45 protein-coding genes (2 of these 45 running past the window's edge) are annotated in these 57,231 nt (G+C 70.3%); 21 read left to right on the forward strand and 24 right to left on the reverse strand.

Annotated elements, in window-relative coordinates; translation table 11 throughout:
• Positions 1–583, forward strand: the 3' portion of a protein-coding gene (locus JYJ93_RS09995; protein ID WP_269012809.1) for an AraC family transcriptional regulator. Its footprint begins 359 nt before the window's first position; only the last 583 of its 942 coding nucleotides appear in the window; its start codon lies off the left edge, out of view; its stop codon occupies positions 581–583.
• Positions 584–639: 56 nt separating this feature from the next.
• Entirely contained in the window at positions 640–2,007 is a 1,368-nt protein-coding gene (locus tag JYJ93_RS10000; RefSeq protein ID WP_206788624.1) for a glycosyl hydrolase, read from the forward strand.
• A gap of 55 nt (positions 2,008–2,062) precedes the next feature.
• Here the strand turns inward: JYJ93_RS10000 and JYJ93_RS10005 are convergent, their stop codons facing one another.
• Positions 2,063–2,530: a hypothetical protein gene (locus JYJ93_RS10005; RefSeq protein ID WP_206788626.1), complete on the reverse strand. Its 468-nt coding sequence runs from the start codon at positions 2,528–2,530 to the stop codon at positions 2,063–2,065.
• Positions 2,531–2,555: 25 nt separating this feature from the next.
• Positions 2,556–3,143, reverse strand: a complete 588-nt coding sequence (locus tag JYJ93_RS10010; RefSeq protein WP_206788628.1) for a TetR family transcriptional regulator — start codon at positions 3,141–3,143, stop codon at positions 2,556–2,558.
• Positions 3,144–3,240: 97 nt separating this feature from the next.
• Here JYJ93_RS10010 and JYJ93_RS10015 point away from each other — a divergent pair, with 97 nt between their 5' ends.
• Positions 3,241–4,113, forward strand: a complete 873-nt coding sequence (locus JYJ93_RS10015) for an oxidoreductase (protein ID WP_206788637.1) — start codon at positions 3,241–3,243, stop codon at positions 4,111–4,113.
• A gap of 3 nt (positions 4,114–4,116) precedes the next feature.
• Here JYJ93_RS10015 and JYJ93_RS10020 read toward each other — a convergent pair whose 3' ends face one another.
• A complete protein-coding gene (locus JYJ93_RS10020; RefSeq protein ID WP_206788646.1) occupies positions 4,117–4,491 on the reverse strand; it encodes a GFA family protein in 375 nt (124 codons plus the stop codon).
• A 182-nt stretch (positions 4,492–4,673) separates the two neighbouring features.
• Between JYJ93_RS10020 and JYJ93_RS10025 the strand changes: the two genes are divergently transcribed.
• The 3 genes from JYJ93_RS10025 to JYJ93_RS10035 all read left to right on the forward strand — a co-directional run bounded on the left by JYJ93_RS10025 (position 4,674) and on the right by JYJ93_RS10035 (position 6,875).
• Positions 4,674–4,961 (forward strand): hypothetical protein, encoded by a 288-nt coding sequence (locus JYJ93_RS10025; protein ID WP_206800217.1) that lies wholly within the window; start codon positions 4,674–4,676, stop codon positions 4,959–4,961.
• Between the two features lie 73 nt (positions 4,962–5,034).
• Positions 5,035–5,322 (forward strand): hypothetical protein, encoded by a 288-nt coding sequence (locus tag JYJ93_RS10030; RefSeq protein WP_206788648.1) that lies wholly within the window; start codon positions 5,035–5,037, stop codon positions 5,320–5,322.
• Positions 5,319–6,875 (forward strand): PepSY-associated TM helix domain-containing protein, encoded by a 1,557-nt coding sequence (locus JYJ93_RS10035; RefSeq protein ID WP_206788650.1) that lies wholly within the window; start codon positions 5,319–5,321, stop codon positions 6,873–6,875. Before JYJ93_RS10030 ends, JYJ93_RS10035 begins: the two co-directional genes overlap by 4 nt.
• Positions 6,876–7,576: 701 nt before the next feature.
• Here the strand turns inward: JYJ93_RS10035 and JYJ93_RS10040 are convergent.
• Both JYJ93_RS10040 and ileS read right to left on the reverse strand, forming a co-directional pair.
• Positions 7,577–9,766 carry a TonB-dependent siderophore receptor gene (locus tag JYJ93_RS10040; RefSeq protein ID WP_242543748.1) on the reverse strand — a complete coding sequence of 730 codons (2,190 nt, stop codon included), beginning with the start codon at positions 9,764–9,766 and terminating at the stop codon, positions 7,577–7,579.
• 182 nt (positions 9,767–9,948) lie between these two features.
• On the reverse strand, positions 9,949–13,692 hold the full coding sequence (gene ileS / locus JYJ93_RS10045; RefSeq protein ID WP_206788661.1) for an isoleucine--tRNA ligase: 3,744 nt from the start codon (positions 13,690–13,692) through the stop codon (positions 9,949–9,951).
• 169 nt (positions 13,693–13,861) lie between these two features.
• On the opposite strand from ileS, the gene JYJ93_RS10050 reads away from it, so the two are divergent.
• Positions 13,862–15,031, forward strand: coding sequence for a glycosyl hydrolase (locus JYJ93_RS10050; RefSeq protein WP_242544296.1), 1,170 nt, complete (start codon positions 13,862–13,864; stop codon positions 15,029–15,031).
• 13 nt (positions 15,032–15,044) lie between these two features.
• On the opposite strand, the gene JYJ93_RS10055 is transcribed toward JYJ93_RS10050, so the two are convergent.
• The 5 genes from JYJ93_RS10055 to JYJ93_RS10075 all read right to left on the reverse strand — a co-directional run bounded on the left by JYJ93_RS10055 (position 15,045) and on the right by JYJ93_RS10075 (position 19,850).
• Positions 15,045–16,622 carry an SDR family oxidoreductase gene (locus tag JYJ93_RS10055; RefSeq protein WP_206788666.1) on the reverse strand — a complete coding sequence of 526 codons (1,578 nt, stop codon included), beginning with the start codon at positions 16,620–16,622 and terminating at the stop codon, positions 15,045–15,047.
• Positions 16,623–16,699: 77 nt separating this feature from the next.
• Complete coding sequence (locus tag JYJ93_RS10060) at positions 16,700–17,866, reverse strand: hypothetical protein (RefSeq protein ID WP_206788668.1); 1,167 nt, start codon at positions 17,864–17,866, stop codon at positions 16,700–16,702.
• Positions 17,867–17,948: 82 nt separating this feature from the next.
• Positions 17,949–18,554 carry a hypothetical protein gene (locus tag JYJ93_RS10065; protein WP_206788670.1) on the reverse strand — a complete coding sequence of 202 codons (606 nt, stop codon included), beginning with the start codon at positions 18,552–18,554 and terminating at the stop codon, positions 17,949–17,951.
• A gap of 24 nt (positions 18,555–18,578) precedes the next feature.
• Entirely contained in the window at positions 18,579–19,004 is a 426-nt protein-coding gene (locus JYJ93_RS10070; RefSeq protein ID WP_206788673.1) for a YciI family protein, read from the reverse strand.
• 84 nt (positions 19,005–19,088) lie between these two features.
• Complete coding sequence (locus JYJ93_RS10075) at positions 19,089–19,850, reverse strand: SDR family oxidoreductase (RefSeq protein ID WP_206788675.1); 762 nt, start codon at positions 19,848–19,850, stop codon at positions 19,089–19,091.
• 98 nt (positions 19,851–19,948) lie between these two features.
• On the opposite strand from JYJ93_RS10075, the gene JYJ93_RS10080 reads away from it, so the two are divergent.
• Both JYJ93_RS10080 and JYJ93_RS10085 read left to right on the forward strand, forming a co-directional pair.
• Positions 19,949–20,854 carry an AraC family transcriptional regulator gene (locus JYJ93_RS10080; RefSeq protein WP_206788677.1) on the forward strand — a complete coding sequence of 302 codons (906 nt, stop codon included), beginning with the start codon at positions 19,949–19,951 and terminating at the stop codon, positions 20,852–20,854.
• Positions 20,855–20,961: 107 nt separating this feature from the next.
• Positions 20,962–21,549: a regulatory protein RecX gene (locus JYJ93_RS10085; protein ID WP_206788678.1), complete on the forward strand. Its 588-nt coding sequence runs from the start codon at positions 20,962–20,964 to the stop codon at positions 21,547–21,549.
• 12 nt (positions 21,550–21,561) lie between these two features.
• Here JYJ93_RS10085 and JYJ93_RS10090 read toward each other — a convergent pair whose 3' ends face one another.
• On the reverse strand, positions 21,562–22,311 hold the full coding sequence (locus JYJ93_RS10090) for a hypothetical protein (protein WP_206788680.1): 750 nt from the start codon (positions 22,309–22,311) through the stop codon (positions 21,562–21,564).
• A gap of 284 nt (positions 22,312–22,595) precedes the next feature.
• Between JYJ93_RS10090 and JYJ93_RS10095 the strand changes: the two genes are divergently transcribed.
• Positions 22,596–23,132 carry a YceI family protein gene (locus tag JYJ93_RS10095; protein ID WP_206788682.1) on the forward strand — a complete coding sequence of 179 codons (537 nt, stop codon included), beginning with the start codon at positions 22,596–22,598 and terminating at the stop codon, positions 23,130–23,132.
• Between the two features lie 80 nt (positions 23,133–23,212).
• Here the strand turns inward: JYJ93_RS10095 and JYJ93_RS10100 are convergent, their stop codons facing one another.
• On the reverse strand, positions 23,213–25,666 hold the full coding sequence (locus JYJ93_RS10100) for an acylase (RefSeq protein ID WP_206788683.1): 2,454 nt from the start codon (positions 25,664–25,666) through the stop codon (positions 23,213–23,215).
• A 147-nt stretch (positions 25,667–25,813) separates the two neighbouring features.
• Here JYJ93_RS10100 and JYJ93_RS10105 point away from each other — a divergent pair, with 147 nt between their 5' ends.
• Entirely contained in the window at positions 25,814–26,779 is a 966-nt protein-coding gene (locus JYJ93_RS10105; RefSeq protein ID WP_206788687.1) for a DUF4440 domain-containing protein, read from the forward strand.
• A gap of 9 nt (positions 26,780–26,788) precedes the next feature.
• Here the strand turns inward: JYJ93_RS10105 and JYJ93_RS10110 are convergent, their stop codons facing one another.
• Positions 26,789–27,676, reverse strand: coding sequence for an HNH endonuclease (locus JYJ93_RS10110; RefSeq protein WP_206788689.1), 888 nt, complete (start codon positions 27,674–27,676; stop codon positions 26,789–26,791).
• 199 nt (positions 27,677–27,875) lie between these two features.
• Here JYJ93_RS10110 and JYJ93_RS10115 point away from each other — a divergent pair, with 199 nt between their 5' ends.
• A complete protein-coding gene (locus JYJ93_RS10115; protein WP_206788691.1) occupies positions 27,876–29,336 on the forward strand; it encodes a glycoside hydrolase family 6 protein in 1,461 nt (486 codons plus the stop codon).
• Positions 29,337–29,370: 34 nt separating this feature from the next.
• On the forward strand, positions 29,371–30,726 hold the full coding sequence (locus tag JYJ93_RS10120) for an alginate lyase family protein (RefSeq protein ID WP_206788701.1): 1,356 nt from the start codon (positions 29,371–29,373) through the stop codon (positions 30,724–30,726).
• A gap of 678 nt (positions 30,727–31,404) precedes the next feature.
• Here JYJ93_RS10120 and JYJ93_RS10125 read toward each other — a convergent pair.
• A complete protein-coding gene (locus tag JYJ93_RS10125; protein WP_206788704.1) occupies positions 31,405–32,388 on the reverse strand; it encodes a hypothetical protein in 984 nt (327 codons plus the stop codon).
• 307 nt (positions 32,389–32,695) lie between these two features.
• Here JYJ93_RS10125 and JYJ93_RS10130 point away from each other — a divergent pair, with 307 nt between their 5' ends.
• Positions 32,696–35,380, forward strand: coding sequence for a serine/threonine-protein kinase (locus tag JYJ93_RS10130; protein WP_269012808.1), 2,685 nt, complete (start codon positions 32,696–32,698; stop codon positions 35,378–35,380).
• A gap of 269 nt (positions 35,381–35,649) precedes the next feature.
• On the opposite strand, the gene JYJ93_RS10135 is transcribed toward JYJ93_RS10130, so the two are convergent.
• The 6 genes from JYJ93_RS10135 to JYJ93_RS10160 form a co-directional block, all read right to left on the reverse strand.
• Positions 35,650–37,062 (reverse strand): L-serine ammonia-lyase, encoded by a 1,413-nt coding sequence (locus JYJ93_RS10135; RefSeq protein ID WP_206788709.1) that lies wholly within the window; start codon positions 37,060–37,062, stop codon positions 35,650–35,652.
• Positions 37,063–37,230: 168 nt separating this feature from the next.
• Positions 37,231–39,933 (reverse strand): heavy metal translocating P-type ATPase, encoded by a 2,703-nt coding sequence (locus JYJ93_RS10140; RefSeq protein WP_206788711.1) that lies wholly within the window; start codon positions 39,931–39,933, stop codon positions 37,231–37,233.
• 21 nt (positions 39,934–39,954) lie between these two features.
• Positions 39,955–40,935, reverse strand: coding sequence for a VWA domain-containing protein (locus JYJ93_RS10145; protein WP_206788713.1), 981 nt, complete (start codon positions 40,933–40,935; stop codon positions 39,955–39,957).
• A complete protein-coding gene (locus JYJ93_RS10150) occupies positions 40,935–41,876 on the reverse strand; it encodes a vWA domain-containing protein (RefSeq protein ID WP_206788715.1) in 942 nt (313 codons plus the stop codon). Before JYJ93_RS10150 ends, JYJ93_RS10145 begins: the two co-directional genes overlap by 1 nt.
• Before the next feature lie 63 nt (positions 41,877–41,939).
• On the reverse strand, positions 41,940–43,283 hold the full coding sequence (locus JYJ93_RS10155) for a hypothetical protein (RefSeq protein WP_242543749.1): 1,344 nt from the start codon (positions 43,281–43,283) through the stop codon (positions 41,940–41,942).
• A gap of 109 nt (positions 43,284–43,392) precedes the next feature.
• The gene (locus JYJ93_RS10160) at positions 43,393–43,746 is read right to left on the reverse strand and encodes a VOC family protein (RefSeq protein WP_242543750.1); all 354 of its coding nucleotides are present in this window, start codon (positions 43,744–43,746) and stop codon (positions 43,393–43,395) included.
• A 153-nt stretch (positions 43,747–43,899) separates the two neighbouring features.
• On the opposite strand from JYJ93_RS10160, the gene JYJ93_RS10165 reads away from it, so the two are divergent.
• The 4 genes from JYJ93_RS10165 to rpiA all read left to right on the forward strand — a co-directional run bounded on the left by JYJ93_RS10165 (position 43,900) and on the right by rpiA (position 47,695).
• The gene (locus JYJ93_RS10165) at positions 43,900–44,526 is read left to right on the forward strand and encodes a hypothetical protein (RefSeq protein WP_206788721.1); all 627 of its coding nucleotides are present in this window, start codon (positions 43,900–43,902) and stop codon (positions 44,524–44,526) included.
• Complete coding sequence (locus tag JYJ93_RS10170; protein ID WP_206788724.1) at positions 44,520–45,662, forward strand: TPM domain-containing protein; 1,143 nt, start codon at positions 44,520–44,522, stop codon at positions 45,660–45,662. Before JYJ93_RS10165 ends, JYJ93_RS10170 begins: the two co-directional genes overlap by 7 nt.
• A 112-nt stretch (positions 45,663–45,774) precedes the next feature.
• Positions 45,775–46,962, forward strand: coding sequence for an AI-2E family transporter (locus JYJ93_RS10175; RefSeq protein WP_206788737.1), 1,188 nt, complete (start codon positions 45,775–45,777; stop codon positions 46,960–46,962).
• 25 nt (positions 46,963–46,987) lie between these two features.
• Entirely contained in the window at positions 46,988–47,695 is a 708-nt protein-coding gene (gene rpiA / locus JYJ93_RS10180) for a ribose-5-phosphate isomerase RpiA (RefSeq protein WP_206788739.1), read from the forward strand.
• On the opposite strand, the gene JYJ93_RS10185 is transcribed toward rpiA, so the two are convergent.
• Together JYJ93_RS10185 and JYJ93_RS10190 are read right to left on the reverse strand one after the other, a co-directional pair.
• Positions 47,670–48,257: a nucleotidyltransferase family protein gene (locus JYJ93_RS10185; protein WP_206788741.1), complete on the reverse strand. Its 588-nt coding sequence runs from the start codon at positions 48,255–48,257 to the stop codon at positions 47,670–47,672. The genes rpiA and JYJ93_RS10185 overlap by 26 nt on opposite strands.
• Before the next feature lie 82 nt (positions 48,258–48,339).
• Positions 48,340–49,452: an XdhC/CoxI family protein gene (locus tag JYJ93_RS10190; RefSeq protein WP_206788743.1), complete on the reverse strand. Its 1,113-nt coding sequence runs from the start codon at positions 49,450–49,452 to the stop codon at positions 48,340–48,342.
• A gap of 289 nt (positions 49,453–49,741) precedes the next feature.
• Here JYJ93_RS10190 and JYJ93_RS10195 point away from each other — a divergent pair, with 289 nt between their 5' ends.
• Positions 49,742–51,013, forward strand: coding sequence for an endonuclease/exonuclease/phosphatase family protein (locus JYJ93_RS10195; RefSeq protein ID WP_206788758.1), 1,272 nt, complete (start codon positions 49,742–49,744; stop codon positions 51,011–51,013).
• Between the two features lie 15 nt (positions 51,014–51,028).
• Here JYJ93_RS10195 and JYJ93_RS10200 read toward each other — a convergent pair whose 3' ends face one another.
• Positions 51,029–54,046 carry an amino acid adenylation domain-containing protein gene (locus JYJ93_RS10200; RefSeq protein WP_206788760.1) on the reverse strand — a complete coding sequence of 1,006 codons (3,018 nt, stop codon included), beginning with the start codon at positions 54,044–54,046 and terminating at the stop codon, positions 51,029–51,031.
• A 389-nt stretch (positions 54,047–54,435) separates the two neighbouring features.
• Between JYJ93_RS10200 and JYJ93_RS10205 the strand changes: the two genes are divergently transcribed.
• Positions 54,436–54,852, forward strand: coding sequence for a hypothetical protein (locus tag JYJ93_RS10205; RefSeq protein WP_206788762.1), 417 nt, complete (start codon positions 54,436–54,438; stop codon positions 54,850–54,852).
• A gap of 2 nt (positions 54,853–54,854) precedes the next feature.
• Here the strand turns inward: JYJ93_RS10205 and JYJ93_RS10210 are convergent, their stop codons facing one another.
• A complete protein-coding gene (locus JYJ93_RS10210; RefSeq protein ID WP_206788764.1) occupies positions 54,855–55,829 on the reverse strand; it encodes an NADPH:quinone oxidoreductase family protein in 975 nt (324 codons plus the stop codon).
• Positions 55,830–56,190: 361 nt separating this feature from the next.
• Between JYJ93_RS10210 and JYJ93_RS10215 the strand changes: the two genes are divergently transcribed.
• On the forward strand, positions 56,191–57,231 hold the beginning of the coding sequence (locus JYJ93_RS10215; RefSeq protein ID WP_206788783.1) for a M4 family metallopeptidase. The gene runs 1,218 nt beyond the window's last position; only the first 1,041 of its 2,259 coding nucleotides appear in the window; it begins with the start codon at positions 56,191–56,193; the stop codon falls past the right edge of the window.

Here is a 57,231-nt window from a genome sequence, read left to right on the forward strand (position 1 = left end):
CGCGCATCCGCTGCTGCGGGCGTTTCCCTCCGTCATCCGTCTGTCCACGCAGGACGGGCAGGGGACGCCCTCGCTCGCCGCGACCGTGCAGCTCATCACCGCGGAGACCGCCACGCCCGGAGCGGGGAGCGCGCTGGTGCTGGGGCGGCTGGCGGACGTGCTGCTCGTCCATGCGCTGCGGGCCCAGACGGCGCTCGCGGGCGCGAAGCAGGCGGGATGGAAGGCGCTGGCGGATCCCGCTGTCGGGAACGCGCTCTCGCTGATGCATGAACAGCCCGGCACTCCGTGGACGGTGGAGCGGCTGGCCCGGTCGGTGGGCGTGTCCCGCTCCGGCTTCGCGGCGCGCTTCCACGCGCTGGTGGGTGAGACGCCGCTGCACTACCTGGCCAACTGGCGGATGATCCGCGCCGCGCGCTGGCTGCGCGAATCCACCGACAGCCTGGACACCATCGCCGAGCGCGCTGGCTACGAAAGCGCGCCCGCCTTCAGCAAGGCCTTCAAGCGCCGCTGGGGCATCGGGCCCGGCGCGTATCGGCGCGCTCCCACGGACAGTGAAGCCGCGCCGCTCCGCGTTGACACATAAGCTGTAATGCCTGGAGAGTCTGTAAAGTCTCACTTCCCCCTCCAGGAGCTTCCCTCATGCCTTCGCGCCTCCAGCGCTTGTTCTCCTCCCTGGCCGTGGTGTCCACGTTGTGCGCCGGGCTGACTGCTTCGGCGGATCCGCTGACGGGAGTGTACCGGGGCGAGGTGTACTCGCAGCCGAACGCGGTGAACGCGTACTCCACCTGGCTGGGCTTCGACGTGAAGATGGGGCAGGGGCACCAGGCGAAGGACTCGTGGGGAAACATCGAGAACCCGGGCTGGCAGCTGGGGGCGTGGCGCACGTGGGTGAAGGCCAAGGCAGGCCGGCGCTTCAACTACTCGGTGGCGATGTTCCCCAGCGGGCAGGGGACGCTCGGGGCGTGCGCGTCCGGGGCGTATGATCAGCGCTTCAAGAACCTGGCGACCAACCTGGTGGCCTATGAGCTCCAGGGCACCATCATCCGGCCAGGCTGGGAGTTCAGCGGCAACTGGATGCCCTGGTACTCCGGCAATGGCAATCAGGCGAACTTCGCCGCGTGCTTCCGCCGCATCGTGACGGCCATGCGCACGCAGCAGCCGAACGCGGGCTTCGAGTTCGACTGGAACCCGAACTACGACATCTCCGCCGCGGACCTGAGCGCCACGTACCCGGGCGACGCGTACGTCGACTACATCGGCCTGGACATGTACGACCAGGGTTGGAACGGCGCCTATCCGATTCCGGCGGGCTGCACGGGGTCGTGCGCGCTCACGCGGTGGCAGTCGGTGTGGAACGCGCAGTTCGGTCCGGCGCTGACGAAGTTCAAGAGCTTCGCCCAGTCCCACAACAAGCGGCTGTCCGTGCCGGAGTGGGGCGTCAACGACGCGGCCACGCACGGCGGCGGGGATGACACGTACTACGTGCAGCAGATGCTGGCGTTCATCTTCGACCCGGCGAACAACGTGGGCTACCACTCGTACTTCGACGTCCAGGCCGGCGATGGCCACCACCAGCTGTCCAGCGCGGACGCCAACGGAGGCAACACCTTCGTCACCGAGTTCCCCAACGCCGCGGCGGCCTTCAAGGCCTTCTACGCGAACCAGAACCCGCAGCCCGCGCAGCTCTCCACCACGAAGGCCACGGTGAGCCCTGCGACGGTGACGCGCGGCCAGTCCTTCAACGTGACGGGCACGGTGACGTCGTCCACGGCGCGCACGCTGGTGATGAAGTATGAGATCCGCAACGCGAGCAACTCCGCGCTGGTGACGTCCGCGCAGTACACGAACCAGGTCTTCACCGCGGGCCAGACGCGCACGTACACGTCCGCGTTCACCATTCCCACGTCGCTGAGCGCGGGCACCTACCGCGTGGACACGCTCGTCTACACGGCGGACTGGTCGCAGACGCTGCTGTACCGCAACGACACGACGTTCACCGTGAACTGAGGCGCGGCTTTCTTCCGTCACACGGCCGCTGGAGGCATGCGTCCTCCGGCGGCCCTCAGTGGGGAACGGCCACGGCCTGCTCCAGGCCCTCGGACCACTCCAGCAGGCAGGAGGCGTCCACCTCGAACGAGACCTCGACGCGCGCCGTCCCGCTCGCGTGGACGAGGAGGAAGTCCGGCTTCCACCGGTCGATGGCGGAGTCCGAGCGGGGACGGACCTCGACGGTGCAGGTGATGTCGCGTCCGGTGTCCAGGTCCAGGCTGAACGGCTCCTGCGTGGACTGCCACTGCCGGAGCGCCCGCCGCAGGGAATCGAAGTGGGCGCGCAGCACCACGACCTGAGGCAACCGGATGGCGAAGTCGTCCACGACCTCTCCGGTGATGGGGTGGACGTCCCTGCGGAAGCCGGTCCCGGTGATGCGCAGCTCCAGGAGGAGGCAGGGTTCGCCGTCCAGGGACATGGCCTTTCGGACCTTCCCTTCCAGCATGTCGTAGCCAGCGTTCGAGGGAAGGCGGAAGTTCATGTTCAAGCCCGCGCCCTGACGTGGTTCACGAAGTGGAGCTGACGGGCGACACCAGCAGCCGGACGGCCTCCACTACGGAGCGGCGTCGCCGGCGGATCTCCGCGGGCGAGGGCGGGGTGTCCGAGCCGCAGTACGACAGCGGGAAGGCCCACGCCTTGGACAGCGCCAGCACCAGCGCCAGCAGCTCGTCCGCCGCGAAGTGCTTCGACACCAGCCCCTCCTTCTGGGCCTTCGCGATGGCGGCTGCCTTGTGCTGGTTGTTGCGCGCGACAGGCTCCGGGATGTCCACGGAGGGGCCGTGCTCCAGCTCGTACCAGGTGGCCAGGCGCAGCACCTGCGGCCGGGCCTGGAAGCCGTCGAACAGCCGCCCCGCGTAGGCCGGCAGGTCCGCCGCGTCGATGGGCGTCTCGCGCGCCACCTCCGCCACGTGCGCTTCGAAGACCGCGTCGAACAGCTGCTCCTTGCTGCCGAAGTACGAATAGATGAGCGCCTTGTTGCAGCCGGCCGCCGCCGCGATGCGGTCCACGCGCGCGCCCGCGATGCCCTTCTCCGAGAACTCCGCCACGGCCGCCTCCAACAGGCGCTGCCGGGTCTTCCGCGCGTCTCCAGCCATGCCCGTCCACCATGCCCCAGCCCATTCCGGGTTGCACCCTGTCCGGGGGCCCAATATATCCATGTAACCAACTGGTTAGTTGAAAGGATTCCCCGCCATGAGTGCATCCCCTGAGACGTCCCGCGTCTGGCTCATCACCGGCTCCTCCCGAGGCCTGGGCCGCGGCTTCGCGGAGGCCGTGCTGGCGGCCGGGCACCGGCTGGTGGCCACGGCGCGCAAGCCGGAGCAGCTGTCGTCATTCGTGGAGCGCTATGGGGACCGGGTCCGCGCGGTGGCGCTGGACGTGACGAACCCCGAGCAGGCGAGGGTGGCGGTGCGGACCGCGGTGGAGGCCTTTGGCCGCCTGGACGTGGTGGTGAACAACGCGGGCTACGGCAGCCTCGCGCCCATCGAGCAGGTGACGGACGAGGACTTCCGCTCGCAGCTGGACACCAACCTCTTCGGCGTCATGAACGTCACGAGGGCCGCGCTGCCGGTGCTCCGCGAGCAGCGCTCCGGGCACATCATCCAGGTGTCGTCCGTGGGAGGCCGCCTGGCCACGCCGGGGCTGGGCGCGTACCAGGCCGCGAAGTGGGCGGTGGGGGGCTTCTCCGAGGTGCTGGCCAAGGAGACCGCGCCCTTCGGCGTGAAGGTGACGGTGCTGGAGCCGGGCGGCTTCCGCACGGACTGGGCGGGAGCGTCCATGACCATCCCGGACTTCCGGCCGGAGTACGCGCCCACGGTGGGCGTGGTGGCGCGGCACATGCGGGCGCGAACGGGCAAGGAGCCGGGGGATCCGGACCGCGCGGCGCAGGTGCTGCTCCAGGTGGCCGCGATGGAGTCGCCGCCGCTGCACCTGGTGCTGGGCAGCGACGCGTTCGAGCTGACCCAGGAGAAGCTGGACCGGCTCAAGGCCGAGGACCAGAAGTGGAAGGACCTGTCGCTGTCCACCGACTTCCCGGAGGCCCGAGGCCCGGCCCCGCGCCTGTGACGGCTACCAGAGGTTGCGGCCGTCCACGAACTTCACGCGCACCGCGTCCAGATTGAAGTCGTCGAACAGGCGCGCGTTGAGGCCCACCTTGAACTGGCCCGGCACGGGCGCGTTGTCCTCCCAGACGGGAATGTCCGACCACGTCCCGCAGCCACACCGCTGGCAGTGGTGGTGCACGACGGGCGCGTTGCGGTCGTACGCGCTCGCCTGATCCCGACTCGTGAACGTCACCTGCTCGGGCGCGTAGTAGGCCCAGAGCACGCCGCGCTTGGAGCAGAACGTGCAGTTGCAGCGGGTGACGTCCTTCGGCGGCGCGGTCACTTCGAACCGCGTCGCGCCGCAGTGACAGCTTCCCTTCAGCGTCCCGGCTTCGCTCATCCCGCCATCATCCGGAGCGCCGCATTGCCTGGAAGCGCGGTGCGCGCACGGTGTTCGTGCGTCGACGCTCGCACCGTGAGCGCGGGTGCCTTTCCGCCTGCCTTGACAGGCCTGGGGGCAGTCGTGAGGATGCAAATCATTATCAACATGGAACCAAGAGACGGGGTCGCGCGGTGGACGCGATGTTGAGCCTCGCCGCGCTGTGCTTCTGCGTGTCGGCGGTGTCGTGGATGGGCGTGGGGGGCCGCGCGCGGTGGCTCGCGGCCGTGCCGGGGCTCGCGTCGCTGGGATGCTGCGTGGGCGACTTCGGGTGGGTGGCGGGGCTGTTGGTGCTGTTGGTGCTGGCGATGACGGCGGCCTCGGCGCTGGTGCTGGTGCTCTCGCCCCGGCCTTCACGTGCGCGCGCGTTCGCGTGGGTGAGTGGGGTGGCGGGGCTGGTGCCGGTGGCGCTGATGGGCGTGGGCCGATGAGCGCGGGACGCGGTGACAGTGCGGCGAGTCACTCTGTCATTTGGGCGCTGGTGGCGCTGATGGGCGTGGGTCAATGAGCACGGGACGCGGTGACAAGGCGGCGAACCATTCCGTGGCGCGGACGCTGGCGGCCGTGCTGGGGGCTCCGCTCGCGGCGTTCGCGGTGGGCGCGGCGGTGATGGCGTTCCTGCCGGTGTCGGGGACGTGGGCCTTCGCGCTGGGCTTCCATGTGGTGCTGCCGGTGTGGGTGGGGCTCGCGTGCGCGCTGCCGCTGGCGCGCAATGGCCGGGTGGCGTGGGGCGTGTGTCTGGCGGTGGTGGCGCCGGTGGCCGTCGCGCTGCTCGTGCGGGGGCCGCGATGAAGCTGTCGCCCCGGACGTTCCGCATCCAGTTCGACCTGCATGCGTGGGCGGGCGTCATCGCCAGCCTGTTCCTGTTCGTCATCTTCTTCTGTGGCGTCTTCGCGATGTTCCGCGAGGAGCTGGAAGTGTGGCAGGAGCCCGCGCTCCACGTCGCGCCACCCTCGGAGTCACCGCCGTCGTTCGATCTGATGCTCGAACGGGTGCGGGAGCAGGGGCCGCTGCCGCGAGGCGCGCATGTGGGGATGCTCACCCACGAGGAGACGCGGTTCATCACCGCGTACCTCTTCGAGCCCACGGGGATGCGCGTGTTGTGGCTGGACCCGCTCACCGGCACCGCGTTGCCGGAGCGCAGCCGGCTGGCGAGCGAGCTGTACTGGATGCACTTCTTCTACCGGGTGCCCTGGGGGATGGAGTTCTCGGGGGTGGTGTCGGTGGCCCTGCTGGTGGCGCTGGTCAGCGGCCTGTGGATCCACCTGAAGGACCTGCGCGTGCAGTGGTGGCGCTTCCGGCCCACGGCGAAACCGCGCTTCTCCGCGTCGGACGCGCACAAGGTGTTGGGCGTCTTCGGGCTGCCGTTCACCGCGATGCTGGCATGGACGGGGGCGGTGCTGTGTCTGGCGGGGCTGGCGGCGCAGGGCTTCGGGAGCACGGTGTACCGGGGGCAGGCGGACCGGGTGACGAAGCTGCGCGGCTACAGCGTGCCAGTGCGGGAGGCGGCGGGGAAGGACGCGCCCATGCTGTCGCTGGACACGGTGGTGGACCGGGCGCGAGCGTCGGTGCCCGGCGCGGAGGGCACGCCCCGCTACGTGGAGTTGCACGACTACGGAGACGCGCGCGCCTGGGCGGGCGTGTACTTCCAGCTGTCCCCGCTGGGACCGGACCACTTCGCGCACGTGGACAGCGTGAGCGGTGAGACGTTCGGGTCGAGCGTGGAGTCCAGCACGCCGAACTTCACCTTCGAGCGGCTGCTCTTCGACTTGCACGCGGGCCGGTTCGCGGAGGCGCTGATGAAGCCGCTCTACGCGCTGCTCGCGCTGGCGATGTGCGCGGTGCTCGTGACGGGAAACCTCATCTGGCTGGAGCGCCGGGATCCACTTCGCACGCGCAGGGGCAACCGCGTGCTGGAGCGGCTGACGGTGGGCGTGTCCGCGGGGCTCACGTTCGGCACGGCGGTGTACTGCGCCGCGAACCGGGTGCTGCCATGGGCCATGGCACGGCGAGCGGACTGGGAGTTCGGTCTGTTCCTGGGAGCATGGGTGCTCGGAGTCGTCATCGCGCTCGTGCCGCGCGGTTCGACGCGCCAGGTGGGCAGTGTGCTGTGCGCCGTGGCGGCGGTGCTGTTCGGAGCGGTGGTGGTGGGCGACGTCCTGACGCAGGACGCGAACCTGTTCACGGCGCTGTCACGCGGTCTGCCCCCGGTGTTCATGGCGGAGTCCTTCCTTGCCGCGATGGCGCTGGGCTGCGGCGGGCTCGCGTGGGGCCTGCGCAAGCGGAAGACAGCGGTGCCCGTGTCCGGGAGCGCCGCGCCCGAAGGACCCCTCGTCAAGGCGTGAGGCCCGAGAGTCCGCGAAGCCCAGCGGGACTTCCCAGCAGCGCGCGGCAGTGCAGTCCGAAGTGCACGATGCGCGCCAAGCCCCCAAGCACCTATGCGGTCCACCTCGCATCCGAGGCGGCCCCTGGACGCGCTCTTCCAAAACCTGTCCGACAGTCGGACAGGTTTCCCGCTGCTGGTGGGGGCGGCCCTCGCTGGCTCGGACTTCAAAACTTGTCCGACAGTCGGACAGGTTCTCACTGCCCGGGCGGAAGGGCTCCGGGCCACGCAGCTCCGAACCGGTCGGACAGTCGGACAGGTTCGTGCTGCTCGGAGCATGGAGCGGCCCCCACACCACGGACTTCAAAACTTGTCGGACAGTCGGACGGGGTCGTGCTGCCCGGGCGGAGCGAAGCCCGTGCGCCACCGAGTTCCAAACCGGTCGGACTGTCGGACAGGTTCGTGCTGCCCGGGCGGAACCGGAGCCCCCGGGCCACGGACTTCAAGACTTGTCGGACAGTCGGACAGTCGGACAGGTTCGTGCTGCCCGGAGGGACTTCCAAAACTGTCCGACTGTCGGACAGGTTTTTTCAGTGCGCCGCTGACGGAGGAGCAGTCCCGTCAATGCGTGACCGTAGTGCTTCCTGCGTCGGGAACGACGGGGGCCCTTGCTGGCGGTGACGTGCCAGGCAAGGGCCCCATGGATGCGTCAGTGCGTGACGGCTACCAGGTGTAGCCGACCGTGGCGGACGCGCGGCGGCGCTCTCCGTAGAAGCAGGCCGACGCGGAACTGCAGGAGGACACGTAGGTCTTGTCCGCTAGGTTGGAGGCGTTGATGGCCGCGCGCCACGGGCCTCGCTCGTAGTGCACGCTCGCGTCCACCAGCGTGAAGCCTGGCACTTCCAGCGTGTTCTCCCGGTCCGCGTAGGAGCTGCCCACTCCGCGCACCCCCGCCGCCGCTCCGAAGCCTCGCAGGGCTCCGTCCTGGAACGTGTAGTCCAGCCACAGCGACGCCAGCACCTCCGGCACACCCACCGGACGCTTGCCCAGCTCCAGGTCCGCGCCTTCCGTGATCTCCAACGAGTACAGCGACGCGGAGCCAATCAGGCTCAGCCCTCGCAACAGCGTGGCGTTGGCCTCCACCTCGAAGCCTCGCGAGCGGACCTCGCCAATCTGCAGCTGGTTGAACGCTCCGTCCGTCGTCACGAAGTTCTGGCGCTTCAATTCGAACACCGACAGGCCCACCAGCACCGGGAACGCATCCGGCTGGTACTTCACGCCTGCTTCCAGCTGCTGGCCCTTCTCCGGCTCGAACAGCGAGCCGTCCGACTTCGTCCCTGCCACCGGGTTGAACGACTTGGAGAAGCTCACGTACGGCGCGACGCCGACGTCGAAGCGGTAGAGCAGACCCGCGCGGCCACTGAACGCGCTCTCGCTGCCGTCGTAGCTGGACGTGGGCAGGAGCTCGTTGTCCACGTCCATGCCCACCCAGTCATGACGCCCGCTCAGCGTCAGGCCCAGCCGGTCGCCGATGCGCAGCTGGTCCTGGAGGTAGACGCCCAGCTGGTTCAGCGTGGACTGGTTCAGCGTGTAGCGCGACTCCGTGGGCGTGTAGTCACCGCGCACGGGGTCGAGCAGGTCCAGCGGGGCGCCCGCCTCGTAGCCCTGCTCGTCGTTCAGCACGTAGTTCTTGAAGTCCACGCCCGCGAGCACCAGGTGGCGCACGGGGCCGGTGCTGAAGCGCACGTCTCCCTGCGTGTCCACCGTGAAGAGGTTCGCGGTCGGCCGGGTGACGAAGTTGCCGCGCGACAGCTGCGCGTCCGCCGGCTCACCCGCGTAGCCCACGCCGTAGAGCGTCTGGAAGTCCAGGTCCAGGTGCGCGTAGCGCAGGTTCTGCCGCAGCGTGAAGGTGTTGTTGAAGCGGTGGGAGAACTCGTAGCCCGCCCAGGACTGGTTGCGCTGGAAGTGGTCCAGGCTCTTGTCGCTGGTGAAGAGGTCCGTGGGGATGCGGCCATAGGGCGCGTCCACCACGGTGCCCACGTACGGCAGGAAGTTCTGCCCCTGCGTGCGGTCCGCCAGGAAGCTGCCGTGCACCGTCAGCGCCGTGCTCTCCGTCGGCGCCCAGGTGAGGGCCGGCGCGATGAAGAGCCGGTTATTGTCCGTCTCCTCCACCTGCGTCCCGCCGCCGCGCGCCAGCGCCGTCACCCGGTAGCGCCAGTGGTTGCCCGAGTCGATGGCGCCGCCCAGGTCCACGCCCGCGTGGCCGTTGGCGAACGTGTTTCCGCCCAGCTCCACGTGCCGGATGTGCCCCTCCACTGGCGGACGCTTGCCCACCATGTTGAGCAGGCCGCCCGGAGACGTGCCTCCGTACAGCACGGAGGAGGGACCGCGCACGGTCTCCACACGCTCCAGGCCGAAGGTCTCCAGGCGCCAGGTGGCGAAGCTGCTGGAGTACAGCTGGAGCCCGTCCAGGAAGTAGCCACCCTCCTGGGACGTGAAGCCGCGAATCAGGAACCAGTCATTGCGAGGATCCGCGCCAAACGTGTCCGAGCGCACGCCCGGCGTGTAGCGCGTGGCCTCCGTCACGGACTGCACCTGCTGCGCGTCCATCTGCGCCCTGCCCACCACCGACACCGACTGCGGCGTGTCGCCAATCGCCGTGTCCGTCTTCGTGCCGCTGCCGCTGCGGCGCGCGGTGTAGCCCTGCACCGGGCCGTTGGCGCGCTCGCTCTCCACCACCACCGTGGGCAGGTCGTAGACGCCGTCGTCCATGGGCGCCGGAGACTCCGGGGCCGGCGCCTCCTGGGGCGCGACGGGCTCCTGCGCCAGGGCAGGGGAGGCGAAAAGGGAGAGGGAGGCGCCAAGCAGCGCCCCCGGGACGAGGCGCGGACGGCTGCGGAACGAAGTGGGCATGTTGAGAATGATTTGCGAAATCAGGGGGATGCCCGTCTCGTAACATCCGCCCCCTGAGGCGGCAAGCCGGGAGTCGCCCACGCCCTCCCGGTCCTCGCCGCGCCACACCCGATGTCTGCCTTCAAGGCCCCGGGTAGGTGTCTACCCGGAGCCTTCTTGCCTTGCTCTCCGGAGGTCCGGGGTCAGGCGCGCTCGACGCGGAGCTTCGCCGGAAGGCCGTTGAGGCTGGCCTCCTCCTCCGAGCCGGTGAGCCCCTCGGGGCCCACGTGGATCTCGGAGGCGAGCGTCTCGCGGGCGATCTCATCGCGGGCGGCGTCGACGACGCGCTTCACGCGGTCATCGCCGTCCACCCACAGGCGGATGCGGTCGGTGTAGCCCAGGTTCATGTCCTTGCGGGAACCCTGCACGCGCGCCAGCAGCTCGCGCACCAGGCCTTCGTCCACCAGGGCCTCGGTGAGCTGCGTGTGCATCACCACCACGCCCACGTTCCCGCCCGCGGCGGCGTAGCCCGGCTGCGCCTCGACCAGGGTCTCCAGCTCCTCGGCGGGGAAGACCATGTCCTCGCCGCCCACGTTCAGGGCCACCTTGCCCGTCGTCAGCAGCTCCTGGTGCAGGGCGCGGCCGTCGCCCGCGTCGAACGCCTTGCGCACCGGCGCGAGCTTGGGGCCCAGCCGGCTGCCCATGGCGCGCAGGTTGGGACGCACGCGGTAGCGCACCACGTCCGCCTCCGGGCTGCCCGGCTCCACCAGCTTCACGGTGTGCACGTTCAGCTCGTCGCTGATGAGCGCCTGGTACACCGCCACGCGCTCCGTCAGCTCGCGGCGCGACAGGATGACGTCCGCGCGCGACAGCGGCTGGCGCACCTTGAGCCGGTTGTCCGTGCGGACCTTGAGGCCCAGCGACACCAGCTCGCGCACGGCGCCCATCTCCGCGGCCAGCCCCTCGTCGATGAGGCTCGAGTCCACGTCCGGGAAGCTCGCCAGGTGCACGCTCTCCGGCTGCGCCGCGCCCCACGGCTTGCCCACCAGGTTGCCCCACATCTCGTCCGCGAAGAACGGGATGAACGGGGCGGACATGGCGGTGATGGTCGTCAGGGCTTCGTAGAGCGTGAAGTACGCGTCCTGCTTGTCCTGCTCGAAGCCCGGCGCCCAGAAGCGCTCGCGGCTGCGGCGCAGGTACCAGTTGGACAGCGCGTCCACCAGCGCCACCATCCGCTGGGCCGCGTCGTAGACCTGGTACGTGTCCAGCGCCTTGGCCACGTCGCGCAGGGTGAGCTGCACCTCGGAGAGGATCCACCGGTCCAGCACCGGCCGGGCCTTCACCTCGCGCCAGCCCTGGCTCTTGCGGATGGCCAGCCACGGGGCCTCCGTGCTGCTGGCGGTGCCCTTCGCCGGGTTGAACCCGTCGATGTTCGCGTAGATGGTGAAGAACGAGTAGACGTTGCGCAGCTTGACCTGGAAGTCCTTCTGCAACAGCCGCACGTTCGCCAGCGAGTGGCGCGTGTTGGACCAGGTGGGGCTCGCCGCGTAGAAGAACCACCGGAACGCGTCCGCGCCCGGCGCCTTGGTGGCGGGGTCCTTGAGCACCACGCGCTCGGTGGCCGCCAGCCGGGGCACCTCCACCGGCATCACGTCCACGCCGCGCGCGGAGGGCTTCACGTCCAGTTGCTGGAGCTCCTGCGGCGCCAGCAGCACCACGCGGCGCTTGAGCTTCTTGTGCACCTTCACCGTCACCGTGACGGGCTGCTGGGGCCGGTCCGGGCGGAAGAGCTGCACCTTGGCGCCCTCCTGCGTGTCCAGGCCCTCCAGGTCCTCACGCGCGATGAGCGCCACGCCAGCTTCAGCGGGGACGCCGGCCTCCGTGGCGGTGAGCACGGCGAAGTCCATGCGCACCTCGTCCAGGATGATCTCCGGCGGGGTGTAGTTGCCCTTGGACTTGGACTCCTTCTTGCCCTCCTTGTCGGAGACGTGGCCGAGCACGATGCAGCTCTTGTACGGCATGGGCCACTCACGCTTCGGCGTCAGGCCCATGCGCTTCTGCGTCTCCTCGTCGAAGAGGAGCGTGCTGACCATCAGCAGCGAGTAGAACCAGCCGCGCGTCTGGTCGATGGCCTCCGAGATGAAGTCCGCCGGGAACGCGCGGTTGAAGGTCTCCTTGCTGCCTTCCGCGTGCGGGAAGCCCCACTGCGCGAAGGGCATGCAGCCGGAGTCGAACCACACGTCCACCACTTCGGGGACGCGCTGGAACTTCCCGCTGGCGCCGGCCTTCTCGTACGTGACCTTGTCGATCCACGGCTTGTGGACCAGCAGGTGCTCCGCGTTGGCCTCATGCGGCTTGCCGGCGAGGAACGCCTTCAGCTCCGCCTCCACGGCGGCCACGTTGTTGCCCGGCTTCTGGCGCAGCTCCGCGATGGAGGAGACCGCCTCCGTCTCACCCGTTTCGGAGTGGATCCACAAGGGCAGCGGCGTGCCCCAGTAGCGCTCGCGCGACAGGGCCCAGTCCACGTTGTTGGCGAGGAAGTCGCCGAAGCGGCCGTCCTTGATGTTCTCCGGGACCCAGTTGACCTGCTGGTTGTTCGCCTTGGCCTGCTCGATGACGGAGGTGGTGCGGATGTACCAGGCGGGGCGGGCGTACTGGATGAGCGGGTCTTCGTCCGCGCGCCAGCAGAAGGGGTACTCGTGGCGGTACTGCTCCGTGTGGATGAGCAGCCCGCGCTCCTTCAGGTTGCGCTGCAGGTCCTTGTCCGCGTCCTTCACGAACTTGCCGGTGACGAGCGGCACCTCCTCGGAGAACGTGCCGTCCGGCTTCACCGCGCAGCGCATCTGCAGCGCTTCCGGATCCGCGAAGCGCGTGGCGTCCTTGCGGTAGGCCTTGTAGTCGTCCTCGCCGAAAGCGGGCGCCGTGTGGACGATGCCCGTGCCGCTGTCCAGCGTGACGAAGTCCGCCGGAATCACGCGCCAGCCCACCGTGTCCTGCCCGCCGTCCTTCAGGGGCAGCGTGGCGTCCGCCTCCTTCGCGAAGTACGTGTCGAAGGGCGGCGTGTAACGCTTGCCGACCAGGTCGCTGCCCTTCTGCGTGGACAGCACGGGCAGGTCCTTCTTCAGCTTCTTGGCCAGCTCCTCGCGCAGCGCGGCGGCGAGGATGAGCTTGCGGTCGCCCGCGTCCACCGTGACGTAGTCCACGTTCGGGTTCACGGCCGCGTACATGTTGGACGGCAGCGTCCAGGGCGTCGTCGTCCAGATGAGCAGCGACGTGTCCGGCGCATCGCGCAGCGGGAAGGCCACGTAGACGCTGGGGTCGTCCACCGTCTTGTAGCCCAGGCCCACCTCGGCCGCGGACAGCGCGGTGCCGCCGCGTGGCCACCACCAGACCACCTTGTGGCCCTGGTACAGCAGGCCCTTCTTGTAGAGCTCGGAGAGCGCCCACCACACGCTCTGCACGAAGCCGCGGTGATAGGTGACGTAGGCCTCGTTGAGGTCCACCCAGAAGCCGATGCGCTGGGTCAGCCGCTCCCACTCGGAGGTGTAGCGGAACACGGACTCGATGCAGCGCTCCGTGAAGGGCTCCACGCCGTACTTTTCAATCTCCGCCTTGCCGTGGATGCGGAGCTCCTTCTCCACCTCCACCTCCACCGGCAGGCCGTGCGTGTCCCAGCCCGCCTTGCGCGGCACGTAGTGGCCCCGCATGGTCTGGTAGCGCGGGAACAGGTCCTTGATGACGCGCGTGAGGACGTGGCCGTTGTGGGGCAGGCCGTTCGCGGTGGGCGGGCCTTCGTAGAAGACGAAGGGAGGCTTGCCTTCGTTCGCCTTGAGCGATTTCTCGAAGATGCCGCGCTCCTTCCAGAAGGCCAGGATGCGGCGCTCCTCGGCCGGGAAGTCCATCTCCACGGGGACCGCGTTGAACAGGGGCGAAGGCGTTTCAGGCATGGTGGCGTGCTTGATACCACCGGCCCGGCCCTTTGGCAGTGAATCCAGGGCCTTGCGAACCCGCCCGCACGCCGGTGGACAGATTTGCCTAAGCTGAAATCCGTGCAATTCATGCGCGGGCGGTGGCACCCTGGCCGCTCCCCGGACAGCCACTGGAGGTCCCCGCGTGATGCACATCCCCCCGAAGCCATCCCTCTTTCACCTGCTGGCGGCGCTGGTGTTGTGCCTGGTCGCGGGCAGCGCGAGCGCCCAGGTGTCCCGGACGCTGAGCACGCCGGGCCCCTCGGCGCAGGCGCAGAAGGTCTACAACCTGCTGACGGACCTGGAGAACAACAGCCGCAACGGCGGGACGAAGCAGACCATCATGGGCCAGCACTGCGAGGCCCAGAAGGAGGCCTACGCGGGCGAGTACTGGGTGAAGGTGGGGGACCTCTCCGGCCGCCGCCCGGGCTTCGTGGAGTTCGACTTCGGGCCGGGCAACTACCGCGACACCTACGCGGAAGCCTACGTGGACTACGCGGTGGGCTTCGCGCGCGACCGCTTCATCTACGGCGAGGGCATCGTGGGGTTCAGCTTCCACATGTCCTATCCGGGCGCGCCGGTGAAGAGCTGGCCGAACAACTTCCGGCAGTCGTGGATGGACTCCAACTGGTTCGGCCGGGTCATCAACTGGCAGGCCAACACGGCGGAGTACCAGGCGCTGCTGAGGGACTTGTCCTTCGCGGCGGACAAGCTCGCGTACCTCCAGCAGCAGGGCGTGCCGGTGCTGTACCGCCCCTTCCACGAGATGAACAAGAAGGGGAGCGCGTCACCGTTCTGGTGGGCGAACCAGGACCCGGCCCAGTACAAGCAGCTCTGGAACATCACGCACGACTACCTGGTGAAGACGCGCGGTCTGAAGAACCTCATCTTCGTCTGGTCGCCGTACGAGTGGGACGGCACCTACGGCGGGGACCCGTGGAACTACTACCCGGGCAACGACCGCGTGGACGTGGTGGGCGTGGACATCTACCACGGCAATCCCTACTTCCCGGCGCAGTTCTACACGGGGCTCGGGGGCTACAACAAACCGCGCATGCTGGCGGAGACGGACAAGCTGCCGGTGCGCTGGGGTGACAGCCGCTACGGCACGGTGTCCGAGTTGGACGCGCGCCCGTGGGCCCTCTACTCCATCTGGGGCGACTCGCTCGTCTACAACCTGGGCACGACGAGCCCCAACGACTGGAACGTGTCCAGCAACTACAAGGCCATCAAGGACACGTATGGGTATTACAGCACGTACTGGCGCGTGCTGACCGGCGGGAGCAACGCGACCTACAACTGGGGCGCGCTGCGCTGAAAGGCTCGGAGGCTCACCAGTCCGTGGGGCGGTAGTCCTTGAAGAAGTTGCCCCAGACGTATTCGCCGGTGTTCACGGCGGTGATGATGGGGTCCACCACGCGCGCGGCCCCGTCCACGATGTCCAGCGGGGGCTGGAAGTCCAGCTCCTGCACCTTGCGCTCGGCGTGCTGCGCGGGGTCTTCGTCCGTCACCCAGCCGGTGTCCGCCGCGTTCATGAAGATGTTGTCCCGCGCGTAGTCCGGTGCGGAGGTGAGCGTCATCATGTTCAGCGCGGCCTTGGCCATGTTGGTGTGCGGGTGCCGGTCCGTCTTCGTCCAGCGGCTGAAGCTGCCCTCCATGGCGGACACGTTGACGATGTGGCCCGGCTTCGAGCGGTCCTTGAGCATCAGCGGCTTCAGCTTGCCGCACAGGATGAAGGGCGCCACCGCGTTCACCAGGTGCACCTCCAGCATCTCCGCGGTGCGCACCTCCGACAGCTTGAGGCGCCAGGAGTTCGTGGCGCGCAGGTCCACCTGCTGGAGGTCCGCGTCCAGCCTGCCTTCCGGGAAGAGGGCTTGCGTGTCGCCCTCCTGCTCCATGGCGTAGGGGAGCAGCGACAGCGCGGCGGAGGAGTGGATGCCCAGCGCCGGGTCGCTGCTGCGCCAGGTCGCCACGGGCAGTGACGTGTTCCCCATGTCACCGGGGCCCAGCGCGGGCCGGAGCGCGGCGACGCAGGCCTCATGCCCCGCGAGCAGCGGGCGCAGCCGTGGGTCCACGCCGCGCAGCTCTCCGTCCAACAGGTGCTGGTAGAAGCCCGGCGGACGGCGCACGGTCTGCGCGGCGTTGTTGATGAGGATGTCCAGCCGCTCGTGCGTCTGTTCGATGTGGCGCGCGAACAGCTCCACGCTGGGAGCGTGACGCAGGTCCAGCCCGTGCACGTGGAGCCGGTGGGCCCAGTCCGCGAAGTCCGGCTCGCGCGCGTAGCGGTGCACCGCGTCCTGGGGGAAGCGCGTGGTGGCGATGACCGTGGCCCCCGAGCGCAGCAGCATCAGCGACGCCTGGAAGCCAATCTTCACCCGCGCGCCGGTGATGAGCGCCACCTGGCCGGTGAGGTCCGCGCGCTGCGTGCGCCGGGCGTAGTTCAGGTCCCCGCACGGGATGCACATGGCGTCGTAGAAGAAGTGGACCTTGCGGAACTCCACCTTGCACACGTAGCACTTGCGCGGCACCTCCAGCAGGCGCTCCGGCGTGGCCTCCGGAGGCGGCGGGGGCAGCGCGGGCAGGGAGAGCACCGGCGCCTTGCGCAGCACGCGGATCTCCGTGCTGGAGCGCACCGCGCGGTCGTTGGCGCGCAGCACGTCCTTCTTCTCCTTGCGGAGCGCGTTCACCATCCGCGACTTCGTGGCCTTGTCGGGGTGGATGAGCCGGCCCGCGGCGGCCATCAGCGCGTGGTGGTCCTCCGGGGGCAGGTGGTGCAGGAGCACGCGGTGCTCGGCGAGCGTGCTCAGGAGCGCCGTGGCGCGGCGCACGTCCTCCACGGAGACGTCGGGCGGCGGAGCCGTGTCGGTGTCGGACGGGGGCGGGAGGTTTTCGACGGCCGGGTTCTTCACGCCCTGGTGCTTACCCTCCCGGGCGGCTGGGGGAAAGGCGCGGCTTGGGCGATGCCTGGAGGGCGGGCGGGGAGGCTTCAGCCCAGGCCCAGGCGGGGGAGCGTCACCTCGCGCACGCGGGGGATGCGGAAGCGGTAGAGGAACGCGTCCGCGAAGTAGTGCGCCAGCACCACCCCGTTGGTGGCCATGAGCCCCAGCGACCACAGCGGCTGCTGGCTCAGGAAGAAGGCCGTGGCCGCGCCCTGCGTGACGCCGTCCACCAGGGTGACGAAGGGGCTGTTGGCCACGCCCACCAGGATGCTGGGGGCCATCACGGCCAGCATCGCCGCCCACACGCGTGGGCCGCGCAGGCGGGTCGTGGTCTCCGCGGGCGTGGGCTGGAGCATGCGGCCGGTGAGGAAGAAGTACTCCAGGCCGTGGATGCCCGCGGTCAGGATGGTGCCCCACCGCGGCCACACGAGGTACACCGCCACCACCGCCACGTGCGCCAGGACGTACACGCACCGGGGCCCGCTCTGTCCCGGAGGTCCGCGCAGCGCGAGCAGCAGCTTCACGGCGAAGACGCCCCAGACCGCGAGCAGCACCCAGGTGAGGCCGTATGGCAGCGAGCCGCCTTCCGCCTGCCCGATGTTGATCATCGGCCGCGAGCCCAGGGCGCTGGTGAGGGGCAGGGCCAGCGAGCGGATCATCATCAGCGTCAGCGCGATGGGGACGAACTGGCGCTGGAGCGTGCGCTCGGCTTCGGAGAGGGGCGGGGCGCCCGCGGCGCGGGCCCTCAGGCCGTGCAGCGCCCACAGCCCCTTCACCTGCGACAGCGTGTGGTGCGCGGCGAGGACGTGGATGCTCCCGCCCAGCAGCAGCGCGAGGAGCGGCGCGTGCGCGTCTCCGTACCAGAGCAGCCCGGTGGTGAGCACGAACACCGCCGCCCCTCCGCCCACAAGCAGCCGGGATTGGTTGGGCGTGGTGTGCAGCAACTCGCGCCGCGTGCCCACCAGCAGGAAGGTGAGGATGACGTGCGTGCCGTTGAAGAAGACGTACTGCGACGTCCACCGGCCAATGCTCTGGGCGAACCCCTGCGAGTCCTCGCCGGTGAGGCTCGCGAGCCACACGGAGAAGAGCATCACCAGCGTGGGCAGCACGAGGATGCTCAGGTCCGCCCGGGGCGAGAAGAGCCACAGCCCCTGGAAGCGCACGGACGCCGGGGCCGAGGACGCTTCGAGGGCGGGGGCGGGCAGGGTGGACATGCGCGCCGCAGTATAGACGTGTGTGGGACGGGGAGGGTCCGGTGGGCCTCCTCCTCCCATGCAGGGCGGGCGGGGAGGCGCTCTACGGGAGCGTGAAGAGGCTCCGGTACTGGGCCCACGTGGTCCGGTCTCCCGGCAGCCGGTCCTGCCAGTAGCGCACCATCAGGAAGAGCTCGTACGCGACGAGCAGCGCCAGCACCACCCCGGCGGGGAAGAGCGCTTCCAGGGCCCTCTTCAGCAGCGTCAGCCCGATGAGCAGCGCGCACAGTCCGTTGAGCGCCGCCGCGAAGTGGTAGGGCAGCGAGAAGCCGTCCTGGCGGAACCCCAGCAGCGGCGCGCTGAAGTGCGCGGCCAGGAAGGCGGGCAGCATCAACAGGGCCTGACCCGGAGGGAAGCGGTTCAGGTAGCGGCCGGTGGTCTCGTCCCGCGTGAGACCCATGTTGTAGTCCAGGTCCGCGCCCCACTCGGCGGCCTCGGTGCGGAAGGACAGGTCGTGCTGGACGAAGGCGGCCGTGAGGTAGAGGTGGTAGCCGTAGCCGTCCGACCGGATGAACGGCAGGTCCGGGTGCATCCGGTAGTAGGTGACCAGCGACAGCAGCCCGAGGACCCCCACCACCGGAACGAAGCGCCTCAGCGCACGTTGGGCCCACGGAGCGGACGAGACCAGTGAAGGCGTGGCGGAGGTCATGGCCCGGACTCTAGCCGCCGTTCATCACGACGACTTGAAGGTCTGGCTCCAGGTGGGCGCCACCTTCTCGATGAGCTTCACCAGCTCCGGCGGGATGTCTCCCGCGCCGGTGAGGGGGCGGACCTCCATCACGTCGTCATTGCCCATGCCGCCCGGATAGCGGCGGGCCCACTCGATGGCCTCCTCCTTCGACTTCACCTCCAGCACGTAGAAGCCGCCGATGAGCTCCTTGGTCTCCGCGAAGGGGCCATCCTTCACGGTGGACTTGCCGTCCTTGAAGACGACGTGCGCGCCCGGGGAAGGGCTGAGGCCTTCCGAGGCGACGAGCACGCCGGCCTTGTGCATCTCCTCGTTGAACTTCATCTGCGCGATGAAGACGGCCTCGTCGAAGGGTGCGTCCGAGTGCGTGGGCTCGAGGGTGGAGGGGCGGGGGATGAGCATGAAGCGCATGGGGGGGCTCCTGATATCGGGGTTCTGACCGCACGACGAATGGCCGCGCGGCAGATCGACAAAGGAGACGCGCATGCCGCCATTCTAGGGGCGTGTCCTGGCCATCTCCACGGCGTCCGCACCCGCGGGCAGGCGGAGCGGGGCGGACGGGTCGTTCACCACGCGCCAGATGGCCTCCACCACGTCCGCGGACCGGGTGACCGGTCCCGAGGCGTGCGCCGTCCTCTGCTCGAAGATGCTCCGCACGAAGCCGGCGTAGGCTTCGGGGACGGTGACGCCCTGGTCCTGCCCCCGGGACTGGGCGTTCTGGGCGAAGGGTGTCTCCGGCGAGCGACCCGGAATCACCAGGCCCACCCGCACGCCGAAGGGCTGGAGCTCCAGCGCGAGGGACTCCGTGAACGTGTTGAGCGCCGCCTTGCTCGCGCTGTAGACGGAGAGCAGCGGGAGCGGCCTCAGCGTCGTCCCCGACGAGACGTTCACGATGACCCCCGACTTCTGCTGCCGGAATTGAGGCAGGAACGCCTGGGTCACGGTCATCGCTCCAAACAGGTTCGTTTCGAAGGTGCCGCGGACCGTCTCCATGGACGTGCCCTCGAAGACGCCCATCAGGCCCACGCCCGCGTTGTTGACCAGCACGTCGATGGGGCCGGCATCCTCCACCAGCTTGCGGATGCTCGCCGGGTCGGTGACATCCAGCGGGAGCACGCGCAGGTGCTCGGAGCGGGGCAGCACGTCCTCGCGGGGCTTGCGCATCGTGGCGATGACCTTCCAGCCGTGTTCGAGGAAGTGGCGGGCGGTGTCGAGGCCGAATCCGGACGAGCATCCGGTGATCAGAATCGTCTTCATGGCGTCTCCTGGCAGGGTGGCTTCGGTGACGGATATACGGAGCGGGAACCGGACCTGCTACAACAGGGAGTCCAGATTTCATTCGCAGGAGTCCGGTCATGGTCGATCCCCTCGCGGAAGTGGTCTCGCTGCTCCAGCCGGGCGCTCCGTTCTCGAAGTTCGTCAGCGGCGCGGGCAAGTGGAGGGTCCGGCGCGCGGAGAATGGGCGGCCCTTCTATTGCGCGGTCCTCATGGGGAGCAGCCGCCTCGCCATCGAAGGGCGCGAGCCGGTCATCCTCGAGAAGGGAGACTTCGTCCTGGTTCCCGCGGCGTTCAACTTCACGACGACGAGCATCGAGCCGCCGAAGGGAAGACATGAGACCCCGCGCATCGTGTTGCCCGATGGTGAAATCCGGAACGGCGTCCACCATGGCCCGCCCGATGTCCGGTTGATGGTGGGGTACTGCACCTTCGCCTCTCCGGACGCGAGCCTGCTCGTGTCGCTCCTTCCGCAGTTCGTGCACGTCCGCGGCGAGCAGCGGCTCACCACCCTCGTGGAGCTGTTGCGGGAGGAATCGCGTGAACGGCGGCCCGCGCGCGACGTCATCCTCGCCCGCCTCATGGAGGTGCTGCTCATCGAAGCGCTCCGCTCCACGGCGGGCGTCGAGGCGTCGCCGGGCCTCCTGCGCGGCCTCTCCGACGAGCGCCTGTCCGTGGCCATCCGCCGGATGCACGAGCACCCGACCCACGCATGGACCGTGGCGCAGCTGGCGAAGGAGGCCGCGCTGTCCCGCTCCGCGTTCTTCGAGCGCTTCAGCCGCGCGGTGGGCATGGCCCCGATGGAGTACCTGCTCGGCTGGCGCATGGCCCAGGCGAAGGACCTGCTGCGGCGCAAGAAGGAGGTCACCGTCGCCGAGGTCGCGGAGCAGGTCGGCTACAGCTCCGCGAGCACCTTCAGCGTGGCCTTCACCCGCCACGTCGGCCTGCCCCCCACGCACTACGCGCGGGAGCAGGCGGCGTCATGACGGGCCTTCGTGGAGGCCCGCCGGGCGGACGGGCCCCGGGCGGCCCACCCGGAGGGGCGGCGGACGCGTCCCCCAGCGTCGGACCCCGGTGGTAGAGCTGTCCCGCCATGGATGACCCCACCGACAGGGACTCGGAGCGCCGCCGGGAGCCTCGCAAGCCGAAGCCGCCCCGGAAGGTGTCGCCGCGCTACCTGGAGAACGCGGCGCTGCACTACCTCAAGCGGTACGCGGCCACGGTGAGCCAGCTCAAGCGCGTGCTGATGCGCCGGGTGGACCGCTCCGTGAAGTTCCACGGCACCGACCGCGCGGAGGCCGTGGGCTGGGTGGACACGCTGGCGGAGAAGCTCATCCGCAACGGCCTCATCAACGACCGGACCTACGCGGAGACGCGCGTGCACTCGCTGCGCGCGTCCGGCCGCAGCGCGCGCGTCATCACCCAGAAGCTGCGCATGAAGGGCGTGGCGCCGGAGCTGGTGCAGGAGAAGCTGGCGGAGGCCACCCAGGACGTGCCGGAAGACGCCGCCGCCCGCATCTGGGCGCGCAAGAAGCGGCTGGGCCCCTTCCGGCGCGACCCGAGCACGCGCGTGGAGAACCGCAGGAAGGACCTGGCGGCGCTCGCCCGCGCGGGCTTCTCCTTCGCCATCGCGAAGCGCGTCATCGACGGGACGGCGGACGACCTGCCGCCCCGCGACTGAAGGCGCTGGGGCTCAGTACATCTTCAGGTCGTACTTCGCGGTGGGCGTGTAGTCGTCGCCCGACGGCCGGTTGCGCGCGTCGGTGATCTTCACCGCGTAGACGCCATTCGCCACGACGTTCGCCGTCGCGCGGTAGACGAAGCAGGACGGGGTGAGCTGCGAGCAGACGGTGCTGGACGTGCTGCCCACGAGCGAGCCCAGCGTGCGGGTGGCGTAGTTGTACGCGTAGATGTCGATGCGCATCCACGGGCCGTTGCGCAGGTTGTAGGTCTCCACCGTCATCACCTGGTTGATGGGCGTGGCGACCAGCACCCAGTCCACGTCGTTCTGGCGGTGGAAGGAGTGGTCGAGCTGCGGCGTGCCCAGGTACGAGGACGCGGAGGTGTGCGTGTTGTCGCTCTCGTATGAATCCGGAGGCGCCAGCAGGCAGTTGGCGGGCGGGCTGAAGCCGCCATTGACGCAGACGTTGCCCACGCAGTTGCACCCGGACGCGCAGTCCGAGCCCGTGGAGCAGGCGCGCACGGGCGCCTGGTCACAGTAACCGGCGGGCGGCGGCGGACCGAACCCGTCCGGAACGCAGTAGCCGCCCTGGCAGGTACACGCCTCCCGGCAGCCCAGGCTGTTCGTGCAGGTCCGGGTCGCCAGCTCCGCCTCCTGCGTCTCCAGCGCAGCGGGCTCGGGCGTCAGCGGCTGCTCCTCCACGGGACCGCAGCCCACGACGAACAGCGCCAGCGCCGCCGCACTCCAACGAAGCATCTTCACGAGGAGCTCCTCGGGTGGGAATCCCGGAAAGGGGCGCGGGAGTGCGCCGCCTGGAGGGAATCCATATTTCACCCATAGTGAATGCTGCCTTTCGGGGATTGGCCTGACAAACTTTATCAAATGCGAATAATGGGGACTCTTGAGACCTCGGAAAGTGCGTTGAACAGACGCGTTTTCGGGTCGCACCGCGCGTCTGGGCATGCACTGAGCGCTGCGGATTTGTGATGGCATTGCTACTTTCCGGCGCGAGCATTCTTCACGCGTCCCCCCGCGAGCCCCCTCCCATGTCCCTTCCGTCGTGGAACATCGATCCGGCCCATTCGGCCGTGCTCTTCATTGCCCGTCACATGGTGGTCGCCCGCGTGCACGGCCGCTTCGAACGCGTGTCCGGCACGCTGAAGGCGGATCCTCAGTCCCCGCTGCAGGGCGAGGTGGACGTGCGGGTGGAGGCCGCGAGCATCTACACGGGGAACCCGGAGCGGGACGCGCACCTGCGCTCGCCGGAGTTCCTGGACGCGGAGGCCGCCCCGCTCATCACCTTCCGGGCCAGCCAGTCGCACGCCACGGGCGGCACCGCCTTCCAGCTCCAGGGAGAGCTGACGCTGCGCCGGGTGACGCGCCCGCTGCTCCTGGAGGTGCGCCACCTGGCCACCACGCAGGACCCCTGGGGCCAGTCGCGGCTGCTGTACTCGGCGCGCACGTCGCTGCAGCGCTCCGACTTCGGCATCCAGTGGAACCGGGCGCTGGACAACGGCGGCTGGCTCATTGGCGAGAAGGTGGACATCGAGCTGGACATCCAGGCCACGCCCGCGAAGGGCTGAAAACACCGCGGCTCGGCGCCTCTCCCCGTGTTTCACGGGAAGGGGCACCGGGCCGCGAAAGCCCCGCTGTCTGGCTTTGACTATTCCTGGAGGTGCGTGACGGTCAGCGCCGGGTCCGCGGCGATCTCCGCCTCCGTGTAGCGGCGGTCCACCCACTGCTTCTGGGAGAACATGGCCGTCTGGTCCGCGTAATAGGGCGAGGCCGGGTTGGTGGACTGGGAGTACGTGAGCACGGACTTCGCCACGGGCCCTGCGTCCGTGAAGGACACGGCCATGACGAAGCTGGAGCCCAGGACAGGCTCATACGTGCCGTCCGGCAGGAGCTGGTTGGCGATTTGATTGAAGCAGCCCTCGTCGTGGGCGCAGCCGTGCACCGGGTAGAAGATGCCGTTCTTGCGCTTGCCCTGCACGGAGCCCGTCGTCGCGTCCAGGGCGATGCCGCGCTCGCGCAGCGTGCGGATGGCGGTGCCCAGTGCCTGGGCCACCTGCGGGTTCAGCGTGTTGAGCGTGCGCGGCGTGTTGACGGGGTCGTTCGCGTTGAAGGGCACCACGTACGGTCCGCCCGTGACACCCACCGCGGTGAAGAGGAACACGCGCCAGAGCAGTTCGCCCCGGCTGTCCAGGTCGCCCTTCAGGTCCCACGCGGCCAGCACGGGGCAGGCGGGGCGCAGGTCCTCGAAGGTGAGGTCCGGCATCAGCACGAAGGGCGTGCGGCGGCACAGCGCCACCGCGGCGTCGCGCAGCAGCTCTCCGGAGTAGTTGCGGTTGTTGAACATCACCGTCTGGAGCTGCTCCAGCGTGAAGCCCTGTCCCTCCAGGCCGTCCGTGCCCGCGATGCGGCCCTGCACCATCTTCAGGCCCAGGCGGGTGCGCAGGCTGCGCACGTTCTTCTCACCGCCGAGGATGCGCGGGAAGCCGGTGAGCGGCTGGGCGGGGTTGGGCAGCCAGTAGCTGTCGTTGGAGTTGGTGACGTAGTCGGCGCGGGTGAGGCGCGGCAGGCTGCCCGGGCCGAAGATGCCCGGCTCCACCGCGTCCGCGTCGCTGCCCAGCGCGCAGTCGGAGCGCGAGCCGTCCAGCACCGGCAGCCCCGCGCTCGCGAGCACCAGCAGCGGGATGGGGGACAGCACGCAGCGCGCGAGCTTCGCGTCCGTGACGTGCGGCACCACGCTCATGTCCGCGTAGTACGCGCGGCCCTGCGCGTCCGTGGCGATGGTGTTCACCCACGGGATGCCCTGCCAGGTGTTCTGCGCCGTGCGCAGTTCGTCCACGTTCGCTGCGCGGTCCATGGCGAAGAAGGCGTCCAGGAGGCGCAGGTTGGAGGCGTTGGCGTCATGGAACGCGTAGGCGGTGAGGCCGTTCCAGGTCATCAGGCCGGACGGGTACTCCAGCATCGGGCCCAGGTGCGAACGGTAGAAGGTGTGCTGGCGCGCCGTGAGCGACCCGTCCGCTGCCTTCGCCTGCACCGTGACGGTGCGGGTCGTCATCTCGCGAATCTGGCCGTCGTACAGGTACTTCGTGGGGAAGCCCGGGATGAGCTTCAGCTCGAAGGGGGTGAAGCGGTACGCGGTGGAGACGGTGTGGCTCCAGGCCAGCGTCTCGTTGTGGCCGATGAGGATGGCGGGTACGCCCAGCAGGCTCACGCCGGAGACGTTGAGCTTGCCCGGCACCGTGAGGTGGGCCTCGTAGAAGCGCTCCGAGCCCTCCCAGGGGAAGTGCGGGTTGGCCAGCAGCATGCCCTTGCCGTTGCGCGTGGCCTGACTGCCCAGGCCGAAGGCGTTGCTGCCCAGGCCCAGCGTCTCCGAACTGGGGAACACCTTGCGGTCCAGCGTGGCGGGCGCGGGCAGCGGCAGGGGCAGCGTGCCGTCCGGCAGCAGGGACGGGGGCTTCGCGTCCACCAGCGCGTCCAGGAAGAAGAGCGAGCTGGCGAAGAGGCTGAGCTGGTAGTAGCGCCGGTACAGGTCGCGCTCGGTGATGGGGCGCACCCAGGCCGCGCCCTTGCAGCGCGGGTCCGGCAGCGCGTCCACGCCGGTGTCCGCCAGGTAGCGGTTGATGCCCGCCGTGTAGCCGCGCACCAGCTCGCGCACGTCCTGGGACGGGCCCAGGGGCGGCGGCTTCGCCAGCAGCGCCTCCACCGTGCCGTCGTCGTTGATGGCCTGGTAGAAGAAGTCACTCTTCAGGTTGTTGTACTGGCTGCCCAGCGCGGCCAGGTACGTGCCGTCCGGCCCGAAGTAGCGCGAGCGCTCGGCGTTCACCGTCACCAGCGCGTCCATCAGCGCGCAGAGGTTGTCCTGCGCGAACGCGTAGCCGTAGCCGTAGCCCACGCCCGCGAAGTCGTCCGCCAGCACGTGGGGGATGCCGTGCGCCGTCCTGCGCACGGTGGCGGAGAGGCTGCCCGCCCCCAGCTTCTTCACTGACGTGGTGGGGCCTTCCGGCGCCGGAGGCGTCGCGGTGCGCGGCTCACACCCGGTGGCCAGCAGCAGCGCCGTCAGCGGCAGCAGCCGGGCGCCGCCGGTCCTTCCGTTACGTCCATCCATTCGAGGGATTCCTTTCACGGTGAGGAGAAATTCCCTTCTAATTGTAGAAACGCATCATTCCTGGATCGCCCCGGGACACGAGGCGAGCGGAATCCCGTGTTTACGTGTATGGCGCGGGCCCGGTGTTTCACGAAAGGAAGCCAGCACATGAAACGGATGTTCGCGGGCGCGCTCGTCTTCGCGGCGTTGGGGACCCTGGGGTGTGGGGGGGCGAAGGCCTCCGGGCCGGGGGCGCAGGCGGTGGCGGCGCGGCAGTCGTTGGAGGACCAGCGCGCGGGGTTGCGTGCGGCGGACCAGGCCATGTCGGACGCGGCGCAGAAGGCCGGTTCGGCGCAGGCGTTCGCGGACTTCGTCGCGGACGACGCGGTGCTGCTGGTGGACGGCGTGTACGCGCAGAAGGGCAGGGAGGCCATCCGCGCGTGGCTGGCCGCGCATCCGCTGGAGGCGGAGGGCAAGGTGCGCTGGGCGCCCGTGCGCTGGGACGTGAGCGCGGATGGGACGCTGGGGTACGCGGTGGGCAACGTGTCCGTGGAGTCGGGGGGCACGTCGGTGCGGCCGATCGCGCGCTACATCACCGCGTGGAAGCGCCAGCCGGACGGGCAGTGGCGCGTGGCGGTGGCGGTGCTCAACGCCGCCAAGACGCCGATGACGCCGCCCGCGGGCTTCGCGCCGTCCTCCACGCTGCCGGCGCCGGAGCCGCGCGCGCTGGCGCCCGCGAAGGTGCTGGAGGAGGCGAAGGCCGCGGACAGCGCGTTCTCCGCCATGTCCACGACCGAGGGCATGGGCAAGGCCTTCGCCGCCTGGGCCGCGGAGGACGCGGTGATGCCGCTCGGATCCGCCGGCATCTTCGGCCATGAGGCCGTCGCGAAGGCGTACGCGCCGTTCACGCTGGAGACCATCGACCTGCGCTGGGAGCCGGTGCTGGGTGACGCGGCGGGCTCCGGCGACCTCGCGTACACGGTGGGCCGCGCCATCGCCACGGGCAAGGACGAGAAGGGCCAGCCCGAAGTGGACCACGTGAAGTACCTCACCGTCTGGCGCCGGCAGGCCGACGGCCAGTGGCGCTACGTCACCGACGGCGGCAACGCGAGCCCTGGACCGCAGGGGCCGTGAGGTTCGCTGTCATCCCTTGAAGACGTGTTCTCGGTGCCACCTCAGATAGCTGGGGTGGGGCCGCCATTCCGGGCGCTCCGGCAGCCGCAGCTGGCGGTGCGGCTGGACGAGCCGGCCGAGGTCTTCGGGGATGCCACGGGTCGCAATCAGGACGCGGTGGTCGTCGTCGATGGAGATGAGGCCCCGGTCGAACATCCAATGCACGGTGCCCGTTAGTGCCAGTCCGTTGCGGACGGAGTCGGGGCCATGGGACGCCACGGGCTGGATGTGCGCCGCCTGGACCTCTGGCCGCCCGCCGCCGTTGATGAGCCGCAAGCCGGAGATCGCGCAGGTCTGGGAGTAGGCGCGGCGCACGTTGTGTCGGAAGGCGTCGTCCCGGAATGGCCGTGAGACGACCAGTTGCTCCAGCGGACGCTCCGGGTAGACAGGAGGTGGTTCCGCGACACCAGGGACGGGCATCTCCCAGGGGGCGTAGTCCCGGCGGAAACCCAGACGTGTGATGAGCTCGAACTCCGAGTCCTTAATGGGCCGGACGGACCGTTGGAAGGCGCCCCTGTTCGTGCTGCCATCCGCCTTGCGCAGGGCCTCCTCGTAGTAGTGGTCACCCTCCCGGAAGGGCACGGGGTGGTCGAACTCGAGGAAGTCCTCGATGAGCGCGTAGAAGTGATCGGGCTGCGTCCTGTCCTCTTCCACGCCGTGGACCTTCGCTACGGCGAAGTACGCCTGCCGCCCGTTCCTGCTCGTCGGTCCACTGGCCCTGCGGGGCTCGTAGTAGACGATCAGCTCATCGACGGCGGCCTCCACCTGCCGCAGATAGGTGCGCGGGAAGTGGTAACGCACCTCGGGCTGGTCGTCATACGCCGAGCCTTCCGAGGTGGTGAAGACAGCCTTCGTCATGGGCTCCCTGTCCCGGTCGCGGGAGCGCCAGGTTAGGGCCGTGGATCCGGGGTGTACATGCCCGCGATGTCGTGGTTGGCCCCTTGGCGTGAAGGGTTCAGCAATATTCCGCCAAGAGCTGAAATAACTGCTTAGTCTTGTATTCCGGACTGGGCCGCCGCAAGAAGGGAGCTCCCCCGTGGTGAGGAGTTCCCCCTTCATGCGTACCCCTCGTTCCGTGCGTCGGTTGTCGCTGTCGTTCGTGCCGCTGTTCGCGCTCGCGGCCTGTGGTCCGGCCGAGCCCGTTGCTCCTGATGCTCCGGTCGATGCTCCGGCGCTGACGACTCAGGAGGCCGCGCTCACCGAGCTGCTCACCAATGGCTCCTTCAGCTCCGGCACGGTGGCGCCGTGGTGGAACAACGCCAGCACGCAGTCGTATGTGGAGAGCGGCAAGTGGCGCGTGGATGTCGCGGCGAACACGGCGAACCCTTGGGACGCCATCGTGGGACAGAGCGGCCTGACGCTCACCGCCGGGAAGACGTACACGCTCGCGTTCACCGCCACCGCCACGGCGACCATCACCGCGCAAGCCACCGTGCAGCAGGAGGTGGCGCCTTACACGTCCACGCTCACGCGGTCCTTTACGCTGGACGGCACGTCGCGCCGGTTCTCCTTTCCCTTCACGTCGTCGTTCTCGTCCGGTCAGGGGCAGGTGACGTTCCAACTGGGCGGCCGCGCCAACGCCGTCACGGTGCGGCTGGATGACATCTCGCTCACCACGGAGAGCGGCACCGGCTCCGGCCCGGTGGCGATGACCAGCGGCTTCTACGTGGACCCCAACTCCAACCCCGCGGTGTGGGTGCGCAACAACAGCGGGGATGGCCGCGCGTCGCGCATCAACGCGTCCATCGCCTCGAAGCCGATGGCGCGCTGGTTCGGCAACTGGAACAGCAACATCTCCCAGGACGTGTCCAACTTCGTGGCCGCGGCGGACGCGGCGGACAAGCTGCCCGTGCTGGTGGCCTACAACATCCCCGGTCGCGACTGCGGCAGCCACTCCGGCGGCGGGGCGGGCAGCGCGGACGCGTACCGCGCCTGGATTGCCGCCTTCGCGACGGCCATTGGCAACCGGCCGGCGGTGGTCATCGTGGAGCCGGACGGCGTCGCGCAGCTGGACTGCCTCCCCAACGACACGGAGCGCGCCACGCGGCTGAGCCTCATCCGCTACGCCTCCGAGCAACTGCGCGACCGCGCGCCCAACACCTGGACGTACTTGGACGGCGGCAACGCGAGCTGGATCGCCGCCGACACCATGGCGCAGCGCCTGGAGTCCGCGGGCGTGCGCAACGTGCGCGGCTTCTCCCTCAACGTCTCCAACTTCTACCCCACCGCGCAGTCCACCACGTACGGCAACGCGGTGAACGCCGCGCTCAACAGCCGCTACGGCTACACGCGGCAGTACGTCATCGACACCAGCCGCAACGGCAACGGCTCCAACGGCGAGTGGTGCAACCCCGCGGGCCGCAAGCTGGGCGCGACGTCGCAGACGGGCGGCGGCGCGGAGATGCTCCTGTGGGTGAAGACGCCGGGGGACTCGGATGGCCAGTGCGGCATCGCCCCGGGCACGCCCGCCGGGCAGTTCAGCCCGGACCTGGCGAACCGCCTCATCGACGGCACCTGAGCCCTTCGCACCCGCGACCGAAAGGAATGACGACATGACCTTGAACACACGGTGGTTGCGGACGCTGGTGGTGGGGGTGGTTTTGGGCGGCACGGCCTGCGGACAGGAAGACGCGACGGAGTCGGGGCTAACCCAGACGGAGGCCGCGGCCACGGTGCTGCCCGCGGCGGGCGGCGGCATCTTCATCACGGCCGCGGAGCTCACGCGCGCACGGACGCGGGCCTCCGCCACGACGGAGCCCTACGCGGAGAACGCGCGCATCTTGAAGGGCCGCGCGGATGGGGCGCTGACCGCGACGCCCAGGCCGTTCCGGATGACGAACATCTCCACCATCACCTACCACTGGTGCTCGCCGGACACGGACGGTGTGGACAACTCGCTGGCGGACGCGACGAGCAAGTTCACGGATGACGGAGACCGGATGCGCACGCTGGCGCTCCAGTACGCCGTCAGCGGGGACACGAAGTACGCGGCGCACGCGGCGCTGTTCCTGAAGACGTGGGCGTCGCAGCACACGCCCGTGAACATGCATGACCTGCACGTGGACTACGCGGCGGCGAAGCTCGATGGCCAGACGACGGACTACTGTTCCGACCGCCCGTGGAACTTCGCGCTGGATGGCCTGTTCCAGGTGTATGGCCTGATAAACGCCAGCGACGCGTATGTGCTGCTCAAGCGCAACGGCTACCCGCTCCCGGCCGCGGACGACGCCGCCGTGCGCGAGTGGCTGCGCAAGTCAGCGGAGGCGGTCAACTCCAGCTTCCAGGCCTGGACGCGCTGGGCGGACACGCATCCCAGCTCCAGCGCCTTCACCCGATATCGCTCGGACAACCACCTCTCCTGGGGACTAGCGGGCCTGCTGGCCGCATCCGTGGCGCTGCAGGACAGCGCGCTCGCGGGCTACGTGCTGGATGGTACGTCGTGGATGGACCGCCGCAACGGCGCGTACGCGAACCCGTCCTTCATCAAGGACGTCATCAACCGCGCCATCGAGTCCGGCACGGGCACCGCCAACGAGGGCCGCGTCTACGAGGAGAAGATCCTCCGCGAACCGCCCATCGGCTACTCGCTGTTCCACCTGTGGGCCATGTCGCTCGTCGCGCGCAACGCGGAGGTGAACTACGCGCGGCCGGGCTTCTGGGACTACGCGGGCACGGGCGGCGGCAGCATCCACAAGGCCTACACGCGCTACGCGGCCTTCATCCTGGGGGAGCGCGCCTCGCCCCAGGCCTCCGAAGGCCCGCCGAAGGACTACCGGTGGCTGTACGAGCTGGGCTACGCGCAGTGGCCGGAGGCGCGGCTGAAGAGCGTCATCCAGGTGGGCACGCGCAACCAGTACATCGTCCAGAGCATCGGCCCCGTGACGTTGGTGGTGGGCGAGCCGCTGTAGTCCTCCGGAGGTGAAAACGCCTTCCCCTGCGCGATGCGGGGGAAGGCGTTAGGGAGCATGCGGGAGCGGGACCTCTGGCTAGACTCGCCCACGCTCGTGCGCCCCATCCCCTGGACAGCGAGCGCCGTACTGTTGCCTCTCCACCGTTGCACTCTTCCTCAAAGGCCGCTCATGTCTACACCGCGTCGGCTGCAGGACTTCTTGAGGTGCTTCAACTGCGAGAGGCGAGAAGCCGAGCATTCCGACGGGAAATGCCTCTTCCAACCAACGCGCTACAAAGGTCTTGGTCCGACATCCTGGGACTGGGACCACTTCCACAGGACCCGGCGTGAGCTTGCTCGCGAAGTACGTAAACGCGACGACCCCCAAGACTATCACCGACTGATGCGCGAGCTACAGGCCCTGCGGAAGTCGTGAACGGGTCTCGGTCTTGCCCTTGACGCCCTACTTCTTCGGGAGCGGGACCGTCACTCTCGCGACGCGCAGGTGCTCAATGCATGTCGCGCTATCGGCACCATGCTCGGTCCCCAGGCGATGTCATCCTCGGACGGCTTTTCTGGAAGCATGGATTCAGCCGCTTCCACTGCGCCTCCGGTGGATCTCCTCGATGAGATGCCCGCAAAAACGCCTTCCCCGGCGCGAGGCTGGGGAAGGCGTTGGGGGCTGCGTGGCGGGACGCTAGCTGGACTCGCCCACGCTCAGGCGCCGGCTGGCGCCGCCGTTGCCCTTGCCCAGGGGCTGGGTGCGCTCCAGGTTGGATTGGGCCAGGGCCTCGCGCTGCTCGGTCGTCTTCGCGGTGCCGTCCTTCTGCACCGTCATCACGCCGCCGCTGCCGTGCTTCGCCTGGGCCTGTTCGATGCTCTTCTTCAGGTCGCTGGCCTTCACCCAGTACGCGCCGTTGATGGGGTCGCGCACGCGGTAGAGGTCGTCATCCGTGCTCTTGCTCTTGCCCGGGTTCACGCCGTCGATGGTGAGCCAGTGCAGCTCGCCGCTCTCCGGGCCCTTCTCGCCTTCGGCCAGGGTCGTGTTGAGCAGGGCGCCGGAGTCCACCATCGCCAGGGCCATCTGCCCGTGCTTCAGCGCGCCGCTCAGCGCGTCCGTGTTGCACTCGTCGAAGCCGTTGGTGACCTTGATGCCCATGGAGCCGAGCATGGCGCCCATCTCGTCCGGGGTCGCGCCGTCATCCAGGTTCACGTTCACGCGGTCGCGCACGGACGTGCTCAGCGTGTCCGCCTTGTTGCGGACCTTCTCGCGAGCCTCCTGCTGCGTCAGTGGGACTGCCTCCTCGGCGCTGGACTGCTCCAGGTAGGTGAGGGTGGCCTCCGCGCAGCCCTTCTTGCTCGTCTGCGCCACGGTCGTCTGCGGCGCGTTCCAGCCCTGCTCCTTCTGGGCCTGCGTCGCTTCATTGGTGGGGACCGCGCTGGCCGTCGCCGGGTCCGTGCCCGGAGGCGGGGGCGCGGCCAGGTCGGGCATGCCCATCTTCTTGGCCCGCTCCTCCTCGAAGGAGTCCAGGTAGCGGCCCTCCGCGGGGTTCACCGCCTTGGCGTCAGGGGCGTCCGGCAGGGGCTCCTTCACGGACTGGGCAGCCGCCGCGCGTTCCGCCGCGGCCTGGCGGATGCGCGCCATGACCGAATCGAGCTTGGAGCCAATACCGAGGGCCATAGGGCGTCTCCTGTCGCTACCGGGTCTTTTTCCTCCCCCATTATCCGCGCAGGACTTTGGAGGTTGCTTCCGGATCACGGCTTTTGAGGGAAGGGCGCGATTTCAGACGCAACCGGGCAGGCGGCCCGGCCGAAGAACCATGGAATCCTGGAATGAGGGGTACACTGGACCCATGGCGAACCGGCATGACAGGGACGACGGGCCTTCCGCGCCCGGCTCCGCGCCTCGCGTTTCGACGTCGCGAGAAACCTACGGTACGGGTAGAGCCAGCGCGCCCGCGACGGGGCGGGGTGGGGCGGAGGCCTCGGTGCCCTCGCGAGGGGCGGGAGGCGGCGAGTCGCAGCGGCTGTCCTCGCGGCAGGTGGGCCGGTTCGTTCCATTGAAGGTGCTGGGGCAGGGGGGCATGGGGGTGGTGTACGCCGCCTATGATCCGGACCTGGACCGCAAGGTGGCGCTGAAGCTGCTGCGGGTGAAGGGCGGCCACGAGGACCTGGAGCAGGGACGGGCGCGGCTGTTGCGCGAGGCGCAGGCCATGGCGCGCATCTCCCATCCCAACGTCATCCCCGTCTTCGAGGTGGGGCAGTGGGATTCGCAGGTCTACGTGGCGATGGCGCTGGTGGACGGCGGCACGCTGCGCGACTGGACGAAGGCGAAGCCCCGGACGTGGCAGGAGCTGCTGGACAAGTACCTGGCGGCGGGGCGGGGCCTGGAGGCGGCGCACGCGGCGGGGCTGGTGCACCGGGACTTCAAGCCGGCCAACGTGCTGGTGGGCAAGGACGGGCGCGTCTACGTCACGGACTTCGGGCTGGCGCGGCCCATGGGCGAGGCGGACGACGACGACGAGGACGGCGAGCGCACGCGGCCGGTGGGGGACGACTCGCCGCTGAACTCGCAGCTCACGCAGGCGGGCCTGGTGATGGGCACGCCCGCGTACATGTCCCCGGAGCAGTTCCGGGGGGAGCTCCTGGACTCGCGGTCGGATCAATTCAGCTTCTGCGCGGCGCTGTACCGCGCGCTGTATGGCATCCGCCCGTTCGACCCGGACGAGCTGTCGCGGGTGGCGTCCCAGCTGCGGCCTCAGGGCGGCGCGGAGGACGAGCCCGGTGTGACAAGGGCCGCGGTGGTGCAGGTGCTGCCGCCGTCGCCCATCCTGGAGCCGCCGCGCGAGTCGAAGGTGCCAGCGTGGGTGCGCCGCGCGTTGATGAAGGGGTTGTCGCTGGAGCCTCGCGACCGGTTCCGCTCCATGGCGGAGCTGTTGACGGTGCTGGGGCAGCGGGAGCGGCGGGCCCTGCTCCAGCGCCGCGCGGGTGCGGCGGTGGCGGCCACGGTGGTGCTGGGCGTGGCGGGCGGGGTGGCGTGGTCGCGCTCGCAGGTGTGCGAGGGGGCGCCGGCCCTGGTGGCGGAGCGCTGGGGGCCGGACGCTCGCGAGAAGGTGACGCAGTCGTTCCTCGCGACGAAGAGCCCGGTGGCGCAGGACATGGCGCGCCGGGTGGGCGCGGTGCTGGACGGCTACGGCGCGGAGTGGGCGAAGCAGCACACGGCGGCGTGCGAGGACACGCGCGTGCGCGAGGTGCAGACGGAGGAGCTGCTGTCCCAGCGCTTCGTGTGCCTGGAGCGGCGGCGCAAGGACCTGGGCGCGCTGGTGGCCACGCTTCAGACGGCGGACGTGGCGCTGGTGGACAAGTCGCTGGACGCGGCGTACGCGCTGCCCTCGCCGGGGGACTGCGCGGACGTGGAGTCGCTGACGGAGCTTCAGCCCCGGCCCGCGGATCCCGCGAAGCGCGCGGAGTTGGAGGCGCTGGAGGGGACGCTGGCGGACGTGAAGGCCCGCGTGGACCTGAGCCGGATGCCCAAGGCGCTGGAGCTGGCGAAGGCCGCGGAGGCGCGCGTGATGGCCACGGGCTATCTGCCGCTGATGGCGGAGCTGCGGTTCCACCTGGGCTGGGCGCAGGCGGTGCTGGGCGACAAGGCCGCGGGCGGCGCGGTGCTGGAGCAGGCCGTCTACGACGCGGAGGCGGGCCGCGCGGACCGGCTCGCGGTGGCGGTGATGAACAAGCTGCTCTTCGTGGACGGCGAGCAGGAGCAGTTCGCGCTCGCGCAGCGCTGGGGCCGCTTGGGTGAGGCGACGCTCAAGCGCGTGGGCGGCGACGCGGTGCTGGAGAGCGACCTGAAGGTGAACGCGGCGAACCTCGCGCTGATGCAGGAGCGCCCGGACGACGCGCTGAAGCTGCTGGAGCAGGCGTCGGGGCTGCTGGCGACGGCGCTGCCGGAGGGGCACCCCAAGCGGGCGCGGGTGGCGTTCACGCTGGGGCGCACGCTGCTGGAGACGGGCAAGAGCGCGCAGGCGGTGACGGTGTTGAAGGACGCGCTGGCGCAGACGGAGAAGGCGATGGGGCCCGTGCACCTGGACACGGCGCGCCGGCACCAGGCGCTGTCCATGGCGCTGCGCGAGCAGCGGGACTTCACCGGGGCGCTGGAGCACGCGCGGGTGTCGGTGTCGCTGCACCGCACGTTGCTGGGGAACCAGAGCGTGAAGCTGGCGGAGGCGCTGGACGAGGAGGGCATGAGCCTGCTCGCGCTCAAGCGCTACGAGGACGCGCTGCGGGACTACGAGGAAGCGCGGAAGGTGAAGGAGGCGAAGCTGGGGCCCGAGGACGAGCTGGTCTACTACTCGCTGGACGGAGTGGGGCAAGCGCAGCTGGGCCTGGGGCGCACGCGCGACGCGATTGCGTCACTGAAGCAGGCGCTGTCCTTCAAGGACGTGCAGGAGGACTCGCTGGGCGAGTCCGGCTTCGCGCTGGCCCAGGCGCTGTGGAAGGACGGCGAGGAGGCGGAGGCGCGCGACGCGGCGTCACAGGCGCTCGCGCGCTTCAGGTCTGCGGGGCGCACCGCGCAGTCGAAGGAGGTGGAGGCGTGGCTCTCCGTCCGGCCCGCCCCGGTGGTGAAGGCGGTGCCCGTGTCCGCCGGGCGCGGCGGCAAGCGTCGGCGGTAGGCCTTTGGGCCGAGGTGAGTCCGAGGAGGGGCCCAGCGGGGCCTTCGCCTCCGGCGGTGCGGCTCGCGAACTTGTCCGACAGTCGGACAGGTTCAGACCGCCGTGGTCGAGGGCTGCTGCTCCGTCGGCGACGCGGAATCCAGTTCCGCGGTTGGACAGGTTTGGAGGCCGGGGGCCGGGAAACCTGTCCGACTGTCGGACAGGTTCAGGCCGCGTCGGGCAGGGAGGTGGGCCTTGCTGGACGGTTGGACTTCAAGCCGCTGGAACCGTCAGCACTCCGGCAGGCCGACGCTGAGGTTCGCGACCTCCAGGACGTTGACCGCGAGGCCGCCGCGCGCGGTCTCCTTGTACTTGTCCTTCATGTCGCGGCCGGTGTCGCGCATCGTCTTGATGACCTTGTCCAGGCTGACGAAGTGCTTCCCGTCGCCGGACAGCGCCATGCGCACCGCGTTGATGGCCTTCACGGAGGCCATCGCGTTGCGCTCGATGCAGGGCACCTGCACCAGCCCGCCAATCGGGTCGCAGGTGAGCCCCAGGTTGTGCTCCATGGCGATCTCCGCCGCGTTCTCCACCTGCAGCGGCGTGCCGCCCAGCACCTCCGCGAGCCCTCCCGCCGCCATGGAGCACGCGCTGCCCACCTCGCCCTGGCAGCCCACCTCCGCGCCGCTGATGGACGCGTTCTCCTTGTAGAGCGCTCCAATGGCGCCCGCCGTGAGGAGGAAGCGCACCACGCCGTCCGCGTTCGCCCCCGGCACGAAGCGCCAGTAGTAGTGCAGCACCGCCGGGATGATGCCCGCCGCGCCATTCGTGGGCGCCGTGACAACGCGCCCGCCCGCCGCGTTCTCCTCGTTCACCGCGAGCGCGTACAGGTTCACCCAGTCCAGCACCGTCAGCGGATTGGTGAGCCCCGCCTCCGGCCGGCTGATGAGCCGCTGGTACATCGCCGCCGCGCGCCGCTCCACCTTCAACCCGCCGGGCAGGATGCCCCCCGTGGTGCACCCGCGCGTCACGCACGCCTGCATCACCGTCCAGATGCGCAAGAGCCCCGCGCGGATGTCCTCCTCGCTCCGGGACGTCAGCTCGTTGCGCAGCATCACCGAGCTGATGGGCAGCCGCTCCCGCTCGCAGTGCTGGAGCAGCTCCTCCGCGGACCTGAACGGCAGCGGCACCGACGCGTTCTCCGCGCGCAGCGGATCCGCGCCCGCCGCCGCGTGCTCGTCCACCACGAAGCCTCCGCCCACCGAGTAGTAGATGCGACAGGCCAGCGTCTCCCCGCCCTCGCCGAACGCGGTGAAGCGCATGCCGTTGGGGTGGTAGGGCAGCACCTTGCGCTTGTGCATCACCAGGTGCTCGCCGTCGCGGAAGGGGAGCACCAGCCGCTGGAGCAGCGACACGCGCCCCTCCGCGCGCCAGTGCGCGACGATGGACGGCACCAGCTCCACGTCCACGTCCTCGGGCGTGTCGCCGCGCAGGCCCAGCAGCACCGCCTTGTCGCTGCCGTGCCCCTTGCCCGTCGCGCCCAGCGAACCGAACAGCTCCACCTTGAGCCGCGTCACGCGCTCCAGGAGCCCCGCGTCCGACAGCCCCACCACGAACGTGCGGGCCGCGCGCATGGGCCCCACCGTGTGCGAGCTGGAGGGTCCAATTCCAATCTTGAAGAGGTCGAAGACGCTGACAGGCATGGGAGCTCCCACCATGCCACGTTCAACACGCGCCGCCTGTGACACCCCGCTCACGACGCGCTGCGTGCATCCACTTCAAGTCATGCCGCCTGCAAGACAACACCTCCCGCGTGCGCCCGCTCCTCCGGGCGTGGGGGAAGTTGTCACGCCAAGCATGACGCGCACGGGCTAACCGGCGGCGGGCTGCGGGCCCGTGGCGGGCTGCGGCGGCGAGGCGGGCGCCTTCGGCCGGAAGGCGAGCAGGCGCAGGCCGTTGAAGACGACGAGCAGCGTGCTGCCCTCGTGGAGCACCACGGCCTGGCTGATGCGCGTGAGGCCCAGCACGGCGGCCACCACGAGCACCGCGCTCACGCCCAGCGCGATGACCAGGTTCTGCTTCATCACGGCCGTGGCGCGCCTGGACAGCTCCAGCGCGAAGGGCAGCTTCGCCAGGTCGTCGCTCATCAGTACCACGTCCGCCGTCTCCAGCGCCGCGTCGCTGCCGGCGCCGCCCATGGCCACGCCGACCGCCGCCGCGGCGAGCGCGGGCGCGTCGTTGACGCCATCGCCCACCATGGCCACCGGGTGCGTGCGGCCCAGCTCCTTCACCGCCGTCACCTTGTCCACGGGCATCAGCGGGGCCTTCGCCTCGTCCAGGCCCACCTGCTGCGCGATGGAGCGGGCCACGAGCGCGTTGTCGCCGGACAGCATCACCGTGCGCTCGATGCCGCCCGCCTTCAGCGCCTGCACCACCTGGCGGGCGCCGCCGCGCAGCGTGTCCGCCACGCCCAGCACGCCCAGGTAGCGGCCCGCGCGGCGCACCACCATCGTCGTCTGGCCCGCCTCCTCCAGCCGCGCCACCTCGGCGGTGACCTCCGGGGGAATCGCCTCGCCCGCGAAGAGGGCCGTGCTGCCCACCTCCACCGCGTCGTCGCCCACCTTCGCGCGGATGCCCTGGCCGTGGATGGCCTCCAGGTCGCGGCCCACGGGCACGGCGATGCGCGCCTCGGCGGCGCCGTCCACCACCGCCTTGGCCAGCGGGTGCGCGGACAGCGCCTCCACGCCCGCGGCGGTGCCCAACAGCTCCTCGCGCGTCACGCCCGGCGCGGCCCACGTGGTGAGCAGCCGGGGGCGGCCCACGGTGAGCGTGCCCGTCTTGTCGAAGGCGATGGCGCGGATGCCGCTGAGCAGCTCCAGGTAGATGCCGCCCTTGATCAGCACGCCCCCGCGCGCGGCTGACGCCACCGCGGAGAGCACGGCGGACGGCGTGGAGATGGCGAGCGCGCACGGAGACGCGGCCACCAGCAGCCCCACCGCGCGCAGCACCGCCTCCTTCATCGGCGTGCCCGTCAGCACCAGCACCACCGGGAACACCACCGCGGACGCCATCACGAGCGGCGCCACGGTGCGCTCCAGGCGCTGGGCGAAGCGCTGCCGCTTGCCCTTCTGCGCCTCCGCCTGCGCCACCATGTCCACCACGCGCGCCAGCACGGACTCCGACGACAGGCGCGTCACCTCCACCTCCAGCGCCGCCTCGCAGTTGATGGTGCCGGAGAACACTTCGTCGCCCGGCTTGCGCGCCACCGGCATGGACTCGCCGGTGATGGCCGCCTGGTCCAGGGAGCTCTTGCCCTCCAGGATGACGCCGTCCAGCGGGACGCGGTCGCCCGGGCGCACGACGATGCGCTCCCCGCGCTTCACGTCCGCCACCGGCACCTCCACGACGTCGGAGCCCCGGCGCACGCGCGCCACCTCCGGACGCAGCTGGCCCAGCGCCTCGATGGAGCGGCGCGCCTTCTCCATGGCCCGGTGCTCCAGCGCGTGGCCCGCGCTGAAGAGGAAGAGCAGGAACGCGCCCTCGAACCACGCGCCGAGCACCGCCGCGCCCAGCGCCGCCACCACCATCATCGTCTCGATGTCGATGCGCAGCTGCGCGATGGACTGCACCGAGCCCCGGATGGCGAAGAAGCCGCCGCTCGCCATGGACAGCGCCCAGAGCACCGTGGCCACCAGCGGTGGCGCCAGCGCGAAGTGCTCCACCACGAAGCCCGCCGCCAGCAGCACGCCGGACGCGACCACCAGGGGCAGCTCCAACAGCGGCGCCAGACCGCCACCGTGCGCGTGGTGCGAACAGGCGTGGCCCGCCATGGGCACTTCCAGCCCGTACCCGAGCGACTTCACCCGGGCCTCCACGTCCGGCAGCTTCAGCTCCTGCTTGTCGTATTCAATGACCAAGCGCTCGCTGGCGTACGCGACGCTGGCGGTGAGCACGCCCTTCATCTTGGAGACCGCGTGCTCGATGACCTGGGCCGCGTCCGCGGAGTCCATCCCGCGCACGAACCAGGTGTGATGCGGATAGCGCGCGGCCACCTGCGCGCCCGTCTTCCGAGCGAGCGTCAGCAACTGAGACACGCTCACCAGCGACGGCTGGTAGTGGATGCACACCTCCGCGTGGCCCGCGTCGCGGCGCAGGTGCACGTCGGTGATGCCGTGCTGCGACTCCAGGGCCGCCTCCAGCCGCGCGAAGCGGCCCTGGTCGTCCGTCTCTCCCGGCAGCGTGCCCTCCAGATCCAACTGGAGCGCGGCGCCGCCTCCCTCCGCCGGACGGTGGGCCGGCGGACGGATGACGCGCTGGGAGTGGGCATGGCCGTGGTGGTCATGTCCGTGGTCGTGGCCATGGGAGCAGGAAGGGCCGTGCACGTGGGGCTCGCCGTGCGCATGCGCGTGCCCGTGGTCATGACCGTGGTGGTCGTGGCCATCATGGCCATGGTCGTGGTCGCACCCCGGGCCGTGGACATGGCGCTGCACGGCGTTGCCGCCGGGCTGTGCTTCCTTGAGGCCCTTGATGTTCAACGCACCGAACCGCGACCCGCTCTTCTTCTGCTCCGACATGGCTTGGCTCTTCCTGTCGCCCTAGTGGCGGTGTCCGCGGCGTGAGTGCGAGGGCGCTGCGGCCGGAGGCGCTGCCGCCTGGGGCTTCTCGTCCTCATCCTCGTCGTGGTGGTCCTCGTCCTCGTGCTCTTCCGGGACGGGCTGGTCGAAGCGCTGGCCGGCGACCTCCAGCGTGAACTGCTTGCACGTCGGGGGGATGTCGAACTCCAGCACCGCGGGCAGGCGGCCCTCGTAGACCTTCAGGACCTTGCCCTGCTCGTCGTAGACGGTGCCGCCCGCGGCGACGGTCATCGTCTCGTCCACGAGCACGGCCACGAGCTCCGCCATCTCCTCCATGCGGTCCGCGTGGCGGTGGCACCAGAGGTGGCCCACGCCCGGGTAGGTCGTATGGGAGATCTCCTCCATCTGCTCCTCGTCCACGTGCTCGCCCACGCCCATGAAGACGAAGTTGATGCGAGGCAGGCGGCCGGAGGCGATCTCCTTGGCCACCTGCGTGGCGTAGGCCGTCACGTCATGGGCGTCGTTGATCTGCGAGTCCGTGATGATGACGGCCAGGCCCCGCTTGGCGCCTTCGCCCACCTGCTGCTTGATGTGCGCCACGAAGTCGCGCAGCACCGGCAGCATCACCGTGGCCTTGCCGTAGGACTTCGGCCCGGGGAAGCGGTAGCCCTTGGCCTGCGGGCCGGTGAGGTCGCCCACCATCTCCAGCTGGGTGCCGTCGCCGCAGGCCCAGTAGGTGACGCGCACCTTGCCGTCCCGGTCCTTGTTGGCCAGGTACTCCAGCATCCACTGCATCTGCGGCTCGACCTGGTTCTTCACCGGGGCGAGCTTCGCCAGGATTCCGCGCGGCCCGTACGCGTTCTCCATGCTCGCGGAGCCGTCCATGTAGAGGGCCACGTCCAGGCCCTCCACGGTGGGGTCGTGCAAGAGCGTCGCGACGACCTTGTTGCCCATCCGGTGGACGTCGGAGAAGGGGCGGTTGATGACTTCGTGGCCGGCCATCAGTGGTGGTCCTCGTCTTCGTCCTCGTCGTGGTGCTCTTCGTCGGGGAGCGGCTGGGTGTAGCGCTGGCCGTTCACCTCCAGCGTGAAGCTCTTCGCGTCCTCGGGCACCTCGAACTCCAGCACCGCGGGCAGGCGGCCCTCATACGTCTTCAGCACCGTGCCCTTGTCGTCGTAGATGGTGCCGCCGGCGGCGACCGTCATGGTCTCGTCCACCAGCACGGCGACCAGCTCCGCGACCTGGGTGATCTCCTTCGCGATGCGGTGGCACCAGAGGTGGCCCACGCCCGGGAACTCCGCGTGGGCGATGTGCTCCAGCTGCTCCTCGTCGATGTCGTCGCCCACGCCCACCAGCACGAAGTTGATGCGCGGCAGGCGCCCGGAGGCGATCTTCTTCGCCACCTCCGCGGAGAACTTCTCCACCGCTTCGGCGTCGTGGAGGCGGCCGTCGGTGACGATGATGGCGCAGCCGCGCTTGGCGCCCACCTTCACCTGCTCCTCCAGGTACTTCACGTAGTCGCGCAGCGCGGGCTCCAGGTACGTGAAGCCGCCCAGCTGCTTCGCGCCGGGGAACTTGTACTGCTTCACGTCGGTGCCCTTGAGCTCACCCACGGGCTCCACCTGGCGGCCGTTGGTGCCACAGGCCCAGTAGGCCACGCGCAAAAGGCCGTTGCGGTCCTTGGTGGCCAGATACTCCAGCATCCAGCGCACCTGCGGCTCCACGTCGTTGGAGGCCTCCTTCATGGGCGCGCCGCGCAGCCACTCCAGGAAGGTGCGCTGCTGCGCCTTGTAGGCGTACTCCTCGCGCATGCTGCCGGAAGCGTCCATGTAGATGGCCATGTCCAGGCCCTCCACCGTGGGGTCGTGCAGCAGCACCGCGCGCACGCGGTCCCCTTCGCGGTGCAGGTCCGAAAACGGCTCGATCGGCTTCTCGTGTCCCATGGTCTGCCTTTCTGGAGGTTGAAAACGCTATCGCCCGGTGTGCGAGCACCGCAACGGACGGGGTCAGTCGTCAAAGTCGCGCATCCAGTCCGGCTTCTTGCCGGGCGGGGCGGGCGCCTTCTCCTGCTGCTTGCTGGCCGGACGGGCGGGCGCGGCCGGAGCCGGAGCGAAGTCCGCCTGCCATGAGGCAGGGGATGAAGGCTTCGCGGGAGGCGGGCGGGGCGCGGGCTTCGGTTGCAGCTGCGTGAGGCGCGGCTTCGCGCCGCCCGGCTTGCCGTGCGCACCGATGAAGTCCTGCATCCACTCGCTGGAGCGCACGGGCGGCGTGGGCAGGCGCGGCGGGATGGACGCGGGCGGCATGGGCGCGCGAGGCACCGGGGGGCGCGTCATCGGCGTGCCCGGGGGCAGCGTGCCCGCGTGCACGTGGGCGCGCAGCGTGCGCTCCGTCTCCGTGGGCCAGCCCGGCAGGAGCGGCAGCACGCGGCGCGCGAGCTCCAGGAACTCCGGCGGCGGCGCTTCGCGGGGCACGCGCACGGACTCGTCCTGGAGCCACCCGGCGAGCTTCCCCACCAGCCCGCCCTTCGTGGGACGCGGCGTCGCGAGGTCGCCCTTCACCTCGTAGCCGCGCAGCTCCAGGTCCGCGATGGCCATCGCGCGGCTCGGCACGGGTAGCTCCAGCGAGGCGATGTCCTGGGGACCCTGGTTCGTGCGCGCGTCGTCCTGGAGCTGGGAGAGCACCGCGTGCAGCACGCTCGCGACCTGCGCGCCGTTGGCGGCGTGGTGGGCCTGCAGCTCCGCGGGCACCGCGGGGTAGGTGAGGACGAGCCCGCGCCCCTGCGCGAGCTGATCCGCACGGTCGCCCGGCAGCAGCGCGTGGTAGGCGCGGGGCACGTCGCGGCTCTCCGCGTCCTTCACGTAGTGGAAGGCGTCCTGCGCGCCGTGCGCGAAGCCAGCGAGCACGTCGCCCCGGGTGACGGTGAGCTGCCCGTTCACGCGCGTTACGGCGTTGCCTGGCCACGGGCCCGTGAGCGTGCCGTAGAGATAGACGGGGTCGTTGAAGCCGTCCGTGTTGGAGGGGTGCTCCACCACCTCCGGAGCGAAGAAGAACAGCTCCGTCGCGGCCAGGCGGCGCGGCGGCTTGCCGGAGGCGACTTCATGGTGCGCGAGCTGCGCCTGCACGGACGCGGGCAGCCGCGCGCGCTCGCTGCCGGGGATGAGCTGGAGCTGGCCCACGACGTCGGTGCAGACGAACCACTCGGGCTCACCCAGGTACGCGGGCTCCAGCCGGAAGGCGTCCAGGACGTGGACGACCTCCGAGGCATCGCACGGCACCGGTTCGACCGGGCTGGCGGCGTGGGGAACGAAGTAGCGGGGCGTGCTCACGGAGGCCGCGACAGGCTCGCGCAAGCGGCTGGGGCAATCAAGTGTCGGGGCGGCGTCCCCGGGTCCGCGCAACGGCGTGGATTCCATCGTTCGTTCCACGCCCCTTAAGGGGACGGGGCGTGGAAAGAAAGCGTCAGGCGGGTTCGATGAAGTTGAGCCGGTAGCCGTCCGGGTCCGTGACGACGATTTCGCGGGTGTACCAGGGCTGCGTCGTGGGGCCCTCCACGTGCGCGCCCAGCGCCGCCGCCTTCGCGGCCACCGCGTCCACGCCGTCCGAGCCCGCGCGGAAGCCCACGAGCACGCCCATGCCCTTTCGTCCCTCCAGCTTCAGGCTTGAAGGAGGGCTCACGAGGTACACGTCCGACTCTCCGCCCCACTGGAGGCGGAGGATGGGAGGGTCCGACGCGATGCGTTCGAAGCCGAGGCCCTCATAGAAGCGCACGGACGCTTGCGCATCCGTCACCAGCAGCTTCACGAACGACCGCATTGTCTGGGGCTTGTCCATGGGCGCGGCAGTCTGCCCGGACCGATGGACGGGCGCCACGCACACGAGGGCCAGTATCGGGCCGGGGACGGAACTGACGTATCGTCGGGCGCGGATCCGGGTGGGACCGGGCCGAAGCGACAAGGGGATGGTTTCATGGGTGACGGGACACGGACGCGGCAGGCTCCCGGGGCCGTCGCCTATGACGACGTCAACGAGCTCATCGCCACCGCCACTCGGCTGATGCAGAAGGACGCCGCGCCGGACACGCTCACCCCGGACGACTTGCGGCGCATCGGGGAGGAGCTGGACATCCCCTCGCGCTACGTGGACCAGGCGCTGGATGCGCTGGCCCGCCGCCGCGAGGAGCAGGCCCGCGAGGCCCAGGCCCGTGAGCGTCTGTCGCGACTGCGCCGCGCGAGGCTCAAGCAGGGAGCGTGGGCGGGCGTGGCGCTCGCGGGCGTGCTGGCCGTGTCGGGGCTCGTGGTGCGCAACGGGCTCACCACCACGCTGGCGGAGGTGGCGCAGAAGCGGGCCCAGGTGCGCAACGTGCTGGAGCGCCGTGAGGCCCTGCATGCGCGCCTGGATCAGCTCACGCCCGGTTTGAACCGCGACGCGGAGGTGGCGGGCGCGGACAACCGCGTGGCGGTGGAGCAGCGCCGCTATGACGAACGCGCCGCCGCGTACAACGCCTCCGCCGCCTCCTTTCCCACGAGCTGGGTGGTCCGCTTGAGCGGGCTGCCCTCTTCGCTGCCGCTGTCCTCGGAGGTCTCTTCATGGTGAAGACCGTCCTGCTGACGTTGCTGTTGCCCGTGCTGGCCCTGTCCGAGGTCCCCGCCATCGTGCGGCCGGTGACGGATCCGCGAGGGATGCTGACCTCGCGCGAGACGGAGACGGTCTCCAAGGCCCTGGTGGACCTGCGCGCCGCGAAGCAGGTCCACATGGCGGTGCTGCTCGTGGACTCCACGGAGGGCCAGCCCATCGAGGACTACGCGGCGGAGGTCTTCCGTCGATGGAAGGGCGGTGCGGCGGGACAGAACAATGGCTTGCTGCTCGTCATCGCGCGTGCGGACCGCCGCTCGCGGCTGGAGGTGGGCTACGGGCTGGAGTCCTGGCTGACGGATGGCGAGGCGACGGCCCTGCTGCACGCGCAGGGGCCGCTCTTGCGCGAGGGCCGGTTCGAACTGGCGCTGCTCGCCATCATCGCGGGCGTGGACGCGCAGGTGCTCGCGGGGACCTTCGAGGGAGGCAGCGCCACGGCACCGCCCTGGACCTCGGACGAGTCGGCCGGGTTCCTCGTGGCGCTGTTCATCACGGCGTGCGTGATGGCGCGGCTGCTGCTCCAGGTCCAGGTCGCGGGCTTCCGGGGCTTGAGGATGCTCACGATGGCGGCGCTGCTGGTGGTGCTGCCGGCAGCGGCGCTCGTCTCCGTCGGGTGGTCCGGGCCCCGGTCCCCGCTGTTCATCCTCGTCGCGTATGGCGTGCTGATGGGGGTGTTCTTCGGCGGATGGAAGCTGTTCGAGGGGCTCAAGACATCGCTCTTGGGACTGGTGCTGCTCTGCATGCCCATGTTGGTCCTCGCCTACAGCCAGGTGGTGAAGCACGACCCTGTCCTCGACCTGGCGGGCCTCCTCCGCTGGCTGGTGCTCGGCTCGCTCTTCTCGCTTCCCGTGGCCATGGGCAGTCTTCTCTTCTGGAGCGTGTGGCTCCCGGAACGCCGCGGGACCTGGAGCGGCTCCAGTTCGGGAGGCGGTGGCTCATCGTCGGATTGGACCGTCAGCAGCACGTCCTCGAGCTACGACTCGTCGTCGAGCTACGACTCCTCGTCGTCCTCCAGCAGCGACTCGTCCAGCTCGTCCTCGGACTGGGGCGGAGGCGGCGGAGACTCTGGCGGAGGTGGTGGCAGCGACTCCTGGTAGCCACTGGCTGCCCGCCTGCCCACCAGCCGGGCGCCATCCTCACGTGGAGTCCACCCGGAATGCCATGTGCAGGCCCGTCGCCTGCCTGGAAGGTGCTCCCTAACTTGGGGGCATGAAGGCTTCGCGCAAGGGACTCCCGGTCTACGTGCCGCCCCGGACGGTGTGGTCGGTCGGTGCCCAGGTGGTGTTGCTCGTGCTGCTGGGCTCGGCGATGCGGAGCCTGGGGCCCGTGCTCACGCTGCTGGCGGCGGCGCTGCTGCTGGGACTGGCGGCGGAGCCGGTCGTCCGCCGGTTGCAGTCGTGGGGGCTGCGCCGGGGGCTGGGCGTGGCGCTCATCGCGCTGACGCTGTTGGGAGTCATCGGCCTGCTCATCCTCACGTTGGTGCCGCTGCTCGTGGAGCAGCTCCAGCACCTGGTGGAGGCGGCGCCGGTCTTCCTCACGGAGCTGACCCAGGCCCCGTGGGTGCGCAAGCTGGACGAGCACTTCGGCGTGCTGTCGCATCCGCAGGACGCGTTCAACGTGGAGCCCGGCATCCTGGCCAGGCCGCTCATCACCGTGCTGTCGTCCACGGTGGAGCTGCTGGGCGCGGGCGTCACCGTGTTGGCGCTGGCCGTGTTCGGCCTGCTCTTCGGGCACGACCTCTACGCGAGCATCCTGGGCTGGGTGCGTCCGCGCAGCCGTCCCCGCGTGCGCCGCGTGGTGGGCCGGATGCGCGAGGCGGTGGGCAACTACCTCGTCGGCACGCTGCTCATCGTCTCCGTGGGTGGCGCGTTCACGGCGGGCATGTCGCTGGCGCTGGGTGTGCCGTACTTCCTGCCGCTCGGTCTGGTGGCGATGGTGTTGGGGCTCATCCCGTACATCGGCAGCGTCATCACGGCGCTGTTGGTGAGCGTGACCACGCTGGCGTCGGTGGGCTCGAAGCGGGCGCTGCTCGCGCTGGCGCTGTTCATGATCTACCAGCAGTTCGAGGCCCACCTGCTCAGCCCCCTGGTGCAGCGGCGCGCCATCAAGATGAACCCGCTGCTCATCTCGCTGGTGGCGCTGGTGGGCGGCACCGTCGCGGGGCTCTTGGGCGTCATCCTCGCGGTGCCGGCGGCGGCGGCGGGGCAGGTGTTGCTCACGGAAGTACAGCGCGAGCGCCGCAAGATGTGGAAGCGGGAACGGCGCCAGGCGGCGGCTTTGCCTTCCGGACTGGGGAACGCGGACGAGGCACTGTTGGCGGGTCCACTCGCGCCGCCGCGAAGTGAAGCGCGGCGTGCACCCCCGGCCGACTCCGGGCATCCTGGGACGCCGCACTGAAGCCGTCTCCTTCCCAGAGCCCGCGATGACTTCCGACGAGAATGTTTCGGCTTCCTTCAAGCGCGCGGCGGCGGAGCGCGCGGTGGACTTCATCCAGCCGGGCATGGTGGTGGGGCTGGGCACGGGCAGCACGGCCGCGTACGCGGTGCGGCGGTTGGGCGCGCTGCTCTCCGCCGGGACGTTGAAGGACGTGGTGGGCATCCCCACGTCGCACGCGACCGAGACCCTGGCCGCGTCGCTGGGTGTACCGCTCACCACGCTGGACGTGCACCCGGTGGTGGACCTCACCATCGACGGCGCGGACGAGGTGGCGCCGGACCTGTCGCTCATCAAGGGCGGGGGTGGGGCGCTCCTGCGCGAGAAGGTGGTGGCGCAGGCCAGCCGCCGGGAAATCATCGTCGTGGACGCGGCCAAGCTGTCACCCCGGCTGGGCACGAAGTGGCCGGTGCCGGTGGAGGTGCTGCCCTTCGGTTGGCGCTCGCAGGCGCTGTTCCTGGAGTCGCTGGGCGCGCGCGTGGTGGCGCGGCTCGCGCTGGACGGGGCGCCGTACCACACGGATCAGGGCAACGTGGTGTTGGACTGCGACTTCGGTCCCATCAGCGATCCGGCGTCGCTGGCCACGAAGCTGGAGGCGCGCGCCGGGGTGATGGCGCACGGCCTGTTCCTGAACCTGACCACCGACCTGCTGGTGGCCGGGCCCGAGGGAATCACCCACCGCGTCCGGGGCGCGTAAGGCGCAGGGCGTCCTCGGCGGTGTCCACGTCCTCCTCCCCGCCGGGCAGCGGCACCTCCACGACGCGCGAAGGGTCGCGGGCGATGAGCCCACGCGCGCCGCCCGTGGGGGGAAGGGCCTCCAGTTCGGAGAAGAGGGCGCGAGAGAAGAGGGCGGGGACGCCCCGGGTGCCCGCGTAGGCGGACGCGACGATGGGCGCGCGCGTGCGTTCGAAGGTGGCGATGAGCGAGCGCAGGTGGGCCGCGTCCACGCGAAGCTGGTCGCACAGCATCAGGACGGCGCCGTCCACGTCCGGAGGAAGCGCCCGCAGGCCCGCGTGCAACGAGGAGCCCTGGCCCAGCGCCCAGTCCGGATTGTCCACGCACCGCACGGAGAGCCCGTCCAGCTCCAAGGCGACGTCGTCACGCCGAGCGCCAAGCACCACGGCCACCACCGGGCTCGCGGCCAGGGCCCGCTCCGCCGCGCGCCGCACCAGCGACGTGCCTTCATGGCGCAACAGCTGCTTGGGCTGTCCCAGCCGCGAAGAGCCACCCGCGGCGAGCAGCACGATGGCGACGGTCATGCGCGCTTCCATCCATGGGCGGGCGCATGCGCCCTGCGCGTTCCGAATCTGTCGGTCGCGTGCATCTGTCTGCCGCGCTCCCTCACGCCGACCTGCGCTCCGGTGCGATGGCATCCGCGTGGATGGGGGCCTGCCGCTCGCGCAGCCGGCCTCCGTCGCGTCCGGCCAGCACCGCCTGCACCTCCGCGATGATGGACAGGGCGATCTCGTCCGCGCCCTCCGCGCCCAGGTCCAACCCCATGGGCGCGTGCAGCTTCTCCAACTGCGCGGCGGTGGGCGGACGCGCCAGCTCCCGCAGGATGCGCTCCGTCCTCGCGCGAGGCCCGAGCACGCCCAGGTAACGCACCGGCAGCGGCACCAGCCGCTCCAGCAGCTCCCGGTCCTGCGGCAGGCTGTGCGTCATCACCAGCACCACGCTGCGCGCGGACAGCGGCACCTTGTCCAGCACCTCGCTGGACCGCGACGCGACGTGCGCCTGGGCCCCCGGGAACCTGCGGCGCAGCATCTCCACGGGCCGGTCCGCCACGACCGTGAGGTGCCACCCCAGCCCCTGCGCGCGCGCCACCACCGGCGCGACGTCGAAGCCGCCGCCGAACACCACCACCGGCGGCGCCGGCTCCACCACCTCCACCAGCACCTCCGCGCCCCCGCACGCGCCGCTCCAGGGCACGCCGCGCACCAGCGCTTCCGTCGCCGCCGCGCGCACCGGCTCGAGCAATGCGCCGGTGAGGTTCCCCTCCGACACGCCGTCCTCGCGCAGCATCAGCCGCGCACCCACCGCGTCCGCGGGGCCCCGGTACACGGTGGCCACCACCGCGCGCAGCGACTGCTTGCGCGCCTCGGCCGCGAAGCCGAGGGCATCACCCGGGCCGGGCGCCCAGCGCTCCAGCAGGATGTCCACCACGCCGTTGCACCCGAGCGCGAACGACAGGCCGCCCTCGTCCTCCGCCGCGTCGCCGGTGGTGTCGTAGCGCAGCACGCGCGGCCCGTCCGACGTCCAGAAGAAGGCCTTGCGCACGAGGTCTCCCTCCAGACACCCGCCGCTCACCCCGCCCGCGAGCCAGCCGTCCGCGCCCATCAACATGCGTGCGCCCGGGCGCCGGTACGACGAACCGGACACCGCCACCACCGTCGCCAACACCATCGGACCGGAGGCACGCCCGCATGCCCGCAGCAGGTCATCGAGTTCCTTCATCGCCCACCCATCTAACCACCCGCGCTCCATGCCCGGGCCGATTCCGCCAGGGACGGATGTGCACCGTCCGACGCCCGGTTCATGCCCGGCGCACGCAGGGCAACCGTCCGGCCGACCGCCCGTCCCCTGCATGACGCTGGCGGACAAGGCCTGCCAACACGAACTTGAGCGGAGGACTTCTGGATGGAGGCTCGGTGGAATCCACAGCGCGACGGCATGACGCCCGACATCGCTTCCCCTTTGCTCATGGCACCCCGCGGGCCTGGCGCCCCAGCAAGGGGAGGGCGGCATGAAGATGCCCGAAGTGCTGGAACACCTGCCCGCCGTAGGACACCTGCTCGGACGCAAGCCGGGCGGGCAGGAGGACATCTTGCCGAAGCGTGACCCCACCCTGACCCTGCCGGACTTCCAGGCCGTGCCGCTGCCTTCGAGCGAGCGCCGGCTGGGAGACGGCCGCACCTTCATCGTGCACCACCCCTCGCCGCGCGCGCCCCGGGGGCCGGGCCTCACGGTGATGAGCTACAACATCCTCATGGGCGGCGAGCGCCAGGAGGCGCTGCTGGAGTACTTCACCCAGCTGGAGGCCCAGGACCGCATGCCGGATGTCATCGGCCTGCAGGAGGCGGGCGTGCCCATGTCGGTGCTGCTCGCGTCCCGCTTCGGCTTCCACCTGGCGTACCAGGGCAGCGACGGCGACGACGGCACCCGGCTGGTGAACGGCAAGGCGTGGCTCAGCCGCCACCCCATCGTGGACGCCGCGCACTTCACCTACGTCCTCACCGACGCCGAGCGCAATGACGCCATCGCGCGCCAGGGCTACGCGGGAGAGCTGGTGGAGGACCGGGGCGTGCTGTGGCTGAAGCTCCAGGTGGAGGGCCGCCCGCTCTACCTCTACAACCTGCACCACGCGCTGGGGGACTCGGCCATCAACGCCCTCAACCTGCGCCAGCTCAACGCGCTCCTGCGCCGCCGTGAAGGCGTCCCCGCCGTCGTGCTGGGCGACTTCAACGCCAACACCGCCATCAAGCGGGGCGGCTCCTGGCTGGTGGCGCACCTGCTGCACCCGAAGCAGGACAACGACACGGACACCATCGAGGAGTTCCGTCAGCGCTACGGCGACGACATGCACAACGTCACCGTGGGCGACCGCGGCGTGGGCAACATCGCGGATCCGCGCCTGCGCCACGAACTGCACATGATGGAGCAGGAGCTGCCGGAGACGGTGTGCCACGCGACGACGGTGCGCGTGCGGCTGGCGGACCACTCGCTGACGACGCCGCACCATGCCCGTCAGGAGCTGAGCTCCGGCCAGATTCCCAAGCACAGCCCCGCGTGGTGGCGCCTGCAGGACATCGCGGATTGCGCCACGCTCACCTCGCACCCGGACAGCCACGGCGTGGTGCACGCCACGGGCAAGCGCTTCGACAACTTTTATGCGACGCGCTCGCTGATTCCGGTCCTCTTCGAGGTGGACCGCTCCACCGAGTCCTCGGACCACCAGCCGGTGGTGGCCCACTACCGCTTCGACGACGGACAGGGGAAGTTCCCGCCGCACCACTGACGCCGCCGCCCCCGCTCACGCGGCGAGGGCCGCGCAGCGGTGGCGCGCGAAGAGGTCCTTCACGTAGCGGCGCAGCAGGGCCGAGTCGATGTCCGGGCACAGGATGTCCGTGCCCGCCAGCGCGGCGCGGGTGTGGTCCGTGCGCACGCGCGGCGTGCGGTGGTGCAGCTCCAGCACCGTGCGGGTGCCGTGGTAGACCTTCTCCCGCAGGAACGCGACCAGCGGGAAGAGGGCGTTGTCCGGCCCCACCCGTCCCAGCTCGCGCAGCCACACCGCCGGCGCCACGCGGCGCACCGGGTGCCCGTGCTCGCCCAGCATGTCGAAGAGGGCGTTGTGGGAAGGCTCCTGCTCGCGCTCCGGCGCTAGGTTGTACGTGCCGCCCGGGGCCTGGGTGAGCACCAGGTGCGCGGTGGCGCTGGCCACGTAGTCCACCGGCACCGGCAGCCAGTACTTGTCCGGCAGGTCCGGCGACATGCCCAGCTGCGCGTTGCCCACCAGCAGCCGGCACAGCATGTCGTCCGCGTTGCCGATGCCCGTGCGGCTGTGGCCCTGGATGAAGCCCGGCCGGTAGATGCTGACCGGCAGGCCGCTGTCGCGCGCGTCCACGGCGAGCCGCTCCGCGACCCACTTGGCCCGCGTGTAGCCGTTCTCGTAGACCATCAGGTCCAGCGAGCGCTCCAGCGCGAAGTCCTCGTCCACCTCCTCCAGGCCCAGCAGCGTGCCCACCGCGCCGTGGACGCTGAGCGAGGACACGTGGTGCAGGGGCTTGGCGCGGCCGTGCGCGCAGAAGGCCAGCACCTGCTGCGTGCCGGCGACGTTGGGCCTCCCCGCGTCCGCGTACGGCAGGATGTAGCTGATGCTCGCGGCCGAATGCACCACCGCGTCGCACTGGAGCGCCAGGGCGTCATGCACGGACGCCTCCAGCCCCAGCCGCGTCCGGGTGATGTCGCCCGCCACCGCCTGGATGCGCCCGTCGCGCCAGGGCAGGTGCACGCCGTACTTGCGCGCGGTGGCGCGAAGCCGCGCGCCGGCCTCCGCGTCGTCGCGCGCCCGCACCAGGCAGTGGATGCGCTCCACGCGGGACGCCAGCGCGGCCAGCAGGTGGATGCCCAAAAAACCCGTCGCTCCCGTGAGCAGCAGCGTGCGCGGCGGCTGCGTGACGGGCACGGGAGCCGTGAGCCGGGGCAGGCCAGCGGACCGCGCGTCGGTCAGCAGCGTGGCGCGCACGCCCTGGGGGCCCGCCTCCGCCGGGGCCGCGCCGGCCTCGCAGAAGGGCAGCAGCAGCGCGGGCGTGGGGTGCGAGTACACGCGGCGCGACGGCAGCGACACGCCGAAGTCCTCCTCCACCTGGGCCAGCACGTGCGCCACGCCCAGCGAGTCACCGCCCGCCTGGAAGAAGTGCGTGTTCGCCGTGACGGTGCCCGGGGCCGCGCGCAGGCCCCGCTCGAAGGCGCGGCACAGCCGGTCGATGGGCGTCGCGGGCGGGGTGGTGGACGTCGCGGGAGCGGCGCGCGAATCCGACGCGGTGGCGCCCACCCAGTCCGCCGGGGGCGGCAGCGCCGCGCGGTCCACCTTGCCCAGGTGGGGCATGAGCGGCAGGCGCGGCAGCTCCACGAAGCGGTGCGGCACCATGTAGTCCGGCAGCACGACGCCCAGGTGCGCGCGCAGCGCCTCCAGCGGCACCGTGTGGCCCTCCTGCACGCTGTGGTACGCCACCAGCAGGCCCGTCGTCTGGCCCTGCGCGTCCGTGTGCTCGAACACCGTCACCGCCGCCTGCGCGACGCCCGGGTACGCGTACAGCGCCTGCTCGATGGCCTCCAGCTCGATGCGGAAGCCGCGCAGCTTCACCTGCTGATCCATCCGGCCCAGGAACACCAGCGCCCCATCCGCGCGGCGCACGGCCTCGTCCCCGGTGCGGTACCACCGGGCGCCCCCGGCGTCCGTGGGGAAGCGCTCCTGGGTGCGCTCGGGCTGGTTGCGGTAGCCCTCCGCCACGCCCTCGCCGCCAATCCAGACCTCGCCCGTCGCGCCCACCGCGGCGTCCTGGCCGTCCGGCCCCACCACGCGCAGGCGCACGCCCGGCAGCGCCTGGCCAATGGGCACGGGCGACTCGCCGCCCTTCACCCGGTACGCGGTCGCGCAGACCGTCCCCTCCGTGGGGCCATAGGCGTTGAAGACGCGGCGGCCGGACGCGTGCCACCGCTCCGCGAGCGGCGCCGGGCAGCGCTCGCCCGCCATCACCACGCACGCCACGTCCGGCAGCGTGTCCACGTGCGGCCCCAACTGCCCCAGCACGGACGGCGGCAGGCACAGGTGCGTCACGCGCTGCTGGCGCAGGTACTCCGCCATGCGCCGGCCGGGCAGCAGGTCCTCACGCGTGCCCTGCACCACGGCGCCCCCCGCGAACAGCGTGGGGAACACCTCCCAGACGGACGCGTCGAAGTTGATGCTGGCGAACTGGAGGTGCCGCGTGTCCGGCCCCAGGCCCAAGAGCGGCCCCACGCCGTGCACCAGGTTCGAAAGCCCCCGGAACGTGCACACCACGCCCTTGGGCTCACCCGTGCTGCCGGAGGTGTAGATGAGGTAGGCGGGCCGCTCCAACGGCGCGTCGATGACGTCCGGGACCTCGCCGTCCTCCTCCTCGTCCACCGCCGCCGCGTCCGCCTCCAGGAAGGGCAGGGGAGAGCCCAGCCACGTCTCCAGGAGCCCCACGGAGACGCGGTGCATGCGCTGCGTGACGACGCCGCGCAGGCCCGCGTCGCGCAGGATGCGCAGCAGCCGCTCGTCGGGGAGGAACGGGTCCAACGGCACGTAGGCCGCCCCCGCCATCCAGATGCCCAGGATGGCCGGGATGACCTCCGGCCCGGGCACCACCATCAACCCCACGCGGTCGCCCGGCCGCACGTTCCATTCTGCCCGCAGCCGTCGCGCCACCCGGGCCGCCCGGCGCAGCAGCTCCGGCTGCTTCAGCACCGTGGACCCGAAGGAGATTTCCGCGGTCGGGGGAAGACGCAGCGTGGACGGGAGGGCCATGGTGCATTCCTTGGATGTGGTGACTCACGCGGGGGTGTTTCGCGTCTGAAAAGTCTAAAGACTGTCAGCGCCCGCGCAATAAGTAGGAACCGCGTGGTGATACACGCGGAGTCTTGATGGCGACACACGCGCTCGGGTCATCCGTGCCCCCGTCTCCGTCGGAGGACGCCCGTACACTGTGTATGTCATTCCTGTATGGATATATCTTTGGAGCGATGCGGGCAGGTGTCGCCACGACAGGGGGACGATGTCTGTCTTTTTCCCGTGAGGGTGTGCCGCCGCCGCGCGCGAGCTCCCGGCGGGTGGGTGCGGCCTGATCCATTGGGGTGGGCCCACACCCCCTGACGCGCTGGATGATTCAGGAGGGCTGGGCTGTAGTGGAGGACCGGATGCCTTCGCTACGACACGCCTTCCTGCTCAACGCCGTCCGCGAGCTTGGCCGCTCGGTGCCCGACATCGCCCGGTCGCGCGACTCCTGGGACGCGTGCCTGGAGCGGATCCGCGAGGTGTGCGTCACGACGCTGGGGATGGAGTACGACACGCTCACCCGCTTCGACGCGCGCTCCGTCGTCGGGCTCTTCGCCCACCCGGAGCAGGCGCGCATCCTCGCCCGGCTGGTGGATGAGCGGGCTCGCCTGTGCGAGGCCCACGGCTTCTACGCGGACGCGCTGGCGGACAGCGTCTTCGCGGGCCAGCTCCTCATGTGCTCGCGCGCCCGCTTCGGCCTGCCCCGGGACGCCCGCGCCGCGGACGTCCTGGAGCGCGAGGCGGGGACTCCCACGCCCCTGCCTCGTTCAGAGGAGTGACGTCAGCCGGCCTTCACCTTCAGGACGATCTTGCCCACGGCCTGGCGGGACTCCAGCTCACGCAGCGCCTGCGCGCCGTTTTCAAAGGGGAAGACGCGGCCCACCACCGGATTGACGATGCCCTTGGCCGCGAGCGCCTCCAGGTCCCTGGCGATCTTGCCCGGCAGCTCCGGCGACTGCATCAGGAAGGCGCCCCACGCCACGCCCACCACGGTGACGTTGCGCAGGAGCAGCCGGTTCACCGTGACGGAGGGAATCTGGCCGCTGGCGAAGCCCACCACCAGCAGCCGACCCTCCGGCGCCAGCACCTTGAGGCTCTTCTCGAAGACGTCGCCGCCCACGGGGTCCAGCACCACGTCCGCGCCCCGTCCGTCCGTGGCCTCGCGCACGCCGGTCTGGAACTCCTTCGATAGGAGGACGGCGTCCGCGCCCGCGCGCTTCGCCACCTCCTTCTTGCGCTCGTCGCTCACCACCGCCAGCACGCGCGCCCCGGCGCCCTTCGCCACCTGCACGGCCGCGGTGCCCACTCCGCCCGCCGCGCCGTGCACCAGCACCGTCTCGCCCTGGCGCAGGTGCCCGCGCCGGTGCAGCGCGAAGTGCGCCGTGTGGTAGTTCATCACCACGCCCGCCGCCTGCTCGAAGCTCCACCCTTCCGGAATGGGGAAGGTCAGCTCTGGCGCCGCCACGCAGGCCTCCGCGAAGCCGCCCAGGGTGAAGGAGAAGCCCATCACCCGGTCGCCCGGCTTCACCCGGGCCCCCGCCGGCGCGGAGCGCACCACGCCCGCCACCTCCACGCCCGGCACGAAGGGCACCTCCGGCTTCATCTGGTACTGGCCCCGGGTGAGCAGCAGATCCGGGAAGCTCACCCCGGCCGCCACCACATCAATGAGCACCCCGTCTCCGGCCTCCGGCTCCGGGACCTCCACCATCGCCAGTCCCTCGGGTCCCGCCAGCCGCTGAAGCTGCAACGCGCGCATGTGTGTCGCCTCCTGGGCCCGGGACGCTAGCCCGCCTGCCCCGCCCCCGGGTCCCCGGGGATGTCAGCGGTGACACGGGACCCACCCGGGTCGGGAATAAATGAGACGGCAATTTCTCCCCGTCGTTCACTCATTGCACGCATCCGCCGACAGGTGCTTCAGACATGAAGTAGCTGCATTCCCGGATTGAAGCACCTACCCCGTTCCCGCCGGGCTGCGTGAGTCCCTCCGTCATTTCAAGCAGTTGCGAGATATCTCGAAGTCTGAGAAACGATGTAAAAGTAGAAATCTCGCCTGTACTTGAAATACGCGCCTCTCTTGTGTCACAGTGCTTTCTAATCTTTCCCCTTAGGAGGATTGCATGTACGAGAAGCGAGTACGCGGCGCCCTGGGTGCCGCAGCCCTGTCCCTGATGGTCGGCGCCTGCACCGACGGCGCTCCTGCCGCGAACACGGAGGACGCCAACGTCCAGAAGGCTTCCGCCAACCTGTCGGCGGGCCAGAAGGTCATCGCGGCGGATTCCGACGCGGTCCCCACCTTCCTCACCGGCTCCTTTGGTTCCGTTCCTGCGCCCTCCGCCATCCAGGGCATCGCGGCCCAGCAGCAGCTGGCGCCGGTGCTGGCGAACGTGGCGCCGCTGTTCCGCCTGAACGCGAGCGACCTGTTCCTGAAGAAGGCCTACGTCGGCTTCGACGGTGACACCCACTTCCGCTACGGCGTGACCCAGAACGGCATCCTGGTCCAGGACGCCGAGGTCCGTCTGCACGCGCGCAACGGCTCCGTGTTCGCGGTGAACACCAACGCCCGCGGCGACCTGAAGGGCGAGCTGAAGGCCTCCATCGCGTCCGAGGCGGCCATCGCGGCGGCCATCGGTGATCGCGGCTCCCCGGAGCGCGCGGCCGCCGGCGACGAGCCCCAGCTGGTCTACCGTCGCTCGGGCAACGAACTCATCCTGGCGTACGAGGTTCGCGTCAAGGGCGAGCTGAAGGACTCCACCCCGGTGGATGACTCCGTGTACGTGAACGCCAAGACGGGCGACGTCTTCGAGCGCGTTCCGCACATCCACTCGGCGAAGAACCGCCAGGTGAACGACATGCAGCACCGCACGAACGTCCCCACGGGCGGCGTGCGCGCCCGGTGGGAGGGTGACCCCGCCCACGCCGACGCGGTGGTGAACAACAACTACAACCACCTGGGCACGGTCTACGACTGCTACCAGAGCCTGTTCGGCCGCGACTCCATCGACGGCAACGGCGCGACGCTGAAGAGCTTCGTGCACTACAGCAACAACTACGTCAACGCCTACTGGGACGGCACCCAGATGGTGTACGGCGATGGCGACGGCGTGAACGCCTCCAACCTGGCGAACTCGCTGGACGTGACGGCGCACGAGCTGACGCAC

Source organism: Corallococcus sp. NCSPR001, assembly GCF_017309135.1.
Lineage (GTDB): Bacteria > Myxococcota > Myxococcia > Myxococcales > Myxococcaceae > Corallococcus.

Bases quoted from the DNA above. Each gene is read 5' to 3' on its own strand.
- JYJ93_RS10000 (WP_206788624.1), top strand. From the start codon at position 640: ATGCCTTCGCGCCTCCAGCGCTTGTTCTCCTCCCTGGCCGTGGTGTCC.
- JYJ93_RS10005 (WP_206788626.1), bottom strand. From the start codon at position 2,530: ATGAACTTCCGCCTTCCCTCGAACGCTGGCTACGACATGCTGGAAGGG.
- JYJ93_RS10010 (WP_206788628.1), bottom strand. From the start codon at position 3,143: ATGGCTGGAGACGCGCGGAAGACCCGGCAGCGCCTGTTGGAGGCGGCC.
- JYJ93_RS10015 (WP_206788637.1), top strand. From the start codon at position 3,241: ATGAGTGCATCCCCTGAGACGTCCCGCGTCTGGCTCATCACCGGCTCC.
- JYJ93_RS10020 (WP_206788646.1), bottom strand. From the start codon at position 4,491: ATGAGCGAAGCCGGGACGCTGAAGGGAAGCTGTCACTGCGGCGCGACG.
- JYJ93_RS10025 (WP_206800217.1), top strand. From the start codon at position 4,674: ATGTTGAGCCTCGCCGCGCTGTGCTTCTGCGTGTCGGCGGTGTCGTGG.
- JYJ93_RS10030 (WP_206788648.1), top strand. From the start codon at position 5,035: ATGAGCACGGGACGCGGTGACAAGGCGGCGAACCATTCCGTGGCGCGG.
- JYJ93_RS10035 (WP_206788650.1), top strand. From the start codon at position 5,319: ATGAAGCTGTCGCCCCGGACGTTCCGCATCCAGTTCGACCTGCATGCG.
- JYJ93_RS10040 (WP_242543748.1), bottom strand. From the start codon at position 9,766: ATGCCCACTTCGTTCCGCAGCCGTCCGCGCCTCGTCCCGGGGGCGCTG.
- ileS (WP_206788661.1), bottom strand. From the start codon at position 13,692: ATGCCTGAAACGCCTTCGCCCCTGTTCAACGCGGTCCCCGTGGAGATG.
- JYJ93_RS10050 (WP_242544296.1), top strand. From the start codon at position 13,862: ATGCACATCCCCCCGAAGCCATCCCTCTTTCACCTGCTGGCGGCGCTG.
- JYJ93_RS10060 (WP_206788668.1), bottom strand. From the start codon at position 17,866: ATGTCCACCCTGCCCGCCCCCGCCCTCGAAGCGTCCTCGGCCCCGGCG.
- JYJ93_RS10065 (WP_206788670.1), bottom strand. From the start codon at position 18,554: ATGACCTCCGCCACGCCTTCACTGGTCTCGTCCGCTCCGTGGGCCCAA.
- JYJ93_RS10070 (WP_206788673.1), bottom strand. From the start codon at position 19,004: ATGCGCTTCATGCTCATCCCCCGCCCCTCCACCCTCGAGCCCACGCAC.
- JYJ93_RS10075 (WP_206788675.1), bottom strand. From the start codon at position 19,850: ATGAAGACGATTCTGATCACCGGATGCTCGTCCGGATTCGGCCTCGAC.
- JYJ93_RS10080 (WP_206788677.1), top strand. From the start codon at position 19,949: ATGGTCGATCCCCTCGCGGAAGTGGTCTCGCTGCTCCAGCCGGGCGCT.
- JYJ93_RS10085 (WP_206788678.1), top strand. From the start codon at position 20,962: ATGGATGACCCCACCGACAGGGACTCGGAGCGCCGCCGGGAGCCTCGC.
- JYJ93_RS10095 (WP_206788682.1), top strand. From the start codon at position 22,596: ATGTCCCTTCCGTCGTGGAACATCGATCCGGCCCATTCGGCCGTGCTC.
- JYJ93_RS10100 (WP_206788683.1), bottom strand. From the start codon at position 25,666: ATGGATGGACGTAACGGAAGGACCGGCGGCGCCCGGCTGCTGCCGCTG.
- JYJ93_RS10105 (WP_206788687.1), top strand. From the start codon at position 25,814: ATGAAACGGATGTTCGCGGGCGCGCTCGTCTTCGCGGCGTTGGGGACC.
- JYJ93_RS10110 (WP_206788689.1), bottom strand. From the start codon at position 27,676: ATGACGAAGGCTGTCTTCACCACCTCGGAAGGCTCGGCGTATGACGAC.
- JYJ93_RS10115 (WP_206788691.1), top strand. From the start codon at position 27,876: ATGCGTACCCCTCGTTCCGTGCGTCGGTTGTCGCTGTCGTTCGTGCCG.
- JYJ93_RS10120 (WP_206788701.1), top strand. From the start codon at position 29,371: ATGACCTTGAACACACGGTGGTTGCGGACGCTGGTGGTGGGGGTGGTT.
- JYJ93_RS10125 (WP_206788704.1), bottom strand. From the start codon at position 32,388: ATGGCCCTCGGTATTGGCTCCAAGCTCGATTCGGTCATGGCGCGCATC.
- JYJ93_RS10135 (WP_206788709.1), bottom strand. From the start codon at position 37,062: ATGCCTGTCAGCGTCTTCGACCTCTTCAAGATTGGAATTGGACCCTCC.
- JYJ93_RS10140 (WP_206788711.1), bottom strand. From the start codon at position 39,933: ATGTCGGAGCAGAAGAAGAGCGGGTCGCGGTTCGGTGCGTTGAACATC.
- JYJ93_RS10145 (WP_206788713.1), bottom strand. From the start codon at position 40,935: ATGGCCGGCCACGAAGTCATCAACCGCCCCTTCTCCGACGTCCACCGG.
- JYJ93_RS10150 (WP_206788715.1), bottom strand. From the start codon at position 41,876: ATGGGACACGAGAAGCCGATCGAGCCGTTTTCGGACCTGCACCGCGAA.
- JYJ93_RS10160 (WP_242543750.1), bottom strand. From the start codon at position 43,746: ATGCGGTCGTTCGTGAAGCTGCTGGTGACGGATGCGCAAGCGTCCGTG.
- JYJ93_RS10165 (WP_206788721.1), top strand. From the start codon at position 43,900: ATGGGTGACGGGACACGGACGCGGCAGGCTCCCGGGGCCGTCGCCTAT.
- JYJ93_RS10170 (WP_206788724.1), top strand. From the start codon at position 44,520: ATGGTGAAGACCGTCCTGCTGACGTTGCTGTTGCCCGTGCTGGCCCTG.
- JYJ93_RS10175 (WP_206788737.1), top strand. From the start codon at position 45,775: ATGAAGGCTTCGCGCAAGGGACTCCCGGTCTACGTGCCGCCCCGGACG.
- rpiA (WP_206788739.1), top strand. From the start codon at position 46,988: ATGACTTCCGACGAGAATGTTTCGGCTTCCTTCAAGCGCGCGGCGGCG.
- JYJ93_RS10185 (WP_206788741.1), bottom strand. From the start codon at position 48,257: ATGACCGTCGCCATCGTGCTGCTCGCCGCGGGTGGCTCTTCGCGGCTG.
- JYJ93_RS10190 (WP_206788743.1), bottom strand. From the start codon at position 49,452: ATGAAGGAACTCGATGACCTGCTGCGGGCATGCGGGCGTGCCTCCGGT.
- JYJ93_RS10195 (WP_206788758.1), top strand. From the start codon at position 49,742: ATGAAGATGCCCGAAGTGCTGGAACACCTGCCCGCCGTAGGACACCTG.
- JYJ93_RS10200 (WP_206788760.1), bottom strand. From the start codon at position 54,046: ATGGCCCTCCCGTCCACGCTGCGTCTTCCCCCGACCGCGGAAATCTCC.
- JYJ93_RS10205 (WP_206788762.1), top strand. From the start codon at position 54,436: ATGCCTTCGCTACGACACGCCTTCCTGCTCAACGCCGTCCGCGAGCTT.
- JYJ93_RS10210 (WP_206788764.1), bottom strand. From the start codon at position 55,829: ATGCGCGCGTTGCAGCTTCAGCGGCTGGCGGGACCCGAGGGACTGGCG.